General features: G+C 72.5%; 58 protein-coding genes and 1 tRNA gene (1 of these 59 cut by a window edge). 41 read left to right on the forward strand and 18 right to left on the reverse strand.

Annotated elements, in window-relative coordinates:
- Positions 1-51: 51 nt before the first annotated feature.
- Both ABT118_RS21395 and ABT118_RS21400 read right to left on the reverse strand, forming a co-directional pair.
- Positions 52-684: a YdcF family protein gene (locus tag ABT118_RS21395; protein WP_502884634.1), complete on the reverse strand. Its 633-nt coding sequence runs from the start codon at positions 682-684 to the stop codon at positions 52-54.
- A 17-nt stretch (positions 685-701) separates the two neighbouring features.
- Positions 702-1496 (reverse strand): GntR family transcriptional regulator, encoded by a 795-nt coding sequence (locus ABT118_RS21400; RefSeq protein ID WP_350671204.1) that lies wholly within the window; start codon positions 1494-1496, stop codon positions 702-704.
- Between the two features lie 714 nt (positions 1497-2210).
- On the opposite strand from ABT118_RS21400, the gene ABT118_RS21405 reads away from it, so the two are divergent.
- The 14 genes from ABT118_RS21405 to ABT118_RS21470 all read left to right on the forward strand — a co-directional run bounded on the left by ABT118_RS21405 (position 2211) and on the right by ABT118_RS21470 (position 13586).
- A complete protein-coding gene (locus tag ABT118_RS21405; protein ID WP_350671206.1) occupies positions 2211-2492 on the forward strand; it encodes a hypothetical protein in 282 nt (93 codons plus the stop codon).
- Complete coding sequence (locus ABT118_RS21410) at positions 2492-2689, forward strand: hypothetical protein (RefSeq protein ID WP_350671208.1); 198 nt, start codon at positions 2492-2494, stop codon at positions 2687-2689. Before ABT118_RS21405 ends, ABT118_RS21410 begins: the two co-directional genes overlap by 1 nt.
- A gap of 8 nt (positions 2690-2697) precedes the next feature.
- Positions 2698-3624 carry a DUF2637 domain-containing protein gene (locus ABT118_RS21415; RefSeq protein ID WP_350671209.1) on the forward strand — a complete coding sequence of 309 codons (927 nt, stop codon included), beginning with the start codon at positions 2698-2700 and terminating at the stop codon, positions 3622-3624.
- On the forward strand, positions 3621-3998 hold the full coding sequence (locus ABT118_RS21420; protein ID WP_350671211.1) for an RRQRL motif-containing zinc-binding protein: 378 nt from the start codon (positions 3621-3623) through the stop codon (positions 3996-3998). The genes ABT118_RS21415 and ABT118_RS21420 overlap by 4 nt, the downstream gene beginning before the upstream one ends.
- A 21-nt stretch (positions 3999-4019) precedes the next feature.
- Entirely contained in the window at positions 4020-4457 is a 438-nt protein-coding gene (locus ABT118_RS21425) for an NUDIX domain-containing protein (protein ID WP_350671212.1), read from the forward strand.
- An 84-nt stretch (positions 4458-4541) separates the two neighbouring features.
- A complete protein-coding gene (locus ABT118_RS21430; RefSeq protein ID WP_350671214.1) occupies positions 4542-6116 on the forward strand; it encodes a hypothetical protein in 1575 nt (524 codons plus the stop codon).
- 89 nt (positions 6117-6205) lie between these two features.
- Complete coding sequence (locus tag ABT118_RS21435; protein ID WP_350671216.1) at positions 6206-8356, forward strand: hypothetical protein; 2151 nt, start codon at positions 6206-6208, stop codon at positions 8354-8356.
- 231 nt (positions 8357-8587) lie between these two features.
- Positions 8588-8776, forward strand: a complete 189-nt coding sequence (locus ABT118_RS21440; RefSeq protein ID WP_350671218.1) for a hypothetical protein — start codon at positions 8588-8590, stop codon at positions 8774-8776.
- Positions 8777-8798: 22 nt separating this feature from the next.
- Positions 8799-9236, forward strand: a complete 438-nt coding sequence (locus ABT118_RS21445; RefSeq protein ID WP_350671219.1) for a hypothetical protein — start codon at positions 8799-8801, stop codon at positions 9234-9236.
- A gap of 172 nt (positions 9237-9408) precedes the next feature.
- Positions 9409-9681, forward strand: coding sequence for a hypothetical protein (locus ABT118_RS21450; protein WP_350671220.1), 273 nt, complete (start codon positions 9409-9411; stop codon positions 9679-9681).
- Positions 9682-9692: 11 nt separating this feature from the next.
- Complete coding sequence (locus ABT118_RS21455; protein ID WP_350671222.1) at positions 9693-10550, forward strand: bifunctional DNA primase/polymerase; 858 nt, start codon at positions 9693-9695, stop codon at positions 10548-10550.
- Positions 10551-10626: 76 nt separating this feature from the next.
- Positions 10627-11883, forward strand: a complete 1257-nt coding sequence (locus ABT118_RS21460) for a DUF3631 domain-containing protein (protein WP_350671225.1) — start codon at positions 10627-10629, stop codon at positions 11881-11883.
- A 171-nt stretch (positions 11884-12054) separates the two neighbouring features.
- Positions 12055-12348 (forward strand): helix-turn-helix transcriptional regulator, encoded by a 294-nt coding sequence (locus tag ABT118_RS21465; protein ID WP_350671227.1) that lies wholly within the window; start codon positions 12055-12057, stop codon positions 12346-12348.
- Complete coding sequence (locus ABT118_RS21470; protein ID WP_350671230.1) at positions 12348-13586, forward strand: site-specific integrase; 1239 nt, start codon at positions 12348-12350, stop codon at positions 13584-13586. Before ABT118_RS21465 ends, ABT118_RS21470 begins: the two co-directional genes overlap by 1 nt.
- Before the next feature lie 72 nt (positions 13587-13658).
- On the opposite strand, the gene ABT118_RS21475 is transcribed toward ABT118_RS21470, so the two are convergent.
- The 4 genes from ABT118_RS21475 to ABT118_RS21490 form a co-directional block, all read right to left on the reverse strand.
- Positions 13659-13732 (reverse strand) — tRNA-Pro (locus ABT118_RS21475).
- 137 nt (positions 13733-13869) lie between these two features.
- A complete protein-coding gene (locus ABT118_RS21480) occupies positions 13870-15231 on the reverse strand; it encodes an MFS transporter (protein WP_502884626.1) in 1362 nt (453 codons plus the stop codon).
- Between the two features lie 53 nt (positions 15232-15284).
- Entirely contained in the window at positions 15285-16070 is a 786-nt protein-coding gene (locus ABT118_RS21485; RefSeq protein ID WP_350671233.1) for a DUF1684 domain-containing protein, read from the reverse strand.
- A gap of 67 nt (positions 16071-16137) precedes the next feature.
- Complete coding sequence (locus tag ABT118_RS21490) at positions 16138-17007, reverse strand: acyl-CoA thioesterase (protein ID WP_350671235.1); 870 nt, start codon at positions 17005-17007, stop codon at positions 16138-16140.
- A gap of 227 nt (positions 17008-17234) precedes the next feature.
- Between ABT118_RS21490 and ABT118_RS21495 the strand changes: the two genes are divergently transcribed.
- Genes ABT118_RS21495 through ABT118_RS21505 form a run of 3 tightly spaced genes read left to right on the forward strand, consistent with a single transcriptional unit; the run spans position 17235 to position 20005 of the window.
- Positions 17235-17681 (forward strand): hypothetical protein, encoded by a 447-nt coding sequence (locus ABT118_RS21495; RefSeq protein WP_350671238.1) that lies wholly within the window; start codon positions 17235-17237, stop codon positions 17679-17681.
- Positions 17682-17741: 60 nt separating this feature from the next.
- Entirely contained in the window at positions 17742-19565 is a 1824-nt protein-coding gene (locus tag ABT118_RS21500) for a TerD family protein (protein WP_350671242.1), read from the forward strand.
- A 32-nt stretch (positions 19566-19597) separates the two neighbouring features.
- Positions 19598-20005: an ArsR/SmtB family transcription factor gene (locus ABT118_RS21505; RefSeq protein ID WP_350671245.1), complete on the forward strand. Its 408-nt coding sequence runs from the start codon at positions 19598-19600 to the stop codon at positions 20003-20005.
- 17 nt (positions 20006-20022) lie between these two features.
- On the opposite strand, the gene ABT118_RS21510 is transcribed toward ABT118_RS21505, so the two are convergent.
- The 3 genes from ABT118_RS21510 to ABT118_RS21520 form a co-directional block, all read right to left on the reverse strand.
- On the reverse strand, positions 20023-21432 hold the full coding sequence (locus ABT118_RS21510) for an ABC transporter ATP-binding protein (protein ID WP_350671247.1): 1410 nt from the start codon (positions 21430-21432) through the stop codon (positions 20023-20025).
- 19 nt (positions 21433-21451) lie between these two features.
- Positions 21452-23197: an ABC transporter permease gene (locus tag ABT118_RS21515; RefSeq protein ID WP_350671250.1), complete on the reverse strand. Its 1746-nt coding sequence runs from the start codon at positions 23195-23197 to the stop codon at positions 21452-21454.
- Positions 23198-23514: 317 nt separating this feature from the next.
- On the reverse strand, positions 23515-24297 hold the full coding sequence (locus ABT118_RS21520; protein ID WP_350671253.1) for an IclR family transcriptional regulator: 783 nt from the start codon (positions 24295-24297) through the stop codon (positions 23515-23517).
- Between the two features lie 178 nt (positions 24298-24475).
- Here ABT118_RS21520 and ABT118_RS21525 point away from each other — a divergent pair, with 178 nt between their 5' ends.
- The 3 genes from ABT118_RS21525 to ABT118_RS21535 are packed head-to-tail and all read left to right on the forward strand — an operon-like array spanning position 24476 to position 27523.
- Positions 24476-25792: an extracellular solute-binding protein gene (locus ABT118_RS21525; RefSeq protein ID WP_350671255.1), complete on the forward strand. Its 1317-nt coding sequence runs from the start codon at positions 24476-24478 to the stop codon at positions 25790-25792.
- A gap of 1 nt (position 25793) precedes the next feature.
- Positions 25794-26693 carry a carbohydrate ABC transporter permease gene (locus ABT118_RS21530; RefSeq protein WP_350671257.1) on the forward strand — a complete coding sequence of 300 codons (900 nt, stop codon included), beginning with the start codon at positions 25794-25796 and terminating at the stop codon, positions 26691-26693.
- Complete coding sequence (locus ABT118_RS21535) at positions 26690-27523, forward strand: carbohydrate ABC transporter permease (RefSeq protein WP_350671260.1); 834 nt, start codon at positions 26690-26692, stop codon at positions 27521-27523. Before ABT118_RS21530 ends, ABT118_RS21535 begins: the two co-directional genes overlap by 4 nt.
- Before the next feature lie 7 nt (positions 27524-27530).
- Here the strand turns inward: ABT118_RS21535 and ABT118_RS21540 are convergent, their stop codons facing one another.
- Together ABT118_RS21540 and ABT118_RS21545 are read right to left on the reverse strand one after the other, a co-directional pair.
- Positions 27531-28151 (reverse strand): alpha-ketoglutarate-dependent dioxygenase AlkB, encoded by a 621-nt coding sequence (locus tag ABT118_RS21540; RefSeq protein ID WP_350671261.1) that lies wholly within the window; start codon positions 28149-28151, stop codon positions 27531-27533.
- A gap of 196 nt (positions 28152-28347) precedes the next feature.
- Positions 28348-28746 (reverse strand): RCC1 domain-containing protein, encoded by a 399-nt coding sequence (locus ABT118_RS21545; protein ID WP_350671264.1) that lies wholly within the window; start codon positions 28744-28746, stop codon positions 28348-28350.
- A gap of 428 nt (positions 28747-29174) precedes the next feature.
- Here ABT118_RS21545 and ABT118_RS21550 point away from each other — a divergent pair, with 428 nt between their 5' ends.
- The 4 genes from ABT118_RS21550 to ABT118_RS21565 all read left to right on the forward strand — a co-directional run bounded on the left by ABT118_RS21550 (position 29175) and on the right by ABT118_RS21565 (position 31302).
- Positions 29175-29828 carry a histone-like protein gene (locus ABT118_RS21550; protein ID WP_350671266.1) on the forward strand — a complete coding sequence of 218 codons (654 nt, stop codon included), beginning with the start codon at positions 29175-29177 and terminating at the stop codon, positions 29826-29828.
- A gap of 126 nt (positions 29829-29954) precedes the next feature.
- Positions 29955-30347: a lipocalin/fatty-acid binding family protein gene (locus ABT118_RS21555; protein ID WP_350671269.1), complete on the forward strand. Its 393-nt coding sequence runs from the start codon at positions 29955-29957 to the stop codon at positions 30345-30347.
- A 116-nt stretch (positions 30348-30463) separates the two neighbouring features.
- Positions 30464-30619, forward strand: coding sequence for a hypothetical protein (locus ABT118_RS21560; RefSeq protein ID WP_350671271.1), 156 nt, complete (start codon positions 30464-30466; stop codon positions 30617-30619).
- Positions 30620-31080: 461 nt separating this feature from the next.
- Positions 31081-31302, forward strand: a complete 222-nt coding sequence (locus tag ABT118_RS21565) for a hypothetical protein (RefSeq protein ID WP_350671273.1) — start codon at positions 31081-31083, stop codon at positions 31300-31302.
- An 84-nt stretch (positions 31303-31386) separates the two neighbouring features.
- Here the strand turns inward: ABT118_RS21565 and ABT118_RS21570 are convergent, their stop codons facing one another.
- Entirely contained in the window at positions 31387-31713 is a 327-nt protein-coding gene (locus ABT118_RS21570) for a hypothetical protein (RefSeq protein WP_350671275.1), read from the reverse strand.
- 347 nt (positions 31714-32060) lie between these two features.
- Between ABT118_RS21570 and ABT118_RS21575 the strand changes: the two genes are divergently transcribed.
- The 4 genes from ABT118_RS21575 (at position 32061) to ABT118_RS21590 (ending at position 34968) form a co-directional block, all read left to right on the forward strand.
- Positions 32061-32297 carry an EF-hand domain-containing protein gene (locus ABT118_RS21575; RefSeq protein ID WP_350671278.1) on the forward strand — a complete coding sequence of 79 codons (237 nt, stop codon included), beginning with the start codon at positions 32061-32063 and terminating at the stop codon, positions 32295-32297.
- A 214-nt stretch (positions 32298-32511) separates the two neighbouring features.
- Positions 32512-33327 (forward strand): sulfite exporter TauE/SafE family protein, encoded by an 816-nt coding sequence (locus ABT118_RS21580; protein WP_350671282.1) that lies wholly within the window; start codon positions 32512-32514, stop codon positions 33325-33327.
- A 138-nt stretch (positions 33328-33465) separates the two neighbouring features.
- Positions 33466-34071 carry a mycothiol transferase gene (locus ABT118_RS21585; protein WP_350671285.1) on the forward strand — a complete coding sequence of 202 codons (606 nt, stop codon included), beginning with the start codon at positions 33466-33468 and terminating at the stop codon, positions 34069-34071.
- Positions 34072-34125: 54 nt separating this feature from the next.
- On the forward strand, positions 34126-34968 hold the full coding sequence (locus ABT118_RS21590; protein ID WP_350671288.1) for a hypothetical protein: 843 nt from the start codon (positions 34126-34128) through the stop codon (positions 34966-34968).
- 21 nt (positions 34969-34989) lie between these two features.
- On the opposite strand, the gene ABT118_RS21595 is transcribed toward ABT118_RS21590, so the two are convergent.
- Positions 34990-36501, reverse strand: a complete 1512-nt coding sequence (locus ABT118_RS21595; RefSeq protein WP_350671290.1) for a hypothetical protein — start codon at positions 36499-36501, stop codon at positions 34990-34992.
- 80 nt (positions 36502-36581) lie between these two features.
- On the opposite strand from ABT118_RS21595, the gene ABT118_RS21600 reads away from it, so the two are divergent.
- Both ABT118_RS21600 and ABT118_RS21605 read left to right on the forward strand, forming a co-directional pair.
- Complete coding sequence (locus ABT118_RS21600) at positions 36582-37145, forward strand: YbaK/EbsC family protein (protein ID WP_350671293.1); 564 nt, start codon at positions 36582-36584, stop codon at positions 37143-37145.
- Between the two features lie 17 nt (positions 37146-37162).
- Entirely contained in the window at positions 37163-37687 is a 525-nt protein-coding gene (locus ABT118_RS21605) for a GNAT family N-acetyltransferase (protein WP_350671297.1), read from the forward strand.
- A 32-nt stretch (positions 37688-37719) separates the two neighbouring features.
- Here the strand turns inward: ABT118_RS21605 and ABT118_RS21610 are convergent, their stop codons facing one another.
- The 3 genes from ABT118_RS21610 to ABT118_RS21620 form a co-directional block, all read right to left on the reverse strand.
- Complete coding sequence (locus tag ABT118_RS21610) at positions 37720-38082, reverse strand: MerR family transcriptional regulator (RefSeq protein WP_350671299.1); 363 nt, start codon at positions 38080-38082, stop codon at positions 37720-37722.
- A 28-nt stretch (positions 38083-38110) separates the two neighbouring features.
- Entirely contained in the window at positions 38111-39127 is a 1017-nt protein-coding gene (locus ABT118_RS21615) for a zinc-binding dehydrogenase (protein ID WP_350671301.1), read from the reverse strand.
- Between the two features lie 80 nt (positions 39128-39207).
- Positions 39208-39822, reverse strand: a complete 615-nt coding sequence (locus ABT118_RS21620) for a GNAT family N-acetyltransferase (protein ID WP_350671303.1) — start codon at positions 39820-39822, stop codon at positions 39208-39210.
- 157 nt (positions 39823-39979) lie between these two features.
- On the opposite strand from ABT118_RS21620, the gene ABT118_RS21625 reads away from it, so the two are divergent.
- Genes ABT118_RS21625 through ABT118_RS21670 form a run of 10 tightly spaced genes read left to right on the forward strand, consistent with a single transcriptional unit; the run spans position 39980 to position 50872 of the window.
- Positions 39980-41248, forward strand: coding sequence for an ATP-grasp domain-containing protein (locus ABT118_RS21625; RefSeq protein WP_350671304.1), 1269 nt, complete (start codon positions 39980-39982; stop codon positions 41246-41248).
- On the forward strand, positions 41245-42045 hold the full coding sequence (locus tag ABT118_RS21630) for a hypothetical protein (protein ID WP_350671306.1): 801 nt from the start codon (positions 41245-41247) through the stop codon (positions 42043-42045). The genes ABT118_RS21625 and ABT118_RS21630 overlap by 4 nt, the downstream gene beginning before the upstream one ends.
- The gene (locus ABT118_RS21635) at positions 42042-43151 is read left to right on the forward strand and encodes a pyridoxal-phosphate dependent enzyme (RefSeq protein ID WP_350671308.1); all 1110 of its coding nucleotides are present in this window, start codon (positions 42042-42044) and stop codon (positions 43149-43151) included. The genes ABT118_RS21630 and ABT118_RS21635 overlap by 4 nt, the downstream gene beginning before the upstream one ends.
- Positions 43148-44188 carry a dipeptide epimerase gene (locus ABT118_RS21640; RefSeq protein ID WP_350671310.1) on the forward strand — a complete coding sequence of 347 codons (1041 nt, stop codon included), beginning with the start codon at positions 43148-43150 and terminating at the stop codon, positions 44186-44188. The genes ABT118_RS21635 and ABT118_RS21640 overlap by 4 nt, the downstream gene beginning before the upstream one ends.
- Positions 44185-45402 (forward strand): MFS transporter, encoded by a 1218-nt coding sequence (locus ABT118_RS21645; protein WP_350671313.1) that lies wholly within the window; start codon positions 44185-44187, stop codon positions 45400-45402. Before ABT118_RS21640 ends, ABT118_RS21645 begins: the two co-directional genes overlap by 4 nt.
- Complete coding sequence (locus ABT118_RS21650) at positions 45399-46247, forward strand: class I SAM-dependent methyltransferase (protein WP_350671315.1); 849 nt, start codon at positions 45399-45401, stop codon at positions 46245-46247. The genes ABT118_RS21645 and ABT118_RS21650 overlap by 4 nt, the downstream gene beginning before the upstream one ends.
- On the forward strand, positions 46244-47782 hold the full coding sequence (locus ABT118_RS21655; protein ID WP_502884628.1) for an ABC transporter substrate-binding protein: 1539 nt from the start codon (positions 46244-46246) through the stop codon (positions 47780-47782). Before ABT118_RS21650 ends, ABT118_RS21655 begins: the two co-directional genes overlap by 4 nt.
- Positions 47779-48717: an ABC transporter permease gene (locus ABT118_RS21660; protein WP_350671318.1), complete on the forward strand. Its 939-nt coding sequence runs from the start codon at positions 47779-47781 to the stop codon at positions 48715-48717. Before ABT118_RS21655 ends, ABT118_RS21660 begins: the two co-directional genes overlap by 4 nt.
- Positions 48714-49517: an ABC transporter permease subunit gene (locus tag ABT118_RS21665; RefSeq protein ID WP_350671320.1), complete on the forward strand. Its 804-nt coding sequence runs from the start codon at positions 48714-48716 to the stop codon at positions 49515-49517. The genes ABT118_RS21660 and ABT118_RS21665 overlap by 4 nt, the downstream gene beginning before the upstream one ends.
- Complete coding sequence (locus tag ABT118_RS21670) at positions 49514-50872, forward strand: ABC transporter ATP-binding protein (RefSeq protein WP_350671324.1); 1359 nt, start codon at positions 49514-49516, stop codon at positions 50870-50872. Before ABT118_RS21665 ends, ABT118_RS21670 begins: the two co-directional genes overlap by 4 nt.
- Here ABT118_RS21670 and ABT118_RS21675 read toward each other — a convergent pair.
- Complete coding sequence (locus ABT118_RS21675; RefSeq protein ID WP_350671327.1) at positions 50824-51492, reverse strand: leucyl/phenylalanyl-tRNA--protein transferase; 669 nt, start codon at positions 51490-51492, stop codon at positions 50824-50826. The genes ABT118_RS21670 and ABT118_RS21675 overlap by 49 nt on opposite strands.
- A gap of 22 nt (positions 51493-51514) precedes the next feature.
- Positions 51515-54694 (reverse strand): amino acid adenylation domain-containing protein, encoded by a 3180-nt coding sequence (locus ABT118_RS21680; RefSeq protein ID WP_350671329.1) that lies wholly within the window; start codon positions 54692-54694, stop codon positions 51515-51517.
- A gap of 108 nt (positions 54695-54802) precedes the next feature.
- On the opposite strand from ABT118_RS21680, the gene ABT118_RS21685 reads away from it, so the two are divergent.
- Positions 54803-55279, forward strand: the beginning of a protein-coding gene (locus ABT118_RS21685; RefSeq protein ID WP_350671331.1) for a putative bifunctional diguanylate cyclase/phosphodiesterase. It continues 2655 nt past the right edge of the window; 477 of the gene's 3132 nt are visible here — the first part of the coding sequence; the start codon lies at positions 54803-54805; its stop codon lies beyond the right edge, outside the window.

Below are 55279 nucleotides of genomic sequence, written 5' to 3' on the forward strand. Positions count from 1 at the left end.
GGCCTGATCGGCACGCCGATCAGGCCCACTCCCATTGAAGCTGCAGGGTCGTTAAGCGCTCGGGATGAGCCTGCTCGTGTACCCCTGGGCCACCAGCCGCTCGTACGCGCTGAGCACGTCGGCGGGGGGCGGCTGGCTGATCGTAAAGCCCTGCTGGGGGTAGATGAGAAGGCGTTGGAGGGCACCTACCAGCATGTCGATGACCTTCTGGTTGTCTCCGATTGAGGCCAGGTACTCCTCGAAGGTCTGCGAGGTGGAGGTACCGACGATCTCCACCTCGGGCCAGAGCTTCCGGGCAGTCGCGAAGGCTCGCCGCTCCTCGTAGGGCTTGCTGACAAGCAGCACAGAGGAGACCTTCACGCCAGCTTCTTCAAGCAGGTTCCGCGAGAACTGGATGTTCTCCCCGGTGTTGCGGGCCTGCGGCTCGATCAGGACGGCGGAGCTGGGCACGCCCAGTTCGAGGGCCCGTTCCTGGTAGTGCACTGCTTCGCCGCGCGGCATGATCGCCTGGGTGGTGGGGCTCGTCGCCCCGGTGAAGACGATGAGCGGCACGAGGCCCCGGTGGTAGAGGTCGACAGTGGTGTCCGCGACGCCCAGGTCGTGGCTGCCGAGGCCCACGGCGACGGAGCACGGGTGCAGGTCGTGGCGCATCTGGTGGTAGTCCCAGATGGTCTGAGCGTCCATGAGGTCCTGCTGCGCAGTCACTGGCTCACCTTCTCCGCCTGGCTGGAGTCGGGCACTTCGAAGTCGTACCGCCACGCGAACCGCGATGCGGCGTGGACACCGATTGCGAACTCGACCACTGTGCCGTCAACGGTGTAGGTCGTCCGGTGCAGCTCCACAACCGGTTCGCCCGACGGCAGTTGAAGGAGCTTTGCCTCCTCGGGCGTCGCCGCCCGGGCAAACAGCTCCTCCCGCATGTGATCGATCTCGAAGCCGGCGTCGTAGAGCACCCGGAAGCCGCCGCCACGGCCGGCCGGTCCGGGAGTTGGGTCCACCAAGATTGTCCCCTCAACATGCTCGGGCCTGTAGTAGCTGGTCAGGGTGTGGGTCGGTTGCTCGCCTTCCTTGACGAGCCGCGCCCGCGCGTACACCGGGGCACCGGTTGGCAGGCCGTGGGCTGTGGCGACGAGGGCCGGTGCGGCCATGCGTTCCACGGTCTGAGTCTGCTCGTTCCGCTGGTAAGCGCGCCCTGATGCCACCCGGTCGGCGATGAAGGCGACCTGCTCGCCGTGGAGCCACTTGGCCTTGTCGTACCGCTCAATGCCGATCCTCTTGAGCGGGGCCTGAGGTCGAACAATGGTTCCATGCCCTCGGATCGAGGTGACAAGACCCTCGGCCCCCAATGCCTTGTATGCCTGGCTGATCGTTGCTTTCGAGCCCTTGCCCGCGGCGACCTGGTCTCGAATCTCCGGCAACTTCTGTCCGGGCTTGTAGTCACCGTTCCGGATCTGCTCGGCGAGCTCGTCTGCCAGCTCTCTCCACTTGGCCGCCATGTGGGCTCCTTTCCGTAGGACAAGTGAAGCACAGTCCTAGGACTGTTGACAGTTCTGGTCGCGGTAGTGCATCGTCTTCCTCGGCGGCAGGCAGTCCTAGGACTGCGAGTCCGAAAGGCCCTTATTTGGGCTGCCCTGATCTGCGCAAATGCGCCTGGAGGTCGGCTTCACGGCTGGCTGAAGGCAGCGCTTGTTGCTTGAGAACTGAAGAGTGATCGTGCGAGACCGACGCGGGGGTTGCGGTCGCGGTAGGCGCCTAGGCAGAGATGCTGGGGGTGAACCGTCGTGATGAACGTGGCCCTCCCCCTACGCAAATGGCGTGCCGCTCCTTCGGGAGTGTGGGGAAGGACAGCGTGGTCGGATGCACGTGGCGGGATGAGACAGACCGCCCCCGAGCGACCGGGTGATGTCGCAGCGGCTGCGAGCCACGCAGCATGCCCCAGGAGTGGGCGTGTGCCGCCTGTTGGCGCCAGAGCAGTGACGATGGCGCACCGATCGGGGACTCGGGCCCGGCCAGCGTGGCAACGCGGCCGGCGAAGTCCCCCGCTTCGAGCACTTTTGATCCCCGATCCGCCCCGCTCGCCGGGCCGGGTCGGGGCCCATGACTGCTCGTGACGAGTGGTCGGGCCCAGACATGACGAGACCGCCGCGCCTTCCTTGGCCGGAGCGCGGCGGTCTCTCGGGCCTACACCCCATCTAGGAAGAGGTAGACCCATGAGGTCGATTGTTGCAGGCCAGATGGCCTTCGGTGTCGAGGAGTTCGCGGAGCTGGCGCTCGGTGTGGACGCCGAGCTGTTCACCGGTGAGCCGGGTGAGTCGGCGGAGGAGCGTGCGGTTCGGCTGGACGTGGCGTTCGCGGTGCTGGAGGACTTGCGCCGGGAGGATTACGAGCTGGCCGCCTACGCGGAGCGGCTGCTGAAGTCGTCCCCGGGGATGCTGGTGCGGCTGACTGTCCGTCGCCACCCGCCGGCCGCCGCGTTCGGCAAGGCGGCGTGATGACCACCGGTACGGACGTGGAGGAGTCGTTGCGCCGGGTGCGTCTGGTGGCCGATCTGAACGCGGCCGCGACCCGTCGGCGGCAGGAGAAGCTGGCCGTTCTGCGGGAGCGGGACCGTGCGGTGCTCACCGCGCTCACGGCCGCTCACCCCGCGCTCGCCATTCACCCGCCGGCACTCGCGGGGTGGTCGGAGTGAGGCTTCCGGTGGCCGCCGATCAGATCCGCTCAGCGGAGCGGGCCCTGACCGCCGGAACGTGGACGATCACGTTCGGCGCGGTCCTCTACAGCGTGCTCACGGTGACCCCGTTGATGCGCGCACACTCCCCTGCCGGGTGGGAGTGGACGGCACCGATCCTGCCGCTGGTGGTGGACGCGGCGGTGGTGATCGTGGTCCGGATGGACGCGATCCTCGCCCGCCTCGGCGGGCACGGCGGCCGGTGGCCGGTGGTGCTGCGCTGGCTCACCGGAGCGATGACGCTGCTGCTCAACGTGGGTCTCTCCGCGCTGGACCGTGATCCGGTCGGGGTGGTGGTGCACGCGGTGGCGCCGCTGCTGCTGATCGTCACCGCCGAAGCGGGCCTGTCCTACCGCCGGGCGATCGGTGCTGCTCTGGCCGACCGTGAGGCAGGTGAGCGCGCTGAGCGGGCCGAGCGCGAACGGGTCGCGGAGGAGAAGCGGCTCCGGGAACGGGCGGAGCGGCTGGCGGAGTTCGAGGCGGTCGAGCGGCGGGAGCGTGAGCGCCGTGAGCACGAAGCCGCTCTGCTGCGCGAGCAGCGTGAGCACGAGCAGCAGTTGGTCCTCGCCGAGCAGGCTGAGCGGGAGCGGGTGGAGGCGGCCGAGCGGGCCGAGAGCGAGCGGCGTGAGCGTGAGGTGAGCGAGCGTGAGCAGTATGAGCGCGAGCACCTGGCCCGGATGCGGCACGAGCTGCTGAACGCCGAACCCGCCGCTGAGCGGCTGTCGGAGCTTGAGGCCCGGATGATCGTCCGGGTGGCGATCGCCACCGAGGTCCCGCAGCGGCGGGTGGTGGAGGTGACCGGTTGGTCTGCCGGCTGGGTCGCGGCCCGCTTCCAGGAACTGCGCAACGGCGAGTGCACCCCTGTGGCGCTGGCTGTCGGAATGGCACTGCGGTGAGCCGCCTCCTCACCCCGGCCCCGGACACCCCGTCCGTGCCCGAGGTCCTGCCGACCTACCGCTGGCGCCAGGCACCCGACGGGTTCCTGACGCGCCGCCAGCTCCGAAAGCGGGGCCTGCGGCCGAACGGGCAGGACGTCGCCGCGCAGGTCCAGTGGAACTCCCGCTTCGGCGGCACCGCCCTGGCCTGCCTCTACCGCACCGAACTGGCCGCGCCGGTCCGGGAGATGACTCCCGGGCGCCGGTCCTCACTGGCCGCCGCGAACCGGGCCCGCCGTATGTGCCCCGGCTGCGGCCGGGACGCGGGTTACGTCCTGCCCCGGCACTTGGGCACCTGTGTGCCCTGTGCCGATGGTCGTTCGATCGCTGTCTGACTGCCCTGATTGGGAGCTGAAATGGCCGAGACCTTCGAGAACATCCGCTACACCGCTGACGTGGTGGTCATGACGCCGGATGGCCACGTTCTGCTGATCGAGCGGGGCGGGCCCCCGCATGAGGGTGCCTGGGCGCTGCCGGGTGGCCATGTGGACCCCGGTGAGACGAGTCGGGCGGCGGGGGCCCGGGAGCTGGCGGAAGAGACGGGCGTTCAGGTGGATGCCGGTGACCTGCGTCAGATCGGCGTCTTTGACCAGCCCGGCCGGGACCCGCGCGGCAGGTACGTGACTGTCGCCTACCTCGCTGTCGTCCCCGCCTTCACCCCGGTTTCTGCCGGGGATGACGCTCGCGCCGCTCGTTGGTGGCCGGCCGCTGACCTGCCGCCGCTGGCGTTCGACCACGCGGACATCTTCAACGCGGCCGCTCAGCGGGTTTCGCCCGGTACCAGCCAGCTCTGACCTAGCCCGGGACAGTCGTACCACTGCCAGGCGGGCGGCTGTCCCGGGTCTCCGAATCCTCCTGAGAGAACCGGAGTTGTCATCATGACCGACACACCCACGGTGGTCGAGGTCACCACCTCCGCACCACCCCCTTCACCCCAGTCCGCCCCCGCCGGCGCCCCCGGGAGGGAGTTGGGGTCTTCGATGCCGGGGATGCCGCTGGCGGTCGCCGCTGCGAATGCCGCCGCCGCGATCGCGTCGGGTGCCGTCATCGCAGGTCCCCTAGCTCTGGCAGCGGCGGGAGTTGCCGCCGGTGCTGCCGCCGGCGCGGCAGCTCTGCGCCGCCGCACCGGCCGGGCCCGCACCCATCAGGGGGGCCGTGCCGCGAACGCGAGCCGCCTGGCCCGCTCGGCCGCCCGGCACGCGATGCCCGGCTCCGCCTACAGCCCGGCCGCTGCCGGCCGCCGTTCCGGTGCACCGCACGTCCCCGGCCAGCAGACCCGCACCGGCCGCAGCGGCACCGCCGCCGGTGTTCCGGCCCGGAGCACGACCGCGTTCGGCCAGACCTTCACCATCCCGCCCCGGCCGAGCCACCGCCCGACCGTCCACAGCCCCAACCAGGCACCGGCCCATGGTGGTTCGGGTTATCGGGGTCACCAGCGCAAGGCCGGGAGCGTCGCGTCGGGCCGGTCCGGGTGGGTGGGCCGCTCCCTCGATGGGGCCCGGCCGTCCGGCAGCGGCCGGCCGTGGTCGGGCGGGTCGGCGAAGGTGCAGGCCAGGCAGGAGCGGCGGGCCACGCGCACCGATGGCCGTCTGGCCAAGGGATTGGCGCGCGCCCAGCGTCGTGCCGGGATCACTCCCGCCACCAGCGCGAAGAACGCCGCGACCGAGACCGCGCCCCGGACACCGGACGGCTTGAGCGCCGAGCAGCGCAAGCGGTTGAAGCGTTCGACGGGCCGGTTCCGGGCCCGGATGGTCGCCGCTGGTCTCGCGACGGGGCTGGTCGGTGCCGTGTCGGTGGCGGCGGGCAACTGGCGCCACAAGGGCAAGGTGTCCTCCCACGTGCGCCGGACCTGGGCCCGCCTCTCCTCCCGGGCGAGGACGGTCCGGGACGCCCGCAACGCGAAGATCCTCGCCACCGCCACGGACCAGAACAGCACGCCCGGGGCTGTGCCGGTGCCGGGCGAGAGCGTCAACGTCCCCGGCCGCACCGCCACTTCGGCCCCCGCGCGGGAGCCGGTGGGCACCGCGGCTTCCCGTGTGCTGGCCCGGATCACCCTCGGCAAGCCCACCACCATCAAGGAGACCGCCATGTCCGACTCCGAGTCCACCGTCCCCGCGTTCTCCCTCTCCTCCGCCGCCGACGTGATGCTCCAGGCGGCGTCCACCTTCGACCCCGAGCACATGACGGAGTTCTCGGCGCTGGCCGATGACCTGCCCGTGGCGTTCGCCACGCTGCAGGAAGTCCTGCGGGTGCTGACCGAGAAGGGCGCCGAGCAGCTCCCGCTGCACTTCCTGGTCGCCGAGCAGATCGGCAAGGGCTACCAGGCCATGGGCAACGTGGTCGAGGAACTGGAGCACGTCGCGTCCGTGTTCCGCATCGCCCACGCCGATGACCTGGAACGCAACGAGAACCCCCGCAACGGCCTCGACGCCGAGCGGAAGTGGAACGTCTGACCACCCAAGACACCAACCCCGCACCGTCGTTGACCGGGCCGCCCACACCCTGTGGGCGGCCCGCTCCCTTCGCCCCAGGAGGGCACCCCATGAGCACGTCCACGAAGAACACCCGCAAGAGTCCGGGCCTGATGGACCGCCTCGACTGGAGTGCCGGCCACACCCCGCTGACCGGTGCTCTCAACTCCATCTCCGGCTCACTCGCCGCTGCCTCCCTCGGCCATGCCACCGCGATGCCCGCCGGATGGGCGCTTGCGGCCGGTGCCGCCGGGGCGTTGGCCACCGTCTACGCGTCGGCCCGGCGCCGCCTGACCACCGCCACCCTCACCTTCCGCAGCGCGTGCTGGCTGACGGCCGGGGGCTGGACGTCCTGGGCGATCGCCAGCGGCGGGCCGTGGCACTGGCCGCAGCTCGGCACCCTCGCGGTCGCGGGGGTGGTGGGCGGGTGCCTTGCGCCGGTGCTGGCCGGCCACGAGGAGATCGAGCAGGAAGCCCGGCGGCACCTGCTGCTGATCGGTGCCCGCCGCCAGCTCGGCGCCGAGTGGACCGACCGGATCCGCCGCGTCTGCAACGTGGACGTGGTGGTGCTGGGCATCGAGCACTGGCCGAGCGGCGCCGGATACACGGTGGAGATCGAGCTGCCCGAAGGCGGCACCACCCGCAGGTCCATCACCGACCGCGCCGAAGGGCTCGGCTCCGACCTCGACCTGCCGCACGGCTGCGGGCTGCAGGTGATGGCCGGCATCTCCCGCCGCCGGGTCCTCATCATGGTCACCACCCGCGCCCTCGGGGGCACGGAGATCGCGTTCCCGCTGGACGCGCTCGCCGAGACCACCACCGTCAACAACCCCATCCCCGTCGGGCTGATGTCGGACGGGACGCGGGCGGAGCTGGACCTGCGGCAGGCATCGACCGTCGTCACCGGTCCGACCGGCTCGGGGAAGACGAACTGGCTGCACACCCTGATCGCGCTGCTGTGCCAGACCAACGACACGCTGGTGTGGGTGATCGACCTGAACGCCGGATCGATCGGCCTGCCCTGGCTCAACGCGTGGCGGGACGCGCAGATCCACCGCCCCGGATCCCGGTGGGCCAACGCCGACATCCCCGTCCCCGGCGTGGACTGGGTCGCCTCGACCCCCGGTGAGGCGAAGCGGATGCTGGAGGCGGCGGTGCGGATCGCCAAGCGCCGCAAGACCGCCTACCAGGACGCCATGCGGGACGCCAACGACGACAAGCTGCCCGTCGGCCCGGACGTGCCGGAGATCGTCATCATCATGGACGAGGGCGCCGAAGTCGCCGCCACCCGCGAAGCCCGCGCCGTGCTGGCCGGCGTCTCCGAGGTCATCCGGATCGCCCGCGCCATGGCGATCCGGGCCGTCGTCTCCGTCCTGCGGGTCACCGCCGACGTGATGCCCGACCCGATGGTCCGCAAGATGGCCTCCAACCGGGTCGCCACCGGCGCTTACGAGGACACCGAGCTCGGTCACCTCTTCGGCTGGCGGGCACTGCGCGCGGAGGACTCGTTCTCAGGGCCGGGGTCGATGCTGGTCGGGACCGAGGGAAAGCAGCCCGCCAAGGCCCAGCAGTGGCGCATCCGCCCCGAGACGATCGAGGACGTCAGCGCCCTCACCGCCCACCGGCGCCCGGCCCTCGACGCTCCCTCGCTCGACGCGGCCGGCAGCGACTACACCAACCGCTGGCTGATCGAGCGCTGCGGCCACCTCTGGGAAGGCGAAGCCGTCCCCGCCGGCACCCACCCCGCTTCCGCCGCTGCTGCCGGGGCGGGGCCGGAGCGGGGGCTGAACACCGGCCCGCTGCCGGGTGGTTGGAAGGTCACCGCGAACTGGGACCGGCCCGCCGACGGTTCGGCCGATGCGCTGGAGCGGCTGTGGGCGATGCCCGCCGCCGACCGCGACAGCGTCTACGAGAGCCCCGCCACCTCCGGCGTGGACTGGTCCGACCCCAGCACCTGGACCACCGGCCGCCCCAGCACCACCCCCGAGCAGCCGGGGGCCCGGGAGGCCGCGCTCATGCTGCTGGTGACGGCAGGGCCCGACGGGACCGGGGCGTCCGCGATGGAGAAGGTCCTCAAGCCCGACTTCGGCACCACCCGCCAGACCATCAACGGCTGGCTCAAGGCATGGGTCGAAGCAGGCGAAGCGGTACGCGTCGGCGAGGGCACCAAAGCCCGCTACGTCCACCGCCAGTACCTCCCCGAGCCCGGCGCCGAGAGCTGACCCAAGCGCGGCTTGTCAGCTGTCGCCACCCACCAGGACAGGGGGGACCACCGGCCCGCCAGGGCTTGGAATCCCCCCTGTGACCTGCAAGGCGACAAGCGACAAGCAAGCACGCGACAAGTGCCAAGCGACAAGCCGCACGACAAGCCAGGCGACAAGCCGACCACCCGGCCTGCCACTGGTGCCACGTGATGGCCCACAAGCCCGCCCCCGACACCGGAAGGCACCACCGTGATCGTTTCCGCCTCCCTGACCGCCGTCCTCACCGGCATCGGCGTCCTGCTGATCCGGGGCCGCCGGGTCTCCCTCCCCACCGCCCTCGTGCTCTGGCTCTCCGGCTTCACCCTCGCCCAGACCGGCATCCAGGGCCCCGTGAACTCCGCGATATCGGCCGTCGTCGGCCTCCTGCCCCTCAACTGACACCAGCCCCGAGGAGAGCACCGTGGACCCCAACCAGCCCTACCCCCTCTACGTCGCCGCCCCGGTGCCCACCCCCGCCGGCGGCCACCTGTACTACGGCGCGCCCGCCGCCCCGGCGCCGCTGATCACCTACCAGGGCGCCCCGGTCCCGCACCTGACGGCCCAGCAGTACCCGCCGCAGGTACTCCGCCCGACCGCCGTCCACCAACCGATCCCGTACGGCCCCGAGGCCAGGCGGGACCTGTGGCCGGCCCGACTGCTCTGCGGCGGCATCGGCATCGGCGCCGCCGGTACCGGCCTGGCGTTCCTGCTGCAGGCGATCGCCGCCGCCACCACCGGCCTCGGACTCATCACCGCAGCACTCGCCCTCGGCTGGCTCCTCAAGAACCAGAGCAGCACCAGCAGTTCGGGCCGGGGTGCGGTGAACGTCCACGTGAACGTCACCAGTCGCAACCGCTGAGCGGCTATGGGCCGGTTGCTGGACTGGCGCGACCCGTCCCACTTCGACCACACCCGCGACCTGCCCTGCCGCTGGTGCGGGCGGACAACCCCGCTCCGCGATGACACCGGCCGGGCCTCGCACAAGGTCTGCGCCGAGACCAACACCCCGACCCCGGAAGGAAGAAGCAGCAATGCTCAGCATGCGCGCGCGGCTCCACTCCCTGCTGCGAAGCCTGAACCTGCAACTGCGACTCGACCCCTCCCACCGCCACCTCGGGCTCTACCAGCTGCCCAAGTCGAGCTGCTGGAACTGCGGTGGTGACGGCGGCTGGTACGACGGCAGCAACGAGACCGAAGACGGGTGGTGGGAGATCTGCCCCTGCGCCTCCGCCGAGCCCGTGCTCAGCCTCCCCACTCGCAGCCGTACAACGAACGCCGCGTACAGCCAGGAGCCGCCGTTCTGAACGGCGGCGCGATGCCGCTGGTCGCGCTGGCCCTCGGCCTCGCCCGATCCGGGCTGCCGGTGATGCCGGTACGGGAGGGCAAGGGCCCGGTCGGCAACTGCCGCAACTGCCACGGCAACGCGTGCGGTGGCCGGCCGAACATGCTGGTCCCCGGGCCCTGCCGCTGCCCGCGCCCCTGCCACGCTTGGGCCGCCGCAACGACCGACCCGAAAGTCATCACCAGTCCGGGGTGGGCGCGGGCGTGGCGGGACGCGGTGGCGGTGGCCTACCACCCGGGCGGCGCCGGGGTGACCGTCCTCGACCTCGACACAGCCGAAGCCGTCGCCTGGGCCCGCGCCACCCTGCCGGCCACGGTCACGGTTGCCAGCACGCGGGGTGAGCACTGGATCTACCGGGGCACGATGCGCTCCTCCAACGGCGTCCGGGACGGCGTCGACATCAAGTCCCTGATGCAGTACGCCCGCTGGCTCGGCAACGGCACCGGAACCCTTACCGACCTGCCCGAAGCCGTCCGCGCACTGGCGGAACGGGAAGACACCAACCCCGGCCCGTCGCGGGGGACGTTGGTGTCTTCCACCCCCGACGGCGGGTGGTCCCGCGCAGCGACGCCCGGGTGCCGCCATACCGAGCGCTTCCTGCGCACCGGTCTGGAAACGGGCCTGGCCCGGATCCGCTCCCACCGCGAGCACGGTGCTGGCACCGCCGCCTACAGCGCCGCCCGATTCCTCGCAGCCCAGCACCGCACCTGCCCCGGCCCCTGCCACCTGGACGCCGCAGCCGCCGAACTGGTCGCCGCCGCCGAGTCCGTGGGCGTTCCGCACGCCTACGCGCTCCGCTCGGTCACCCGGGGCCTCGAACTCACCAGCTGAATGCCCAAGGGGGCGGCCGTCTCTCGCCAAAGACACCGGCCGCCCCCTGGGCTCCGCCCTAGAACGGAGAACCAGCATGACCGATCCCATCCCGCCCGCACAGGAGAACGGCGCCGACCTCCTCGACGCCGTCGAGGCACACCACCGCCGCTTCAACGCCTTCCCCTCCGAGCACGCCTACGTCGCCGTCGTCCTCTGGGACGCCCACACCCACCTGGTCGATTGCTTCGGGACCACCCCGCGCCTGGCCTTCCTCTCCCCGGAACCGCAGAGCGGCAAGACCCGGTCGCTGGAGATCATCCAGACCCTGGTGCCCCGGTCACTGGTCACCACCGACATCAGCCCCAGCGCGCTGTTCCGCTCCATCTCCAGCGACGCCGCCGGCCGCCCCACGATCCTGTGGGACGAAGTCGACGCGATCTTCGGCCCCAAGGCAGCCGGGAACGAGGAACTCCGGGGTCTGATCAACTCCGGCTACCGCCGCACCGGAGGAGTCATCCGCTCCGTCCGCGAGGGCGACAACCACAAGACCGTGAAGTTCCCCGTCTACGCAGCCCTCGCCCTCGCCGGCCTCGGCGGCCTCCCCGACACGATCATGGGCCGTTCCATCGTCATCCGGATGCGCCGCCGCGCACCCAACGAGAAGGTCGAGTCGTTCCGCGAACGCATCCACATTCCCGAGGGCCACGTGCTGCGCGACCGCCTCGCCGACTGGGCCGACTCGGTACGCGAACAGGTCGACGGAGCGTGGCCCGAGATGCCCGACGGAATCAGCGACCGCCCCGCCGACGTGTGGGAGCCCCTGCTCGCCGTCGCCGACGCCGCTGGCGGAACCTGGCCCGCCCGCGCCCGCGCCGCCTGCGTCCACCTGGTTAAAGCCGCCCAGGGCGACGACAGCAGCTCCATCGGCATCCGCCTGCTCACCGACCTGCGGACCATCTTCGGCACCGCCGAGCGACTCCTCAGCACCGCACTGGTCGAGCAGCTCAACGACATGGATGACGCCCCGTGGGCTGACCTCGACGGCCAGCGGCTCACCACCCGGACCCTGGCCAAGATGCTCGGCGAGTACGTCACCCCGGCGGGCAAGCCCATCAAGACCCGCAACATCAGGACCGGCCCCAAGGCCGTGCTCAAGGGCTACTTCGCCGAAGACCTTGTGGATGCCTGGCTGCGGTACTGCCCGCCCGTCCCCGAGGAATCCGCTACATCCGCTACATCCGCTACATCGCAGGTCAGGGCCCTGTTTTCTGTAGCGGCAGAGGAAGCCGTAGCGGCTACATCCCCGATCCCCACCGCCGACGCCCCGACGGAGTTCACCACCGTCGGCTGACCGCCGTAGCCGCTACAGCTACACCATCCGCTACAACCGCACCCCATCTGACCTGGGATGTAGCGGAGTAGCGGCTGTAGCGGCACTGGAAGGTACAAGGGCGGCGAAGTGATCCAGCCCAGTCATTCGACGTTTCACCAGAGCTACTCGCTCACGGAAGGGACTTTCCCCTTGTCCAACCCCACCTTGACGATGGACCAGGTAGCCCAACTGATCGACATGATGACCCGCAGCAGGCCAAACACCACGCCGCCCGGCGGGCTGCTCAACGGTGGCTGGTACTCCACCGAGGACGTGGCGGCACTGATCGACGTCGACCCGTCCACCCTCCGCCGTTGGCGCACCTCAACTCCGCTCCAGGGACCTCCCTTTGTGCGCCTCAGCGCCCGGGTGACGGTCTACAGCATCCCGGACGTCCAGGCTTGGCTGGAGTCGCGGCGTGTAGTTCCCGGAGAGGCGGCCTGATGTCGCAGCAGAACCCGCCGATCGGGGTCAAGCTTTCGACTGACATCGAGTTCCGGCCCCAGTACACGAACCCGTACCGCGCACGGGTCCGCTGGACCGACCCGGCCACCGGTAGGCGGCCGGGCCGGTCCGAGATGCACCCGACGAGCGAGGCAGCCGAGCAGTGGATCACCGACATGCAACGGCTCGCTGTCCGAGGCGTCACCCCGGATACGGCGACGATGACACTCGCCGAGTACGGCGAGTCGGTGATGGAACTGGCCCTGCGCGGGACGGAGTTGAAGACCCGTGACCCGTACCTCGCGGGCTGGCGACTCCGGATCGTCCCGACGATTGGTCACCTCCTGACGACCGCCGTCACGAACGGCGTGGTCGACCGGGCCGTCTACGGCTGGATCGCCGACGAGGCCGGCCGCTCGACGGTGAAGAACACCCTCGCCATGCTCGTTCGCGTCATGGAGCAGGCCGTCCGGGACGGCCTCATCGAGATCAACCCGGCAAGAGTCAGAGGGTGGCAGCGCGAATACCAGCTCGCCGAGGATGAGCTGGACGACCCCCGGGCACTGGCGCTGCGGGACTGGGACGCGCTTGACACGCTGGCGAACGCCCTGGTCCTGCGCTCGCACGGCGAGTTCGGTGGCTGGGGCAGCGTGGTGCGGTTCTCCGCCTGCACGGCGGCCCGCATCGGCGAGGTCTCGGGTGTCCGCCGCAAGGACATCGACCCCCACCGCTGGACCTGGGACCTGTGCCGCCAGACCACCACCGCCCCCGGCGGACTGGTGGACAAGGGCACCAAGGGCAAGCGCCGTCGAACCGTGCCGCTGATCCCGGAGATCCGGGAGCTGGTGGCCAGCCGCCTCGCGGTGATCAGCAACGACCCGATGGCCAGGCTGTTCACCGGGCCCCGGGGCGGCCGGATCACCACGGCCGTCCTGCGGGACGCCACCCACTGGGACGAGGTGGTCGTCAAGCTCGGCTACGAACACCTGCGCCGTCACGACCTGCGGCACACCGGCCTGACGTGGATGGCTGACGCCGGCGTACCGGTGCACGTCCTGCGGAAGATCGCCGGACACGGATCGCTGACGACGACTCAGCGATACCTCCACCCGGACCAGCAGTCGATCGATCGGGCGGGGGAGGCCCTGAGCGCCCACCTGAGCGGCCCGCGAGAGGCGGCTGGTCCCGCGCTGGTCCCGCAGGCACCCGAGGGGCGGCACCTGCGACTGGTGCGTTGACACTGCAACAGGAACGGAAAAAGCCCCGCTGGCCTGGACTTTCGTCCAGTCAGCGGGGCTCCGACATCACTGTCGGGACGACAGGATTTGAACCTGCGACCCCTTGACCCCCAGTCAAGTGCGCTACCAAGCTGCGCCACGTCCCGTGGTCCGACTGCTGTTGCCTCGCGGCTTCGGCTTTCCGACCTTGTCCCCGATCTCTCGGCGACGTGGAAAACAATACAGCACAGGGAGGGGTGCTCGTTGCCAGTTTCCGGGGCGGGGGCGGGCGCGCCGGTGCAGGTCAGGGGGCGGGGTGGCGGGAGTCGTAGCGGAGGAAGGCGGGGCGGCGGGCGGCGAGGAGCAGGATGGCGGCGACGCAGGCCAGGCCGCCGCAGAGGAGGGCGGTGGTGGAGGAGGTGAAGTGGGCGACGGTGCCGGCGAAGAAGTCGCCGAGGCGGGGGCCGCCGGCCACGACGACGATGAAGATGCCCTGGAGGCGGCCGCGCATCTCGTCGGGGGCGCCGACCTGGAGCATGGTGTTGCGGAAGATCATGCTGATGCTGTCGGCGCAGCCGGCGGCGGCGAGCATCAGCAGGCCCAGCCAGAGCGAGTGGGAGAGGCCGAAGGCGGCGATGGCCAGGCCCCAGGCGGCGACGCCGGCGACTATGGCGGCGCCGTGGCGGCGGACTCCGGAGATCCAGCCGGAGAAGAGGGCCCCGGCGAGCGAGCCGACCGCGGGGGCGGCGACCAGCAGGCCGACCGTGCCGGGGCCGCCGTCGTAGACGGTGAGGGCGATGGCGGGGAAGAGGGCGCGCGGGGAGGCGAAGATCATCGCGATCAGGTCGGCGACGAAGCTGGTGCGCAGGTTGGGGCGGGTGCGGAGGAAGCGGAGGCCGTCCAGGACGGAGGCGCGCTTGCCGGTGGGGGTGCCGCCGTCGCCGGGCCGCATCGCGGGCAGGCGCCACATCGCGTAGAGGGTGCCGCTGAAGGCGACGGTGTCGAGCAGGTACGCGGACTGAACCCCGAAGGCGCCGATCAGCAGGCCGCCGATCATCGGGCCGACGGTGGTGCCCAGGCTCATGCTCATGCTGCCGAGCGCGTTGGCGGCCGGGAGCTGACGGGCCGGTACCAGACGGGGGATCATCGCCGAGCGGGCCGGGGAGCTGAGCGCGAAGAAGCCGGACTGCAGGGCGACCGCCGCGTACAGCAGCCCGACCGAGCCGAGGCCGAGCAGGGCCTGGACGGCCAGTACGGCGGAGGTCAGGGCGAGGCCGGAGGAGCCGACCAGGCCGAGCAGGCGGCGGTCCACGGTGTCGGCGATCGCGCCGCCGTACAGGCCGAGGACGACCAGCGGGACGAAGGAGAAGATGCCCACCAGGCCGGTGGCGAAGCTGGAGCCGGTGAGGGCGTACACCTGGACCGCGACCGCCACCGCCGTCATCTGCTGGCCGACGGCGGAGATCACCTGCCCGGTCCAGAGCCGCCGGTAGTCGGGGTGTTCGCGCAGCGGGCTGAGGTCGGCGAGGGCGCCCCGGCCCAGCCGGCGCCACCGTCCGCCCCCTTCGGCCGGGGGAGCGGCCGGGAGAACACCCGGGGGAGCGGACGGTTCGTCGGTGGGCGGAGCAGCGGGCTCGGCAGGGGGAGTGGTCGACACGGAACTCATCCTCACCCACGGGCCCGCTGCGGCCGAACGGGTTTCGGCCGGACCCCGCCCCGCTAGCGGGTGAGGACCTGCTTCTCGCCCGCCTCGACCGCCACCGACAGCCGGTTCCCCGGCGGCGGGAACGGGCAGACGAAGTGGTCCGCGAAGGCGCACGGCGGCAGGTAGGCCCGGTTCAGGTCGAGCACCGTCCGGCCCTCGGCGTCCGGTGCGGGCAGCGTGATGAAGCGGAACCGGTACGTCTCCCGCCCGCTGCTGCCGTCCGCTATCACGCCGCTCAGCTGGTGGCCCGCGCGGCTGACGGTCAGGGTGTGGGGCTCACCGAGCAGGTTGAAGGCGATCTGTCCGGTGACGGCGAGCGGCCGCTCCCGGCCGTCGGCGTTCGGCACCACCACGTCGTGGTCGCTCTCGAACGGGGTGAAGACGGCGGGCACCGCCCACTCCGGCGCGTACGGGTACGCGGCGATGCCGGCGAAGCCGGTCCGGGCGGCGGACTCGGGGTCGAAGACCCGCAGCGCGAGTTCGCCCTCGCGCTCGATCGGGACCAGCAGGATGTTACCGAGCGTCAGTAGGTCGCCGTCCGGATCGGTGTCGGGGCGCAGCTCGACCGTGCCGTCCACCGCGCTGTCCGTGCCCTTGACCCGCAGTCCGTCGACGGCGTCGGCCTGCACCAGGACGGCTCCGTCGGCGGCCCACCAGCGGCCGGGCAGGCCGGGGATCCCGGCCGGTTCCGGCTCCAGCCAGTGCGTGCCGGTCAGAGCCAGTGCGCCGTGCGGTGCGCTGACGGAGGCGGTGCGGCGCTCCGTCCAGTGCGTCCACTCCTCGGCGGCGGTGTCGGTCATGCGGTGTCCTCCCTGGAATCGCTTCTTCGACGGCCCGGTCGTCAGGTCCGTCGGCCATGCCTGCCGGTCACGGGCGCCGGTCGCCCAGCGGCCGGAACAGCCCCTCCTGCATCACCGAGACGACCAGCCGGCCGTTCCGGTCGTAGATCTGACCCCGCGCCAGTCCGCGTGCGCCGTGCGCGATCGGCGACTCCTGCTGGTACAGCAGCCACTCGTCGGCCCGGAACGGGCGGTGGAACCACATCGCGTGGTCGAGCGAGGCCATGTCGAAGTTCCGGGTCCCCCAGAGCGGCTCGACCGGGGCCCGGACGGAGTCGAGCAGCGTCATGTCGCTGGCGTACGTGAGCGCGCAGACGTGGATCAGCGGGTTGTCGGGGAGGGCACCGTTGGTCTTCAGCCAGACACCGCTGCGGGGCTCGACCCCGACCAGCTCCTCCTGGGTCCACTTCAGGCGCTCCACGTACCGGATGTCGAAGGGCTGCCGGCGGCTGATGAACGGCGGCAGCTCGCCGAGCCGGGCACCCACCTCGTCCAGCGCGCTCGGCAGGTCCTCGGGGGCGGGCACGTCCGGCATCGCCTCCTGGTGCTCGATGCCGCCCGCCTCGGGCACGTGGAAGTCGGCGGTCAGCGCGAAGATGCTCCGCCCCTGCTGGATGCCGAGCACCCGGCGGGTGGTGAACGAGCGCCCGTCCCTGATCCGGTCCACCTGGTACACGATCGGCACCCCGGGGACCCCGGGCCGCAGGAAGTACGCGTGCAGCGAGTGCACCGGCCGGTCGTCCTCCACCGTCCGCCCCGCCGCCACCAGCGCCTGCCCGGCCACCTGGCCGCCGAAGGTCCGCTGGAGCGCTTCCTCGGGGCTGCGCCCCCGGAAGATGTTGAGCTCGATCTGCTCCAGGTCGAGCAGGTCCACCAGCTGGTCGACGGGGGTGCCCATAGTCGTGTCGTCCTCTCTCGGCCGGACCGTGTGCCGGGCCCGACGCTGCGTTCGTCTACCCAGAAGTCTGCACACCCGGCCCGCATTCCCGCCCAGCAGCTGTCACCTCTGCCGCTGCCGGCGGAGGGAAGCGGGTTCGGCGGTCAGTCGGCCCAACGAGGCGTGCGCACGGCCATCGCAGCACCGAGAGTGGGCAGAGCCGTCATTCACCGGACAAGGACCGTGCCGTGACCACACCATCCTGGAACGCGCCCACCCCACCCGAGCCCGGCTGGGCTGCTCCGCTGCCGGTACCGCTGCACCTGCCGCCCGGCACCATGGTCACCATCGGGGACGTGATCTGCACCCAGACCGAGGTGATCACTCCGAGCGGTACCTGTCCGATCGGGCAGGTGAGCTGGTCCTTCACCGACATGTCCCGCACCACCCGGTCCATTCCGGCCTGGGCGATCGTCTGTGCCGTCCTCTTCTTCGTGTTCTGCTTCCTCGGCCTGCTGTTCCTGCTGGCGAAGGAGGACCGCACCGAGGGGTCGGTCCAAGTGGTGGTGCAAGGACCCAGGCTGCTGCACCAGGTCCAGCTTCCGGTGGCCTCGGTGGCACAGGTGCAGGACTACAGCGCGCGGGTCGGGTACGCCCGCTCGCTCACGGCCGCGGCGTCGCAGATGGGGATCTGACGGAATTTCACGGGCGGGACGGGTTGAGCAGCAGTCGGGGAATCGAGCATTCTTCTGTGCATGACCGTGATCACCGCACCCGAAACCACCGACCGGACGCCGGAGTGGGCTCTGGTGGATGTCGAAACCTCCGGCCTGCGGGCGGCCGAGCACCGGGTGCTGTCGCTCGCGGTCATCACGGTCGATGAGGCGGGTCGGCAGACCGGCGAGTTCTCGACGCTGCTCGATCCGGGATGTGATCCGGGGCCGGTGGAGGTCCACGGCCTGACCCGCGAGCGGTTGCGAGGTGCGCCCCGGTTCGAGCACGTCGCCGGCCGGGTGGCGGAGTTGCTGCAGGGACGGGTCATGGTGGCCCACAACGCCCAGTTCGACTACGACTTCCTGGCCCGTGAGTTCGGAGCCGCCGGTTCGGCGCTTCCGGTGAGTCGGCGGCTGTGCACCGTGGCGCTGAACCGGCGGCTCGGTACACCCACGGACAACCTCCGGCTGGGCACGCTGGCTGCGTTCTACGGAGTCCGGCAACTGCAGGCGCACGACGCGCTGGACGACACCAGGGTGCTGGCCGGCGTCCTGCGCGGGTCGCTTGCGGAAGCGGTCCGGCTCGGGGTGTCGCTGCCGCTGGTCGACTGCCCGCCGCGGCGGGCGTCCCAGTACCGGCCGAGCATCCCGAAGACCCCGTGTGCCTTCCGCAACCCCGGGCGCTGGCAGCCTGGTGGTGCGCTGGTCCAGGGAATGAAGGTGGCGGTCACCGGGGAGACCGGGTTGTCGCGCGAGGAACTGGTGGCCGAGGCGGTGACGGCCGGTCTGAACGTCATGACGGCTGTCAGCAAGCACACCAGCGTGCTGGTGGCCAACGACCTGAGCTCGGGATCGGCGAAGGTCCGTCGTGCCGTCTCCGAAGGGGTGCCGGTCCTGGACGAGGCCGGGTTCCGGGCCCTGCTCCCGACGGTACGGGCCGGGGCCGCCCAGGACGGTGCCTCGACCGCTCCGGCCCGGTCTGCTCCCACTCCCGTTCCCGAGGCGACCGGTACGCCGGCGGCAGCGGCAGCGCCGGTTGCAGCCGCACCGCCGCCGCGCCCGGCCGCGCCGGTGCGCCCGCTGACGGGCCGTCGGGTGCTGGTGCTCGGCGGGACGCACCCCGTTGCGGCGTCCGTGCGGACCCGGGTGGTCGAGCTCGGCGGGAGCGCCGCCGTCAACCTGTCGGCCAACGTCAGCGACGTCGTACTGCTGCCGGGGGGTGAGGCGGACCGACGGCTGACCAGGATCGGCACGCTCGGGTTGATCGTGCACGAGCTGGCCTGGCTGGACGCTCCGCAGTGGACCACGGTGGAGGCCTCGGGCCCGCAGGCCCCCGTGCTGCCGCGTGGAGGGGTGATCGACCTGCCGGCGCCGACCGGGGGGACCGGTTCGCGCTGGCAGGTCGACGTCTCCTGGGCGCAGCAGACCCGCTGCGAGGTGGACGTGGTCGCCTTCGCGGTCGACGAGGACGAACAGGTCTCGTGCGACGAGGACTTCGTCTTCTACGGAGCCCCGGAGAATCCGGGCGGATCCGTCCTGCTCGCCATGGACGGCCCGACCGAGCAGTCCGTCACGGTCGACCTGGCGGCCCTGCCGTTCACCACCCGGAAGGTGGTGGTGGCGGCTGCCGTCGACGGCACCGTGGACTTCGGCGAGGTGGGCGCCATCGAGCTCACCGTGGGCAGGGGCGACGACGGTGGGCCGCTGGCGCAGGCCACCTTGGATGCGGCGACCACCGAACGCACCATGCTGCTGGCCGAGCTCTACCGCCGAGGGCCGTCGTGGCGGCTGCGCGCCGTGGGGCAGGGCTTCGACCACGGGCTGGACGCCCTGGCCCGGTTCTACGGGGTCGACATCGAGGGCTGAACCCGGTGCCCGGGGCGCCGTAGGATATTTGCATGGGAGCGCAAGTAGGTCCGTGGGACGCCGCCGGGGCCGGGCGGGCGGTGGCCGTGCTGAAGGCGGTGGCGGATCCGGTGCGGTACCGGTTGCTGTGGGCGCTGAGTGGGGCGGAGCTGCCGGTGAGTGCGTTGGCGGAGCTGCTGGGGGCGCATGTGGCGGCGACCTCGCAGCACCTGGCGAAGCTGCGGGCGGCCGGGCTGGTCGACTCCCGGCGGGAGGGGACCCGGATCTTCTACCGGGCCGCCGAGGGGGCCGATGTCCGGGGGTTGCTGGAGACGGCGCTGGCGGTGGGCCTGGCCACGGCGCGGGACGACACCGCCACGGGGGCTGCCCCGGAGGGGGAGCCGGTGGCGGCGAAGGCCCGCGCCGGGCGGGCGCTCGGCGCGCGGCGGGTACCCGCGTAGCGCCGGGCCGGGCCGGGTCACCCCTGCTGGGGCTCGTCGTCCTGGCGGCCGAGCAGGCCGTTCTCGTCAAGGCGGTACTCCTGCGGCTCGGCGTCGTAGGAGTACAGCTCCGCGTAGCGGCCCCAGTCGGTGGCGGTCTCCAGCTGCCGTTCCACCTGGACGCTGGTGAAGTGGTGGGCCAGGACGTCCCGGAAGAAGCCGGCCCGCAGGGTGCCGGTCGGGTTCTGCCGGAGGCTGCTGGTGATCAGCTGGACCAGGGGGACGCCGATCGCGGCCATCGCGAAGATGGTCTTCGAGGTCTGTACGTCGGCGCGGGCGAAGGCGGTGCCGCGCTCGGTCAGGACCAGGTCGTTGCCGCCGACGGCGGCCAGGCCGAGCAGGTCGAGGGCGTCCACCAGGGGCAGGACGTCGTCGACCTCCAGGCCGAGGTCGTCGGCCAGGTCGGCGAGGTCGCAGCGGCCGCCGGCGTGGGCGACCAGTTCGGCCAGGCCGGAGAGGCCGTCCACGCTGGCGGTGGGGAGCGGGGTGTTGGCGGGGGTGGGGCGGTCGACCGCGGTGGAACGGCCGGGAGTCCGGGTCTCCTTGGGGCGGCCGGTCATGGTCCGGTAGACCTGGTCGATCAGCTCCTCGAAGGCGGGGGCGGTACGGTCGCGCGGGCGGTCCTGGTCGACCTCGAAGACGGCCTGGACGGTGCCGTACGGGCGGGAGCCGAGCACCACGATCCGGTCCGCCAGCAGGACGGCCTCCTCGATGTTGTGGGTGACCAGCACGATGGCCCGGGTGGGGAACTGTCCGGACTCCCAGAGCTCCATCAGTTCGCCGCGCAGGTTCTCCGCGGTCAGGACGTCGAGGGCGGAGAACGGCTCGTCCATCATCAGGACGTCCGGCTCGACCACCAACGCCCTTGCGAAGCCCACCCGTTGGCGCATGCCGCCGGAGAGCTCCTTGGGGTAGGCGGACTCGAAGCCGTCCAGGCCGATCAGGTCGATCGCCTGCCGGGCGGCCTCGGCCCGGTCGGGGGCGTTCCAGCCCTGGGCCTCCAGGCCGAGCTCGACGTTCTGCTGGACCGTCAGCCAGGGCAGCAGGGCGAAGTTCTGGAACACCATCGCGGTACCGGGGTTGGCGCCGTTGAGGGCCCGGCCCCGGTACGAGACGGTGCCGGAGCTGGCCGGTACCAGGCCGGCCAGGCAGCGCAGCAGGGTGGACTTGCCGGAGCCGGACTTGCCGAGCAGGGCGACCACTTCACCGGCCCGGACGGTCAGGTCGATCCCGCCGAGCACGGGCAGCTCGCCGTCGGCGCCGGCGTACGACTTGGTCAACCCGACGGTCTCCAGCAGGACTTGGCCGTCCACGGCGCGGTCGGGCCGGACGTGCCCGGAGGTCCGGAGGGCAGGGGTACGGAACTTGCGCAGGGTGTTCAGGTTCATGGTGGAACTCCAGGGGGTCTCAGAGCGAGTAGCGGGTCTCGGCGAGCCGGTACAGCCGGCGCCAGACCAGGCGGTTGAGCGTGACCACGTAGAGGCTCATCACGGCCACCCCGGCCAGCAGCCGCGGGAAGTCGCCGTCCGAGGTGGCCTGCGCGATGTACGCGCCGAGGCCGGTGGCGGTCAGGGTGGTGGCGCCGAAGGTGACCACCTCGGAGACGATCGAGGCGTTCCAGGCGCCGCCGGAGGCGGTGATCCCGCCGGTGACGTAGGAGGGGAAGATGCCGGGGATGATCAGCCGCTTCCAGCGCTGCCAACCCCGGACGCCGAGGTCGTCCATCGCCTCGCGCAGGTCGGTCGGGATCGACATGGCGCCCGCGATGGTGTTGAAGAGGATGTACCACTGGGCGCCGAGCGCCATCAGCAGGATGCCGCCGACGTCGATCGAGAGCCCGGTCCTGAGGAAGAACCAGACCGCCAGCGGGAAGAGGAAGTTGGCCGGAAAACTGGCCAGCACCTGCACCACCGGCTGGGCGATCCGGGTCAGTTTCGGCGAGAAGCCGATCAGCACCCCGACCGGCACCCAGACCAGGGTGGCCAGCACGGTCAGCACCAGTACCCGGGCCAGGGTGGCGAGTCCGAGCAGCAGCGGCTCGCCGAAGACGCCGAGCCCGGTACGGGAGTCGAGGTAGCGGCCCAGGTCGACCAGGCCCCAGAGGATCAGGCCGCCGGCCAGCACCGCGAAGACCACGTCGCCGGTCCGGCGCCGGGCGCGGTCGACCACCAGCGGGCGGTCGTCCACTCCGAACACCCGCCCGGCCCGGGAGCAGGCCAGGCCGACCGGACGGAGCCAACGGCCGAGCACCCGGGGCCAGTTGGAGCGCCGCAGGAAGTCCAGTACCAGCGAGCGCTGGACCTCGCCGCGCTCCGACTGCTCGTTCTTGAACCGCTCGGCCCAGGCGGTCAGCGGCCGCCAGAACAGGAAGTTCACACCGATCACCATGACCGCCATGGTGAGGATGGCCCAGCCGACCTTGCCCAGGTCGCCGTCGGCGATCGCCGCCCCGGCGTAGGAGCCGACGCCCGGCAGGGCGTACTCCTGGTTGCCGACGCTGATCATCTCGGAGGCGACCAGGAAGAACCAGCCGCCGCCGAAGCTCATCATCCCGTTCCAGACCAGCCCGATCGCCCCGGCGGGCAGCTCGACCTTCCAGAACCGCATCCACCGGGTGAAGCGGAACGACCTTGACAGCTCGTCGAGTTCGCCCGGCAGTGAGACCAGCGAGTGGTAGAACCCGAAGGTCATGTTCCAGGCCTGCGAGGTGAAGATGGCGAAGACCGCCGCGCACTCCAGGCCGAACAGCGAGCCCGGGAAGAGCGCGATGAAGCCGGTCACCGCGATGGTCAGGAAGCCGAGCACCGGCACCGACTGGAGGATGTCCAGGGCCGGGATCAGTACCCGTTCGAGCCGGCGGCTGCGGGCGGCGGCGTAGGCGTAGAGGAAGGTGAAGACCACCGAGGCGGCCAGTGCCACGAACATCCGCAGCAGGCTGCGGGCCGCGTCGTACGGCAGTTGCGAGGGGTCGGTGCTGATCGACAGGGTCTCGTCGGGGGTGAAGGAGACCGTGGTCCCCCGGCCGACCCGAAGGGCGGTGTAGAGCAGGACCAGGACGGCCGCGGCCACCACCAGGTCCACCCAGGAGAACCTGCCCGGGCCGCGGACGGGGCGGCCGGCGCGGGCAGGGGTGTGCTGTGTCCGGAACGACATCACGAGAAAAAGACCTCCGGCCGCACGGGTGCGCACGCCGGGGCACCCGGTCGGCGCCGGGCGTGCCGACGGCGGGGGAGGCCCGGCGTGGGCCGGTGCGGAGAGTTACGGAAAAGGAGAGCTCAGTGGCCGACCGCAGCAACCGGGGGAACCGGGCAGGCGGTCAGCGGCCACCGGCGGGGCGGAGGCAGTGCAGGCGACTGGGGGGTTCCGCGTTCATGGCTGCCTCCTCTCCGGTACGGCACAGCGAACTGGCCGGATGTTCTTCCGTCCCCCCGAGTCTGCACCTTTATTGCGTCACGACGCAAATAAGGTGATCAGCGACTCGCTCCCAGGGCCCGCGACACCCGCAGCGCGCTGGCGGCCACCGCCGGGCCGAGCACCCGGACCCGGGCGGCGGTGATCCGCGAGGTCAGCCCGGAGACCGAGAGCGCCCCGGTCACGGTGTCGGTGTGGTCGAAGACCGGCGCGGCCACGCAGCGCACCTCGGGCTCGTTCTCCCGGTCGTCGACCGCGTAGCCCCTGGTCCTGATCCGGGCCAACTCGGCTCGCAGCGAGGCCGGTTCGGTGAGCGTGCGGGTGGTGCTGGGCGGCAGGCCGGCCGCCACCACCGCGGTGAACGCGTCCTCCGGCAGCCAGGCCAGCATCGCCTTGCCCACCGCGGTGCGGTACATCGGCGCCCGGCTGCCGATCCGGGAGGCCATCCGGACGGCGGTCTCGTTCTCGACCTTGTCGATGTAGACCACGTGCGGCGGGTCCGGCACGCACAGGTGCACGGTGCCGCCGACCTCGTGCATCAGCCGGTGCGACTCCTCGGCCGCCACCGTCCTCAGGTCCAGCCCGACCAGGTACGCCTGGCCCAGCATCAGCGACCCAGGGCCGAGCCGGAAGTGGCCCGACTCCCGGTCCCGGCTGAGGAGTTGGGCCTCCACCAGCGGCTCGGCCAGTCGCAGCACGGTGCTCTTCGCCAGTCCGAGCGACTCCGCCACCGAGGTCAGCGACAGCCCGGCGGCCACCCCGGAGTGGTCCCGGACGTGTTCCAGCACTGCCAGCGCACGGCGCAGCGAGGCGGACTGGTTCCGCGGCGGCACCTCGGGCACGCCTGACCCCATTCGTCGGTGAACAGATGATCGGACGTTACGACTCCTGCGCCGCCCGGGGCCAGTTCCGCAGCACACAGTTTTGCACTGCACAACATTCGCCGAACCGTCTTGCCGCCGCCCCGGACGGCTTCCTACCGTCACCGCTCACTTGCCCTTCGTTTCGAGGAGGTACCCCGTGAAGCTCTCCCGCTCCGTCTCCCGGCCGCTCCGCCGGGCCGCCCTGGTGGCCCTGTCCGGCATCGTCCTGGCCGCCTGCGCCCCGGGCACCGCCTCCACCACCGGCACCGCGGACAAGGGCAGCGGCACGCTCAAGGTCTGGCTCTACGACGAGGCCAACCGGGCGCCGAAGGAGAAGGTGGTGGCCGCCGCCGTGGCCGACTTCAAGGCCGCCCACCCCGGCTCCGACGTGCAGGTCGGCTACATCCCGACCGATGCCGGGCCGCGCGCCGAGAAGATGAAGGGCGCCTTCAACGACCCGGCCAGCGCACCGGACGTGGTGGAGTTCGGCAACACCGACCTGTTCGGCTACGTCGCGGCCGGCGGCCTGGCCGACCTGACCGCCGACCTGTCCGGCTGGGCCGAGGGCAAGGACCTCCCGCAGGACCTGCGCGACACCGCCACCGTGGACGGCAAGGCGTACGGCCTGCCGTGGTGGATCGCCGTCCGCTCGCTGTACTACCGCACCGACGTCTTCACCGAGTTGGGCCTCACCCCGCCCACCAGCTACGACGGGCTGCTGGACGCGGCGAAGAAGGTCCGGGCCGGCAAGCCCGACCTGCTGGGGATCGCGGTCGGCGGCAAGTACACCTTCGGCGCGCTGCCCTTCGTCTGGGCCAACGGCGGCGACCTGGCCGCCCAGCAGAACGGCGTCTACGCGGCCACCGTGAACGCGGCGGGTGCGCAGGCCGGGGTGAAGGCGTACACCGACCTGTTCGCCGACGGGATCTGTCCGGCCCAGCGCTGTGCGGACCTGACCGGCGGCAAGACGGTCGAGGCGTTCGCCTCCGGCACGGCGGGGATGGCGATCCTGCCCAACTCCTCGCGCAGTGCGGTCGACGCGGGTGCGGTCAAGGGCAAGTACGCGGTGGTCCCGCTGCCGGGTGTGGCGGCCGGCTCGATCGCCCCGGCGTTCTCCGGCGGCAACGACCTCGGGATCATGAAGTCCTCCCAACACCGTTCGCTGGCCGTCGACTTCCTCACCACGCTGGGTGGGAAGAAGCACCAGTTGGCCCTGTTCGACGCGATGGGCACGCTGCCCACGCTGGCCTCCGCCCGGGCCGAGGTGAGCGCCCGGGACCCGTGGCTGAAGCCGTTCACCGACACCATCGCGGCCGGTACCAAGTTCGTTCCCAAGCACCCGGGTTGGGCGAAGATCGACGCGCAGGCCGTGGTGCCGACGATGCTGCAGAAGGTGATCACCGGCAAGGCCGACGTGGGTGCCGCCACCGCCGAGGCGGCCACCGCGATGAACGCCGCCCTCGGGGCCAAGTAAGGTGCCGGGCCCGATCGTCCTGCTGCGCAGGCGAGTTCCGGCACCCGTCTGGCTGCTGCTGCCCGCCGCGCTGGTCCTGGTGCCGCTGTTCGGGTACCCGATGTACCAGCTCGGCCTGCTCTCGGTGCTGGACTTCGGCCAGCCGCAGGCCTCCGGCGGCGTACCCGCGACCCTCGCCGGCCTGGCCAACTACACCCAGCTGCTGGGGGACCGCCAGTTCTGGGACGTGCTGCTGCAGACCCTGGTCTTCGCGGGCGGCTGCGTGCTGGCCACCCTCGCGGTGGGCGGCGCGCTCGCCGTCCTGCTGACCCGGGCCGGCCGCCGCTCACGGCTGTTCCTGATGTTCGCCGCCCTCGGCGCCTGGGCCGCACCGGCGATGACCGGCTCCACCGTCTGGATGTTCCTGCTCGACACCAACTCCGGTCTGGTGAACGAGATCCTGGGCACCACCGGCCACAACTGGATGTACGACAAGTGGCCCGCGTTCGTGATCGTCGGCGCGGTGGTGGTCTGGCACTCCTTCCCGTTCGTGATGATCACCCTGTACGCGGGCATCCAGGCGATCCCGGTCTCGGTACTGGAGGCGGCGAAGCTGGACGGCGCCTCCGCCTTCGCCACCGCGCGGCTGGTGCTGCTGCCGATGCTCCGGCCGCTGCTGGTGATCGTGGTGATCCAGTCGGTGATCTGGGACTTCAAGGTGTTCACCCAGATCTACGTGATGACCACCGGTGGCGGCATCGCCGGACAGAACCTGGTCCTCAACGTGTACGCCTACCAGCAGGCCTTCGCCTCCTCCGACTACAGCCTCGGCGCGGCGATCGGCGTCCTGATGACGCTGATCCTGCTCGCCGTCACCGCCCTCTACATCCGCGCCCTGCGTCGCTCCGGGGAGGAGCTGTGAAACCGAACCGTCTGGCCAACTCCCTTGTCGTGGCAGCCGGGTTGGTCACCGTCTTCCCGCTCTACTGGATGGTGCTGTCCGCCCTCAAGCCGGACGGCGAGCTGACCTCGGCCGACCCGAGGCCGTGGACCTGGGCGCCCACCCTGGACAACTTCCGGGACGCGCTCGGGGTGAGCGGCTTCGGCCGGTACTTCCTGAACAGCCTGCTGGTCGCGGTCGTGGTGGTGCTGCTCTCGGCCGGGGTCGCCTTCCTCGCGGCCGTCGCGCTGACCAGGTTCAGGTTCCGGTTCCGCACCACCGTGCTGGTGATGTTCCTGGTCGCCCAGATGGTGCCGATCGAGGCGCTGACCATCCCGCTGTTCTTCCTGGTCCGCGATCTCGGCACGGTGGCACCGGGGTTGGGCCTCAGCTCGCTCGGCTCGCTGATGCTGGTGAACCTGGCCTTCTCACTGCCGTTCGCGATCTGGATGCTGCGCGGCTTCGTCGCCGCGGTGCCCGAATCCCTGGAGGAGGCGGCCCGGTTGGACGGTGCGAGCCGGTTCACCGTGCTGTGGCGGATCGTCTTCCCGCTGGTGGCGCCCGGCCTGGCCGCCACCTCGGTGTTCTCGTTCATCACGTCCTGGAACGACTTCGTCTTCGCCAAGACGCTGATCCTGGACACCGACCACCAGACGCTGCCGGCCGCCCTGCTGGTCTTCTTCAAGCCGGACGAGAACGACTGGGGCGGCATCATGGCCGCCTCCACCCTGATGACGCTGCCGGTGCTGCTCTTCTTCGTGCTGGTCCAGCGCCACCTGGTCTCGGGGCTGGGAGGTGCGGTCAAGGACTGAGCCGGGCTCAGTTCACCCCGCGCGGGCGGAACTGGATGCTGATCCGGGGTCCGACCGCGCGGGCGGTCTTCGGGACGGCGTGCTCCCAGGTGCGCTGGCAGGAGCCGCCCATCACCAGCAGGTCCCCGTGCCCGAGCGCGTACCGGACCGTCTCCCCGCCCCCGCCGGCGGGCCGCAGCGCCAGCGCGCGCGGCTCGCCGACCGAGACGATCGCCACCATGGTGTCCTCCGACCGCCCGCGCCCGATCCGGTCGCCGTGCCAGGGCACGCTGTCGTTCCCGTCCCGGTAGAGGCAGAGCCCGGCGGTCACGAACGGCTCGCCCAGCTCGCGCGCGTAGTACCCGCCGAGCGCCGCCCGCATCTGCTCCAGCACCGGATCGGGCAGCGCCTCGCCCACCCCGAAGTACGCCAGCAGCCGGGGCACCGCCACCACCCGCTCGTACATCTCCCGCTGCTCGGCCCGCCACTCCACCCCGTCGGCCAGCCGCTCGAACAGCACGTCCGCCCCGCGCACCCACCCCGGCAGCACGTCCACCCAGGCCCCGCGCCCGAGCGCCGTCCGGCGCACCCCGGTGAGGGGCCCGAGCTCGGGGCGGTCGGTGCTCAGCAGTGATCCCTGGAAGTGCATGGCACCAGCGTACGCCCTGAATCGAAAAGATGTTCTAATCCATATCCGCAGGGCCTGCCCCTGGCGGAGCAAGGGGATGTGATCGGTCGCGATGGTTGTCACCTGGTCGTGGTGACTGACACCGATGCTGCGGAGACGTCTGAGCGCAGAGGAGCCCCGATCCTCACGGACCGGGGCTCCTCGCCGATCGGACCGGTCAGTCCCGGTCGCCAACGGCGATGTCAGTTATGGCGGCGACGTTGGCTGGCACGTACCCTCCAGCATCCCCGTTTCCCCATGCCACGACGGTTCCGTTGCTGCGCAAGGCGGCGAAGGCAGAGTCGCTGCCCACCACCTCAACGACGTCGTCCAGGCCCGCGACGGCCTCGGGAAGACTGCCGCCGGCGCCCGGGTTTCCCCATACCGCGACCATGCCATTGGCGCGCCGGGCGGCGAACGCAGACTTGGTGCTGGAGACCTGGACGACATCCTTGAGTCCGCTGATTTCCTCCGGAAGCCTCCCGCCGTCATTCTGGTTACCCCATGCCACGACACTTCCGTCAGCACGCACTGCGGCGAAGGCGGTTGAAGTGCTGGCGATGCTTCTGGTTGCCATGAACTCTCCCTGATCCGGCGAACAGTTGACTGCTGGTCAGTTCATCATGATCGACAGCGACGGCTCATGTGAGCCTTGAGACAGTTCGGTGTCGGTGACAGGTAGGCCGCCCAACGTGAGGAGGTGCCAACGGCGATGACCAGATGGTGCCGACTGCCGCGACCAGGGCGAGGCATCGTGCCTGCTCAACATCCGCCGGTGGTGTCACCTGTCGCGAGCGGTCGCACGGTTCGCGGAGCGAATCCGCCGTCTGCCGTGAACGGGTCCCACTCGCTCGGGAGGCCTTTACACGGTCGTCGGCCGGTCGGTGTCGATCTTCGGGATTCTGATGTCGATCTTCTGATGGCCGGTCAGACTGACTCGGCCGAGCGGCTCTTCGAATCCTGGCGGGAGTCCGGTCAGACGTCAGAGAGAAGGAGCTTTCCGCCATGCCCACCTCCGCCCCCACCGCGCCGGTCGCCGGCCAGGCGGCCGCCCCGCTGCGGCTCTCCCTGGTCCAGCAGGCCGTCAAGAAGAAGACCAGGCTCAGCGCCGACAAGGGCGCCACCGTGGCCGTGGCCACGGCCACGGTGTACCTGCTGGGGAAGGTCGTCGACGGTGCGCAGTCCGCGGCCCTGGCCGACGGCAAGCAGAAGATCCTCCCTCGGTACATCAGCCGGGCGATCACCGGCGACACCGACCTGCGCGCCGTCGGTGCGAACTGGCTCGTACAGGTGGTGCCCCCGCCCCGGCTCCCCTCGGCGGGTACGAAGACCGGGTCCGCCGGCAAGAAGGTCAAGAACGGCGGGGACAGCGCGGCCGACTCCGCCCACGAGTACGGCAGCGCGGTCCGCCAGGTCGTGAAGGCGCGCAAGCTGCAGATCTCCAGCAACGCCGCGGACGCGCTCAGCGGCATCGCCAGCGCGTACGTGGACGAGCTCGCCGGCCTGGCAGGCGAGTTGGCCCAGCAGGCCGACCGCAAGACGGTCACCGGAGAGGACGTCCTGGGGGCGACCGGGATTCTCCTGCGCGGCGGCCTCAAGACGGAGACCGACACCCGGATCAAGGACGCCCTGCGGCAGCAGGTGCCCGCCAAGGCGTAGTAGGACTTCCCGTCCGCCGGGCTTGGACCGGGCTCGGCTGCGGACCATCGCTATTGAACAGCGCACGGGCAGCGGCCCGCACGAGCGGCCCGGCCACCGACCCGCATCACTTGGCAAAGGGGATCAATGAGCTTCGCCGGCAAGTACGAGATGACCAGCAGCGACAACTTCGAGGAGTACCTGAAGGCGGTGGGAGTCGGATTCGCCACCCGGAAACTGGCGGCTTCCTCGAAGCCGACAGTGGAGCTGACCGAGGACGGCGACGCCTTCACCCTGAAGACCACCACCACCTTCAAGACCATCACCCTCGCCTTCACCCTCGGCCAGGAGTTCGCCGAGGAGACCGACGACGGCCGGAAGGTCCCGACCACGATCGTCCGCGACGGCAACAAGCTGGTCCAGCAGCAGCACCTGGACGGCCTGATCGCCACTATCACCCGAACCTTCACCGCCGACGGACTCGAAGCCACCTTCGAAGCCGACGGCGTCGTCTCCAAGCGCAGCTACAAGCGGGTCTGACCCAGCACCACCCCGCTGAGGTCCGGCCGGGGTCGGAGGTCGCGACCTCCATGCTTCGGTGCGGGCCTGGCTGACACACTGTTGCTCCGTGTTGCCGTCCATGATCGGAGAGTTCCGTGCCCGAAACGCCTTCCACTGACGACCAGAACCCCAAGCTCAACGTGATCGCGCTGACCCTCTCGGGCTCCGCCGAGGTCGAGCGGGCGGCGATCGACGGTGACGTCGAGGCGGACGCCATCATCAACCTGCCCATCACCGGCGAGCCCCGCTAGAAGGACCGGCGTTGCGGCACGTCCGCCAGGTGAGTGGACCTGCCGCAACACCACCTCCCCGCTGTCACCAGGATCGCCATCGGGCGCCGCGGCTCGATCTTGCCGCCACCTCGTCTGCCGACGTCTCCACCCCACTGCCTGCCGGTCGGCCCGGGGTCCAGCGAGGGCGGGCGAACACCTGGTCCGTCCCACCGAGAGTCGATGTCTGACAGGGCATCATCGCCCCACCTGCGGTGACGGGCTACGCCGATCGGGACCCCACCGTGCCCAGCCGGGCAGCCCCGGCCGCAGGGTGCGAAAGCAGGGACGCTCCCGTCCAGTTGCGTCTGCTGTGGGTCAGATCGCGAGGGGCCGATGGCATGGGGTGTCGCCGCCCTCGGCGTCCTCGCGCTCCTGGTCGCTGTCCCCAGCTCGGCCGACGCCGCCGACGCACCGGCGAATTCCACTGCAGGTACGGCCTGTTGGGCAGCCGGAGCAACGTCCTGGCCGACCCCGACAACCGCGTGTGCATCAACGTGGACGGGGCCACCCCGCTGGAGCCGGCCATGGCCCCGCAGAACTTCACCGACTCCACCGCCACGGACTTCGCGGAGTTCGACTGCGAAGGTGACATCTGCACCGTGGCCAACCCGGGCAAGAAGCTCAGCATCCTCACCAGGTTCCGCTCGGTCATCCTCTCGTAGCCTGTCGCACGCCGACGGAGGCCACCGGGCCGAGGCCCTGGTTGGGGAACGCCACCGTGGCGCTCCCCAACCAGGGACCGGTCGTCAGGAGAAGATGACGGAGCGCAGCTTGAGCTTCGTGCCGAGCCTCTTGCCGGGCTTCATGACGTAGTAGGTGTCGCCGTTGCATTCGGACTCGAGGAAGACGGTGGCGGTGGAGTCCGTGAAGTTCTCCGGGGAGTGGGCGGGGGAGTCCTCGGTGGCGCCTTCGAGGTCGATGCAGACGCCGCTCTTCGGGTCGGCGATCCCGGACTTGGCACCGGCGCCAGTCCTGTACAGGAAGTCGCCGGCGGCGGCGTTCGCGGGCAAGGGGGTTGAGAGCAGCAGAGCGAAGACGCCGACGGTGGTGACGGCGGCCTGACGAAGACGCATAGGACTGGCCCTTTGGGGACGGGTACCTGCCGGTACCGGACGATCAGTGCGAAATAACCTTAGAAGGCCAGAAACCGGATAAACGTTCCTTCTCGACACGCCCGTTGTGTCGCGCGACAGGACGGCCCACCCGCCGGACAACACCGGGCACAACCCCTGCGGCTGACGGTGGCGGGCACCTCGGACCCGTACACCGACGGTTCGCCCGCCTGGAGCCTCGCCGTGGTTGCGGTGGGCGTATCCGCCGAGTGGCCCGGCGGCTCCAGCAGAAGCCCTGCCGAAACGATCATTGATGTGGTTGGCTCGCCCCGGCACAGCTCAAACGGACGTACGAAATGGGGCGGGACATGGCAGACCTGGAGCAGGAGTTCAAGGAGTCCGTCGCGCAGCACCTGGCGGACCAGATCACCGGCCCGATGACCGTGCAGGAGGCCGAGGACATGATGCAGGCGATCTCCGCTCAGCTGGGCTCCTACGGACAGCTGGCGAAGGAGACCTTCAAGGGCATAGGGGCGCGGGCCGACAAGGATGGGGACGGCACGGTCACCGCCGAGGAGCTCAGGCAGGCCCTCCTCGCGCTCTGATCCACGCCGGTCGGATCCGGGCGGACGAGTCCGGCACGGTGAGGGGCGGTCGGGACATCGTGTCCCGACCGCCCCTCACCCGCTTGCGCGTCGGCCCTCGTGCGAGCCACGCCGGGAGCCGCCTCGCCAGGCCGTCGCCAAGCTCCAACCGCTGGTGCCGTTCTGTGGGATCTGACGTAGCGCGCGGGGGCCGAGTCCCGCGAGGATGCCCGCCATGGCCATGGACACCGACCTCGTTCCCGTCCGCTCCACTCACCCGGTGCCCGTGGTGTTCGCCGCCGGGGCGGCGATCGGGGTGCTCGGCGGGATGATCGGGCTCGGCGGGGCGGAGTTCCGACTCCCGCTGCTGATCGGCCTGTTCGGGTTCGCCGCCCTGTCGGCGGTCATCCTGAACAAGGCGATGAGCCTGGTGGTGGTGCTGACCGCGTTGCCCGCCCGGCTCGCGGCGGTGCCCGCCTCGCAGGTCGCCGCACACTGGCCCGCCGCGGTCAACCTGCTGGCGGGGAGCCTGCTCGGGGCCTGGGCCGGGGCGTCCTGGGCGGTGCGGATGCGCTCGGCCACCCTCTACAAGGTGCTCGCCGCCCTGATGGTGCTGATGGCCGCCGCCCTGGTGCTCACCCACACCGCCGACCTCGACGGCCTCTCCCTGCCTCCGTGGGCGCGGATCCCGAGCGGGGTGGTGGCCGGGTTCGGCATCGGCGTGGTCGCGGCGATCATGGGCGTGGCAGGGGGCGAGCTGCTGATCCCCACGATCGTGCTGCTCTTCGCCGTCGACATCAAGACCGCCGGCAGCCTCTCCCTGCTCGTCTCGCTGCCCACCATGCTGGTCGCCTTCGCCCGCTACAGCCGCGACGGCAGCTTCGCCGTCCTGCGCGCCAACGTCCGCTTCACCGCCGTGATGGCCGCCGGCTCGATCGCCGGGGCCGTCCTGGGCGGGCTGCTGCTCGGGGTGTTCCCGGACGTGGTCCTCATCCCGGCGCTCGCCGTGATCCTGCTCGTCTCCGCGGTCAAGCTCGCCCGGCACGATTGAGCCCGGACCTCGCCTTCTCCGATGGGACCGCACGGAGGAGCGGGCTCGGATTCGCCTACCGCCGTGAACAGGTCCCGCCAACTAGGCGAACAGTCAAAGGGGATGACCGGGTGGCCGGGGCGTCGGCAGACTGCCCGTATGACCGGAACCGATGCCAAGGCAGACCTGCGGAGCTACCTGCAGGACGCCCGCGACGTACTGCTGTTCAAGCTGGACGGACTGTCGGAGTACGACCTGCGCCGTCCGATGACGCCGACCGGCACCAACCTGGTCGGGCTGGTCAAGCACCTGGCCGGCGCCGAGTCGGCGTACTTCGGCGAGACCTTCGGGCGGCCGTTCGACGGGCCGGGGCTGTGGATCGCGGGCGAGGCCGAGCCGAACGCGGACTTCTGGGCCGGGCCCGACGAGACCAGCGCGCAGATCGTCGACCTGTACCGCCGTGCCTGTGCCCACTCGGACCGAACGATCGAGGCGCTCGACCTCGACGCGGTCGGCCGGGTGCCCTGGGGGCGGCGCAGCGAACTGACGCTGCGCCGGGTCCTCGTCCACATGATCGCCGAGACCCACCGGCACGCCGGGCACGCCGACGTGGTCCGCGAACTCATCGACGGCGCCGTGGGCCAGCGCAGCGCGGACGACAACCTGCCGCCCGCCGACCCGGCCTGGTGGGCGGAGTACCGCGACCGGCTGGAGCAGGTGGCGAAGGAGGCGCAGGTGGCGCAGGAGGCCGGACGGGGGGACTGACCGGCGGGCGTACTGTTCGGGGGAAGTGTCCGCCCGTCAGACCTGGAGCCCGTCGTGACCTCTGCCGCCTCGACCGTCCGGACCGGTGAGCTGCCCGGGAGTGCCCGGCGGCCGACCGAGGACGTCGTGCTGACGCTGCCCGATGCGGTGGTGGTGCTGGACGGGGTCTCGACGGTCACCGGGGAGACCCCGTACGGCGGTTGGTACGCCCGGGAGCTGGGCGGGCGGATCGCGGGGCTGCTGACCGAGGGGCCGGCCGTCCCGCTGCGGGACGTGATCACGGCGGCGATCGCCGGCCTGGTCCGGGAGCACGACATCGCCGAGGGCAGTGCGGCGGCGACCGTCGCGGTGGCCCGGCTGGACCGGTCCGCCGGGCTGGTGGAGGCGGCGGTGCTCGGGGACAGCCCCGTGGTCGCCCTGCTGCGGGACGGCGGGGTGCGGGAGCTGCGCGACGACCGCCTGGCCGAGCTGATCGACGCCCGGCCGCAGGCCGCGGAGTACCGGGCCCGGCTCCGGGCGGGCCACGGCTTCGACGACCGGCACGGGGAGATCCTGCGCGAACTCCGGGAGTACCAGCACACGGTGGTCAACCGGCCGGGCGGCTACTGGATCGCCGCCACCGACCCGACGGCCGGGCAGCACGCGGTCACCGCCGGCTGGCCGGCCGAGGAGATCGGCGAACTCCTGCTCGCCACCGACGGAGTGAGCAGCGCCGTCGACGACTACGGCCTGCTCACCTGGCCCCGGATCGCCGCGACCTGCCGGTCCGGCCACCCGCAGCAGGTGCTGGAGGCGATCGAGGCTTTCGAGCAGCAGGACCCGGACGCCCGGCACGCCCCGAGGGGCAAGCTCTCGGACGACAAGGCCCTCGCGTACTGGCCGATGAACGCGGTCTGAGGCGGAGGGTGACGACAGGCGTCAGGGGACCAGGCCGGCCATCGCCGCGACCGGCAGCGCCGGGTTGGCGGCGGCGGCCTCCGCCAACTCCTCGTCATCGCCGGTGAGCAGCGCGGTGAGGACACCCGGTGGCAGCGCCGGGTGGCGGGCGGCCGGGAGTCGGGCCCGCCGGTCGGTGAGGCAGACCAGCAGTGCCGGGCCGGTCGCGCGGGGGTGCTCGGCGATGGCCCGGAGCGCCTTCCGGGCCGGCGGGTCGCGCCGGGCCAGCCGGGTCAGGAGGTCGGGCGGGGCCTCGGGGTTGGCCGCCGCCGCAGCGGCCACCCGGTCCCCGTGCCGGTCGACCATGGCGTGCAGCCGGGTCCCGGACAGGCCGGGGTGCGCCGCGATCGAGCCGACCACCTTGACGTCGGGGTCGTCGGCCAGCGCGTCCCGGATCGGGTCCGGCAGGTCACGTCGCTGGGCCACCAGCATCCGGAGGTTCGGACTCCCGCTGCTGGCCAGCTGGTTGACCTCGTCCGCGGTGGCATCGGCGATCCGGGGCAGCAGCACCGGGCCGATCCTGACGGCGTCGGCCAGCCGGGCGAGCAGGTCGAGCGGGAGCCGGGGATGGTGGGCGAGCCGGCGGCGTACGTCGTGGCCGTCGTCCTCGGCCAGGCGACGGATCAGCGCCTCGTCGATCGCGGGGTTCGCGGCCAGTGCGCCGCGCACCCAGGGGATGGCGTCGTCGGCGAGCTGACGGTACGTCTCCGCCAACAGGTCCACCCGGCCCGCGAGTTCGTGGCGCAGCAGCGCCGACGGGTGGGTGGCGAACCGGCCCATGGCCGCAGGCGGCGTGGCCGGGTTGCCCACGGCGGCGAGCTGGATCGCGTGCACGGTGGACCGGTGGTCGCCGTCGCAGGCGTCGCCGGGGAGCAGCTCGCAGGCGGCCCGTGGGCAGTGCGGGTCGTGCTCGAACGGGACCGGCTCCTGGGCACAGACCCGGCACCACCGCGCGGGTGGCAGGCCGTCGCCGCTGAGCAGCGCCGCCAGCACGGCCGAGGGCGTCGCCTGGTTGCCGGCCACCGCGCGGCGCACCTCGGCGTGCGGGTGCCGGGCCAGCCGGGCGGCGGCCTCGGCGGTGGTCCGGAGAGCGAGCTCGGTGACCACCCGGACCTCGGGATCGACGGCGAGCCGTGCCACCACGTCGGCCGGCAGGCCGGGGCAGGCGGCCAGCCGCTCCCGGTGTTCGACGTCCGGCTCCACTGCCAACCGGCTTGCCCAGGAGGGGAGTCCGGTACCGGAGTCGAGCAGGGCGAGCGCGGTCGAGGGCTGTGTGGCTGGGTCGACCCCGTCGGGGGCGAGCAGCCCGGCGTACGCGAGCCGGAGTGCCGCGCCCTGGTCGCGGGCGGCCAGTGCGGACGCCTGGGCCGGGCTCAGGTCCGGACGGTCGGCGAGCGCGGCCAGGACCTCGGGCCCGGCGCCGGCGATCAGCCGGTCGAGCAGGTGGGGCGGCAGGTTCGGGTTGGCGGCGAGTCCGTACAGCAGGCGATCCACGGCAGAATCCTGCCTGAAGGGTGTTCCAGCGGCCCGTGGATTTCCCATCGGCCCGCCCGACCTCGAAAGGCTCCACCGCCATGACCGACCGCCTGCCCGCCCCGTTCGGGAACTTCGAGACCGCCTTCGCCGCCCACGCCCTGGACGACGTCCTGGTCGGGCCGGTGGCGGACGCGCTGAAGAACTGGGACGTGCCCGGGGCCGCCGAGTCGGTGCTGTACGTCGACACCGATCCGGAGCGGGCCGACACGGCGGTGTTCTGCGAGGCGTACGACGTCGCGCCCGAGGTGTCCGCGAACTGCGTGGTGATCGCGGCCAAGCGCGGCGGCGAGACCACCCTGGCCGCCTGCCTTGCGCTGGCCGGGACCCGGGTGGACGTCAACACCGCCGTCCGCAAGCACCTGGGGGCGCGGAAGGCGTCCTTCGCGCCGATGGAGACCGCCGTCGCGGAGACCGGAATGGAGTACGGCGGCATCACCCCGGTCGGGCTGCCGGCCGCCTGGCCGCTGCTGATCGACGCGGCCGTGGTGGCGGCGCCGTTCGTGCTGGTGGGCAGTGGGCGTCGGCGGGGCAAGCTGATCCTGCCGGGCCGGCTGCTGGCGCAACTGCCGGGGGCCCAGGTGCTGGAGGGGCTGGCGGGGTAGCGGTCTAGGGTGGCGGCATGAGCGAAGAGACCGTCACGCTGCGGCCCGTGCGGGAGGACGACCTCCCACTGCTGGACCCGTTCCTCACCGATCCCGAAGCCGCCGGGACGTTCCAGTGGCAGGGCTGGTCGGACCCGACCCGCTGGCGGCGCCAGTGGCACGAGAACGGGATGCTGACCGAGGACGGCGGCACGCTGATGGTGCTGGCCGCCGGGGAGCCGGCCGGGTTCGTGTCCTGGCGGAAGGTGATGTGCTGGCGCGGCTCGTTCTGCTGGAACACCGGGATCTCGTTGCTGCCCTCGGTGCGGGGGCGCGGCCTCGGCGCGAGCGCGATGCGCGAGCTGGTCCGCTACCTGTTCGCGCACACGCAGCTGGTCCGGGTCGAGGCGGCCACCGAGGTGGAGAACATCGCGGCCCAACGGGTGCTGGAGCGGGCCGGGTTCAGCCGCGAGGGCGTGCTGCGCAGCATCGCGTACCGGGACGGCGGGTGGCACGACGGCGTGGGCTACAGCGTGCTGCGCTCGGACTCCACCTGGCAGTAGCGGCGGAGGTTCAGAAAAGATCCGCCGGACCGTCAGGACCCGGTCCGCTGCGCCAGGGTGTCCCGCAGCCGGGTGAGGCGGGCGATCTCGGCGTCCAGGACGGCGAGCCGCCGGTCCACCACCCGGGCGGCGGGGGAGGGCGGGCCTGCCGACGGGCAGACCGGGGGCGGGTCGCCGACCAGCAGGTGGAGCTTGTCGGCGCAGCCGCGGACGTCCTCGACGGTGAGGCCGAGCGCGAGCAGGCTGCGGATCGCCCGGATCCGGTCCAACTCGACCGGCCCGTACTCGCGTTGACCGGAGGCGGAGCGGGCCGGGGCGAGCAGCCCGCGCTGCTCGTAGAAGCGCAGTGCCCTCGGCGTGGTGCCCGCTGCCGCTGCCGCGTCCCCGATCCGCATCCCCGTTGCTCCCCCTGCCTTCGACGGGCTACAACCCGACGAGCACGGCGCCGACATGGCGTCCGTCGATCAGTTCCCGCAACGCGCCCGGTGCCCGCTCGATTCCCGGCAGCACGGTGTGCGGGAAGGTGATCTCGCCGGAGCGCAGCCAGCCGCCGAACCGGGCTGTCCACTCCGCCGCCACCCCGGGGTGTTCACTGCCCCGGTAGCCGCGCAGCGAGATCCCGTTGACCACGATCCGGAAGGTGTCCAGGACGGCCGGGGCGCTACCGCCCGCCCGGTCCGGTGCGAACTGGCCGGAGACCGCGCCGACCAGGGCGAACCTGGCCCCGGCCCGGCCGGCCAGGACGGCCGCCGCGAGCTGCTCGCCGCCGACGCTGTCCACCAGCACGTCGATCCCGTCCGGCGCCGCCTCGGCCAGCTGGACCCCGAACGGCGTGCCGGAGTCCCGCAACAGGGCGGCGTCGTAGCCGAGTTCGCCGGTCAGCCGGTCGCCCTTCGCGGCTGAGGAGGTGCTGCCGATCACCCGTCCGGCCCCGAGCAGCCGGGCGATCCGGCCCGCCAGCGAACCCACTCCGCCGGCCGCGCCGGTCACCAGCACCGTGTCGCCGGGCCGGACTTCGGCCAGCCGGGTGAGGGCGCCGTACGCGGCCTCGCCCATCGAGAGCTGGGCGGCCGGATCGGGCAGTGCCGGATCGAGCAGGGCGAAGGAACCGGCGGGCAGGACCGCGTGCTCGCGCCACCCCGCGTAGTGCGAGACCAGGGTGCCCGGGGGCAGCGCGCCGTCGAGCACCTCGCCGACGGCGGGTCCGAAGAGCGTGTCACCGGGCCGCAGCGGCGGCAGCGGGACGCCGTCGACCTCGCCGCCGATCAGCGTCCGCAGGCCGGGAAAGACCGAGAAGTACCGGTTCCGGACCAGCACTTCACCTTCGCCGGGGGCGGGCAGCGGTGTCTGCACCAGTTCGAAGTGGTGTGCCTCGGGCAGCCCCTCGGGGACGGCGGACAGGCGGACTGCACGGGTGCGCTGGGGAAGGTTCGGACTCATCGCGCGACGGCTCCTGTTCGGTACGGGAGCCGTGAAGCTAACCCCTGACGCGCGGGTCAGGGTCAAGCGGGGCGGCGCGGCTACACCTGCAGGCCCGCCAGTTCTCCGGCCGGTCGGAAGGATGCCCCGGACGTCCCGGGTGCCCCGGGTGGCCCGAGCGGGATCTCGAAGTGCACGGTGGCCACACCGGGCCCGTGCTCGCCGGTGCTGCGGGCGTCGCAGACCTCGGTGGCCAGGCTGCGCCAGAAGGGTTCGGCGCCGGGGATGTCCACGTTGGTGTGCAGGTAGAGGTGCTGGTACCCGCCGTCCCGGGCGGCGAACTCCGTCGCCAGCGCGACCATCCGCCGGGCCAGTCCGTGCCGGCGGTGTCCGTCGCGGACGTACACCCGGACGAGTTGCGCGGTCAGCCCGGACGGGTAGCGCTCGGCCAGCCAGCGCGGGTGCGGCGGATGTGCGGGGCCGCGCGAGTGCAGGGCGGTGGTGCCGACCACCTCGCCGTCCGGTCCGGTGGCCACGATCAGGGCGTGCCGGGGGTGGTCGAGGTAGGTCGCCCCGAGGTCGACCACGTCCTGGTGCCAGGCGGGGACGTAGCCGTAGCCGAACTCCCGGTAGAACGTGTCGAGCATCAGGGTGCGGGCGCCGGGCAGGTCGGCGGGCCGGGCCGGGCGTACCTGGTAGGGCTGGTGACTGGTCATCAGATCATCCCGGGTGACGTGGGAAGGTGTGCGGAGTCACACCCTACATGGAAACGGTTTCCAACTAGACGTATTGAAAATGAAAACGCGTGTCGGCTAGGTTCTGCTTCTACAACCCGTGCACCCCGTCCTGCCGGGTGGAGCGAGAGGGAGATCCGTGGCGCATCTGTTGGTGATCGAGAGCTGGGTCGGGTCCATGAGCAGACTGCTGCCCAGGGCCATCGGCGAGGGCGGGCACCGGTTCACCTTCCTCACCCGGGACCTGCACCACTACCTCAGGGCGGCGCCGTCCGACACCGCGCACCCGCTGCTCGCGGCCGCCAACGTGCTGACCGCCGAGACCAACGACCCCGGGCTGCTGCTGCCGTACGTCGAGCAGTTGCACGGGGTGCTGGGCTTCGACGGGGTGGTCTCCTCCTGCGACTACTACCTGCCGACCGTCGCGCTGGTGGCCGAGCGGCTCGGGCTGCCCGGACCCTCGGCGGAGTCGGTGACGGCGGCCTGCCGGAAGGACCTGACCCGGCGGCGGCTGGCCGGGCAGGGGGTGCCGGGGCCGTGGTTCGCGCTCTGCCGGGACCGGGCCGAGGCGGTCGCCGCAGCGGCCGGGGCCGGGTACCCGCTGGTGGTCAAGCCGGTCGACCTGTGCGCCGGGATGCTGGTCCGAGAGGTCGCCGACGAGCCGGAACTGCTGGCCGCGTACCGCGAGTTGGACGAGTTCCCGGTCAATGCGCGGGGTCAGCGGCGGGAGCCCGCGGTGCTGCTGGAGGAGCTGCTCACCGGCCCCGAGGTGAGCGTCGAGACGGTCTCGTACGAGGGCCGGACCGAGGTGGTCGGAGTCACCAGCAAGAACGTCGGCGGAGCGCCCGCGTTCATCGAGGCCGGGCACATGTTCCCGGCCGCGCTCGACCCGGCGGACGCGGCGGCCGCCGCCGACACCGCCGTCCGGGCGCTGGCCGCACTGGGGCTCGACCAGGTGGTTGCGCACACCGAGATCAAGCTGACCCCGGACGGCCCCCGGGTGGTCGAGGTCAACCCCCGCCCGGCCGGGAACCGGATCACCGAGCTGGTCCGCCGGGTCTCCGGCATCGACCTGGCGGCGGCGGCCGTCGACGTGGCGCTCGGCCGCCGGCCCGACCTGACGGTCCGTCCGACCGGCGTGGCCAGTGCGGCGATCGCCTTCCTGCTGCCGGAGCGGGACGGGCTGCTGGCCGGGATCGACGGTGCGGAGCAGTTCGCGGCGGACCCGGTGGTGGTCGAGCTCACCCTCGCCGAGCCGGGCCGCCAGGTCCGCCGGGCGGTCAGCAACAACGAGTACCTCGGGCATCTGATGGCCACCGACACCGAGGGCCTCGGCGCGCTCGACACCGCCGAGCGGCTGCTCGCCCGGCTGACGCCCTGTTACGCGGAGGAGGCGGTGCAGGTATGACCGCCGTCGATCTCCCCGGGCTGGTCGAGCGGGTCAACTCCGGTGCGTACGGCCTCGATCCGGCGGACCAGCGGATCGCGCTCGCCTTCACCACCAGCCAGGCCGTCCGCCACCCGGGTCGGCGCAGCGGCTACCGCAACGAGGTGCTGAGCCTGCGGCTCGGGCCCGCCGTCGGCTCCTGCGCGGTCGAGCCGGGCGCGCTCCCGGCCGCCGCGCTGGACGACTGCGTCGGCGCGAGCGTGGCCGAGCTGCTGGCCCACCCGCTGGCACCGGTGCGGATCGCCGCACTGGACGCCTTCCTCCAACTGGCCCGCCCGCACACGCCCGAGCACGGCGCCCGTCCGGTGCCGCTGCCCGGCGGCAGCTCGCTGGAGCGCTCCCGGGCCCGGGCCCGGGCGGTGGTCGGGCTGATCCCGGCCCAGGCCCGCCGGGTGCTGGTGGTCGGCGTGGTCAACTCGCTGCTGGAGCAGCTCCGCGAGCGTGGCACCGGGTACGTCCCGTGCGACCTCAAGGGCGGCCGGACCGAGTGGGACGAGCCGATCCTGGAACAGGCCGAACCCGCCGACTGCGACGCCCTGCTGGTGTCCGGGATGACGCTCGGCAACGGCAGCTTCCAGGCCTTCGCCGACCATGCCCGGCAGACCGGCAAGCCGCTGGTGATGTTCGCCCAGACCGGCAGCGCGGTGCTGCCGCAGCTGCTGGGTGCGGGCGTCACGGCGGTGAGCGCCGAGCCGTACCCGTTCTTCTGGCTGGACGGCAACCCCGGCACCATCCACCTCTACGGGAGCCCGCGATGACCACCGCCCTGCTGCCGCCCGTCACCGCCAACCCCGAGCTGCTCGCCCTGCTCGGCCACACCCCGCTGGCCCGGATCTCGGCGCCGCTGCCGCAGGCGCACCCCGGCTTCTGGGCCAAGCTGGAGTATCTCGGCGCGGGCGGGATGAAGGCCCGCTCGGCCGTCGCGATGCTGCGCGGTGCCCATGCGCGCGGCGAACTCCGCAGCGGCGCACCGGTGGTGGAGTCCACCTCGGGCACCCTGGGCATCGGCCTGGCCTTCGCCGGCCAGGCCCTCGGCCATCCGGTGCTGCTGGTCGGCGACACCGAACTGGAGCCGTCGATGCGGCAGTTGCTCCGCTCGTACGGTGCCGGACTGGAGCTGGTCGACCGCCCGGCCGAGCGCGGCGGCTGGCAGGCCGCCCGGCTGGCCCGGCTGCACGAGTTGCTTGACCGGCTGCCCGGCGCCTACTGGCCGGACCAGTACAACAACCCTGACAACGCGGCCGGTTACCTCTCGATGGCCCGTGAGCTGACCGACCGGCTGGACCACCTGGACGTGCTGGTGTGCAGCGTCGGCACCGGCGGCCACAGCGCCGGGCTGGTCGAACCGCTGCGCCGGCGCTGGCCCCGGCTCCAGGTGATCGGGGTCGACTCGGTCGGCTCGGCGATCTTCGGGCAGCCCGCCCGCGCCCGGCTGATGCGCGGCCTCGGCAGCAGCATCCACCCGCGCAACGTGGCCTACCGCCACTTCGACGAGGTGCACTGGGTCGGCCCGGCCGAGGCGGTGGACGCCTGCCGACGGCTGGCCAGGGGCAGCTTCGTGAGCGGCGGTTGGAGCACCGGGGCGGTCGCCCTGGTCGCGGCCTGGGCCGCCAGGGTGCAGCCCGGCGCGGTGGTCGCCACGGTCTTCCCGGACGGTCCGCACCGCTACCTCGGCACCGTGTACGACGACGACTGGTGCGGCGCCCACCGGCTGCCCGAGCCGGTCCGCCGGCCGGTGGAGATCCCGCACCCGGGCGCCGTCGAGGTGGCCGGCTGGGCCCGCTGCCGGACCGTCCTCGACCCGCTGGCGACCACGCCGGCGACCGTCCCGACGAGTCCGCCGAAGACGGCGGCCCGACCGTGAGACTCGACCTGCGCGTGGTGGAACTCCACCTGACCGAACCGCTGCGGATCTCCCGCTCCGTGATGGCCTCCCGCGACTCGGTCGAACTCGCGGTCCGCCACGACGGGTTGAGCGGCTACGGCGAGGTGGTGGCCAGCTCCTACCTGGCCCTGCCGACCGAGGAGATCCTCCGCCACAGCCGGGGCCTGGAGCTGGCCCGCTACCCCGACCCGGAGACCGCGCTGGTCGAACTCCAGCGCCCGGCAGCCCCGTTCAAGGAGCTGCCGCCCGGCGTCCTGGCGGGCGTCGAGGCGGCTCTGCTCGACCTGGTCGGCAAGCGGGCCGGCGCGCCCGTGCACCGCCTGCTCGGCCTGCCGGGCACCTCGGCCGCCACTGCCCGGACCATCGCCATCGTCGACCCGGTCCGGGCCGCGGCCCAGGCCGCCCGGCTGGCGGCCGACGGTTTCCGGGTGCTCAAGGTCAAGGCGGGCTCACCCGACCCGGCGGACGACCTGGCCCGGGTCCGCGCCGTACGGACCGGCGCACCCCGGGCCGAGCTGCTGCTCGACCCGAACGGCGCCTGGACGGTGGCCCAGTCGCTGTCCCTGCTGCCCAAGTTCGCCGAACTCGGGGTCACGGCGGTGGAACAGCCCACCACTCCGGGGCACCCGGAGTGGCTGGCCGACGTCGCCGCCAGGTCCGAACTTCCGGTGATCGCCGACGAGGACGCCGTCTCGCTGGCGGACGCCACCCGGCTGGCCGGCCGGGTGCAGGGCGTCAACATCAAGCTGGCCAAGTGCGGCGGCGTCTCGGCCGCGCTGCGGATCTGCGCCGCCCTGCACGGCAGCGGCACCGAGGTCATGCTCGGCTGCCTGACCGCCAGTTCGCTCGGCATCGCCCCCGCCGTGCACCTGGTGGACCGGGCCCGCTGGGTGGACCTGGACGGCCACCTGCTGCTCCGGTACGACCCCTGGCGCGGCATCGGCGGCGCCGACGGCGTGGTCCGGGCCGCCGACCGGGCCGGGCTCGGGGTCCGCCCCGCCGGGGCGCAGCAGTGAGGACGCTGCGCGCGGTACGGAGCTTCCCGCTGCCCGTACGGCTGCTGCTGGTCAACCAACTGGGCGTCAACACCGGCTTCTACCTGCTGATCCCGTACCTGGCCACCCATCTCGGGCGGGACCTCGGCCTGTCGGCGGTGGCCGTCGGCCTGGTGCTCGGGGTGCGCAACCTCAGCCAGCAGGGCCTGTTCATCCTGGGCGGCTCGGCGGCGGACCGGCTCGGCGCCCGGGGGGTGATCATCGCGGGCTGCGCGCTGCGCACCGTCGGGTTCGGGCTCTTCGCGCTCGGCGACGGACTGGCCGTCCTGCTGGCCGCCTCCGCGCTGAGCGGGCTGGCCGGAGCGCTGTTCAATCCGGCCGTCCGCACCTACCTGGCCCACGAGTCGGGCGGGCGGAAGGCCGAGGCCTTCGCCCTGTTCGGCGTCTTCGCCACCACGGGCGCCCTGCTCGGCCCGCTGCTCGGCACCGCCCTGCTGCTGGTCGACTTCCGGGCCGCCGCGCTCGGCGCCGCCGGGATCTTCGCCCTGCTGACGGTGGCCCAGGCGTGCGCCCTGCCGGCCCGCCCGGTGCCGCCGCCGACCACCCGCGTGCTCGGCGACTGGGGCGAAGTCCTGGGCGATCGCCGGTTCCTGGCCTTCGCCCTCGCGCTGGTCGGCCTCTACGTGCTGGAGAGCCAGCTCTACCTGCTGCTGGCCGACCGGGCCAGGGCGGCCACCGGCTGGGACGGCGCGGTCGGACTGCTCTTCCTGACCAGCACGGTCGCCAACCTCACCCTGCAGCTCCGAATAACCCGCTCGCTCCAGCAGCGCGGCAGCCGGGGCCGGTGGATCGCCTGCGGTCTGCTGCTGGCCGGGCTCGCCTTCCTCCCGCCGCTGCTCGCAGGCGGGTTGGCGCCGCTGCTGCTCACCGCGCTGCTGCTGCACACGGGCGTGATGATCGCCCAGCCCTTTGTCCAGGAGCTGATCCCCGCCTTCGGCCGGGACGGTCTCACCGGCACCTACTACGGCGTCTTCTACCTGGTCTCCGGCCTGGCCGCCGCGCTCGGCAACGCGAGCGTCGGCTGGGCGATGGACACCGCCGCCGCGGCGCCCTGGCTGCTCTGCTGCGCGCTCGGCTCGACCTGTGCCGCCGCCGTGGCCCGCCAACGGACCCGCCTGCCCGACCCGACCGTCCGACCACCCGTGCCCCGACAGCCGACCGGAGAGCCGACATGACCAGCGGAAACCTGCTGACCGACACCCCGGAGCTGTACGAGCTCCGCTTCCCCGACCCCGACCACCTGGCCGCCCGCTGGGCCGACGCCACCCTGCGCCGGTACGGCGCCGGGCCGCGCGTGCTCGACCTCGGCTGCGGCACCGGCCGGGACGCCGCCTGGCTCCAGCGGCACGGCGGGCGGTACGTCCTCGGCCTGGACAGCTCCCCGGCCATGGTCGAGCACGCCCGGACCCACCACCCGGGCCCGGAGTACCGCTGCGGCGACATGCGCGAACTCGACCTGGGGGAGCGCAGGTTCGACGCGGTGCTCTGCCTGGACAGCGCCCTGCTGTACTGCCACACCAATGAGGACCTGGACCGGCTGCTCCGCCGCTGCCGCCGACACCTGGCCCCGGGCGGCCTGTTGGTGGCGGAGATGCGCAACGGCGCCTACTTCCTCGGCCGGACCGACCTGCTGGACACCGTCCGCACCGACACGGTCGAGCACGAGGGCGTCCGGCACACCTCCCGGACCAGGCTCTGGATCGACCGCACCGCCCAACTGCTTCGCCGCTCCCGGGAGTGGAGCAGCGACGACGGCGGCTCGCCGGTGGAGCAGCGCTCGGCCTGGCGGCTGCTGTTCCCGCAGGAGCTACGCCACCTGCTGGCCGTCCACGGCTTCGAGGTGCTCACCCTGCACGACCGCCCGGGCCCGCGGACCGAACCGGCCTGGACCGAGGACGCCGAACCCGCCGACACCGCCGACTCCGACCGGCTGCACCTGGTCGCCCGCCTCACCCGTACCGCCCACCCCGCCGATGACCGTCCTGCCGATGACCGCCGCACCGAAACGAGCCGACCGTGAACCACCCCCTCGCCCGCCGTACCGTCCTGATAGCCGCGGCCCTGGGCGCGGCGGCCGGCTGCGCCACCACCGCCGAGGCCCCGACATCCGACCGTGCCCGGCCCAGGAGCGGCGGCCGCCTGCGCGCGGTCTTCGCGGGCGGTGGCACCAACGAGACCCTCGACCCGCACCTGAGCAACCTGTTCGTGGACGCGGCCCGGGCCAAGGCGCTCTACGACAAGCTCGCCGACTCCGGCTCGGACCTGGCCGCCGTGCCCCGGCTGGCCGCGGGCTGGGAGCCGAACGCCGGGCTGGACGGGTGGACCGTCCGGCTGCGCCCGGCGACCTTCCACGACGGCCGCCCGGTGACGGCGGAGGACGTGCTGTACAGCTACCGGCGGATCACCGATCCGAACCGGGCGTTCCGGGCGAAGGCCTCGCTGGAGCCGATCGACCTGGCCGCGAGCCGGGCCGTCGACCAGGGCACGGTGGAGTTCCGGCTGAAGCGCCCGTACGCCGAATTCCCCAATGCGCTGGCCGCGTTCGGGGCGTACATCGTGCCGGCGGGGACCGAGGACTTCAGCAGCCCGGTCGGGTCCGGACCGTTCCGCTTCGTCTCGTTCAAGCCCGGCAGCTCGCTGCTGGCCCGGCGCAACCCCGACTACTGGGACGGCGCCCCGCACCTGGACGAGCTGGAGATCCTGGTCGCCAACGAGGAGTCCGCCCGCGCCGGCGCGCTGCTCGGCGGCCAGGCCGACTACGCCCACGAGTTGAACCCGGCCACCGCCCGGGCCCACCAGGGCAGGGGCAGGGTCGAGGTGATCCGGCTGCGGAACAGCGCCATGCAGGGCTTCGTGATGAAGACCGACCGGGCACCGTTCGACGACCCGAGGGTCCGGCAGGCGTTCTTCCTGATCGCCGACCGCCAGGAGCTGGTCGACGGCGCGCTGTCGGGGGCGGGGGAGACCGGCAACGACCTGTTCGGCAAGGGGGCGCAGTACTACCCGAGCGAACTCCCGCAGCGCACCCAGGACCTGGCGCAGGCCAGGGCACTGCTGAAGCAGGCCGGCCGGGAGGGCCTGACGGTCACCCTGGACACCTCCCCGGTGGCGGCCGGCTTCGTGGAGGCGGCGGGCATCTTCAAGGAACAGGCGGCCAGGGCGGGGGTGACCGTCGAGATCGCGGTCGGCAACAAGGACACCTACTGGAAGGACATCCTGGACGGTGGCGTGTTCGCCTCCTACCGCTCCGGCGCGCTGCCGCTCGAATCCCACTTCTCCCAGCGGCTGTTGAGCAGATCCACCACCAACGCCACGCACTGGCGCCGACCCGACTTCGACGAGCTCTACCTCCAGGCCCAGTCCACCCGGGACCAGGCCGCCCGCTCGGCGCTCTACCAGCGGATGCAGCGCCGGCTCCACGACGAGGGCGGGTTCCTGATCTGGGGCTTCGCGGACTGGATCGTGGCCACCGCGCCCAAGGTGCGCGGCGTCGCGACGGACGCCCCGGCGAACACGCTGGACTGGGCCAGGTTCGACCGGATCTGGCTGGCATGACCCGGGCCTGGGTGGCCCGCCGGCTGCTGCTCGGAGCAGCCCAGTCGGCGGCCGTGCTGGTGCTGGTGTTCGTGCTCACCGAGGCGCTGCCCGGCGACGCGGCCGTCGCCCTGGCGGGGGACAGCCCCGACCCCGGGCGGATCGCGCTGATCCGGGCGGCGATGGACCTCGACCGCCCGCCCGTCGAGCGCTTCCTCGACCGCCTGGACGCCCTGCTGCACGGCGACCTCGGCCGCTCGCTGGTGACCGGACGGCCCGTCAGCGGCTACCTGGCCGACGGCTTCGGCGTCACCCTGCTGCTCGCCGTGCTCACCCTCGCGCTGCTGGTGCCGCTCTCGCTCTGGCTCGGCCTGACCGCCGCCCGCCGGGAGGGCTCCGGCCTCGACCGCGTGATCAGCTCGGCCACCCTCGCGGTGTACGCCGCACCGGAGTTCGCCCTCGGCGTGCTGCTCAGCACGGTGCTGGCGCTGCGGCTGGGCTGGCTGCCGCCGACCGCCGTCGGCGGGGTCGCCGCCGACCCGACCGTGCTGGTGCTCCCGGTGCTGGTCCTGCTGGCCCGGCCGGTCTGCTCGATCAGCCGGCTGGTCCGGGCCGGGATGATCGAGGCCCTGGCCCGGCCGTACGTGGCCCAGGCCCGGCGCTACGGCGTGCCGGAGTGGCGGGTGGTCTGGCTGCACGCGCTGCCCAACGCGCTGGCCCCGGCCGCCCAGCAGCTGGCCCGGACCTGCGACTGGCTCCTCAGCGGCGTGGTCGTGGTGGAGGCGCTGTTCGTCCTGCCGGGCCTGGGCAGCGTGCTGCTGGACGCGGTGGCGGCCCGGGACGTGCCGGTGGTGCAGGGGCTGGCGCTGGTCTTCGCCCTGCTCACCGTGGTGCTCAACCTGGGCGCCGACCTGGTGGCCCGGCGGTTCGCCCCCCGGACGGAGCTGGCCCGGTGACCGGCCGGGGACGGTACGCCCTCGGGGCGGCGCTGGTGGCGGTACCGCTGCTCCTCGCGCTGTTCGGGCCGCTGTTCGCAGGCGGGGCCGGACCTCGGGCGGTGTCGTTCAGCGGGGGCGCCGGGCACTGGCTGGGCACCGACTTCACCGGACGGGACGTGTGGCGCCAAGTCCTGCTGGGCGGACGGTCGGTGGTACTGGTGGCGGTCGCCGCCACCGCACTCGCGTACACCGCCGCGCTGCCGCTCGGGCTGGCCGCGGCACTCACCCGGCACGGCTGGCTGGAGGAGCTGCTGATGCGGCCGCTGGACGTGCTGCTCGCCGTGCCCTCGCTGATCCTGGTGCTGCTGGTGGCGGCCGCACTGGAGCCGGGACCGGTCGGGGTGACCGTCCTGGTGGCGCTGGTCGCCGTTCCGGACGCCGCCCGGGTGGTGCACGCCGCCGCGGTCGAGATCGCCGCCCGACCGGCGGTCGAGGCGCTGCGGATGCACCGGGAGTCCTGGGCCCGGATCGCCTTCGGCTACACCGCCCGCGAGCTGCGCCGCACGCTGGCTGCCGACGCGGGCACCCGGCTCGTCGGCGCGCTCTACCTGGTCAGCACCGCCGCCTTCCTCGGCGTCGGGGTGGCCCCGGACGCAGCCGACTGGGCGGTGATGGTCGACCGCAACCGCCCCGGCCTCGACCTCCGGCCCTGGGCGGTGGTGGTCCCCGCCGCGCTGATCGCCGGGCTCGCGATCGGCGCCAATCTGCTGTTCGACGCGGCCCTGCAAGGCAGGCGCGGCAAGGGGGTTGAACGATGAAGCCAGCGCTGGTGGAGGTCACCGGACTGACGGTGGAGGTCGGCGGCAGGCTGCTGCTGGACGGGGTGGACCTGCGCGCCGGGCCGGGCCGGGTGACCGCACTGCTCGGCCCCTCCGGCAGCGGCAAGACCACCACCGGGCTGGCCCTGCTCGGCGAGTACCCCGCCGGCGCCCGGGTCTCCGGCACCGTCCGGGCCCCGAGGGGTGCGGTCGGGTACGTGCCGCAGCATCCGGCCTCGGTGCTCAATCCGGCCCGCCGGATCGGCGCGCTGCTCGGCGAGTTGGGGCCCCGGGCGGCCGTCGAGGACGCGCTCCGCCGGGCCCGGCTGGACGACCCGGCCGCCGTGCTGCGACGGTTCCCGCACCAGCTCTCCGGCGGGCAGCAGCAGCGGGTGGTGATCGCCCAGGCGCTGCTGTTCGGCGCCCGGGTCCTGGTCGCCGACGAGCCGACCACCGGCCAGGACCCGGAGACCAAGCGGCACCTGGTGGCCGAACTGGCCGGCCTGGTCCGGGACGGTCTTGCCCTGGTGCTGCTCAGTCACGACCTGGACGTGGTACGGGAGTTGGCGGACGAGGTGGTGCTGCTGCGGGACGGCAGGGTGGTCGACGCGAGCGGCTGGGACGCGCCCCGACCCACCCCGGCCGGCCGGCGGGCCGCCCCCGCCGACCCGGTGCTGACCGTGCACGCCCTGACCGCCCGCCACCCCGGCGGCGCAGTGGCACCGGCCGGGATCTCACTCACCCTCGGCCGGGGCGAGTGCCTCGCCCTGACCGGCCGCTCGGGCAGCGGCAAGACCACCCTGGGCCGCTGCCTGGCCGGTCTGCACAGTTCCTACCGGGGCACCGTCCAGCTGGACGGCCGCCCGCTGCCGCGCAGCCTGCGCTCCCGCAGCCGGGCCGAACTGGCCGCGGTCCAGTACGTCTTCCAGGACGCCTGGGCAGCCTTCGACCAGGGCCGGCCGGTGGCCGACCAGGTGGCCAGGGCGGCCGTCCGGCTCGGCGGCCTGACTCCGGCCGGGGCCCGGCGCGAGGCCGGGCGGCTGCTGGCGGCGCTGGGTGTCCCGGTCCTCGGCCGGCCCGCCGAGCTCTCCGGCGGCGAGCTGCAACGGGCGGCGCTGGCGCGGGCGTTGGTGGTCGGGCCCCGGGTGCTGGTCTGCGACGAGATCACCTCGGGGCTGGACGGTGCGAGCCGTCGCCTGGTGCTGGCCCGGCTGGCGGAGCTGCGCGACCGGACCGGGCTGGCCGTGCTGCTGATCACCCACGACCGGGCGGCGGTCGAGCTGCTGGCCGACCGCACCCTGCACCTTCAGGACGGGAGCGGCGGAGTGTCGGGCTCCCGCAGCACGGCTAGGTAGCGCTCCCGGGGCAGCAGCTCCGCGCCGAGCGAGCGGAGGTGCGGGCTGTCCCACTGCGCGTCCAGCAGCCGGCCGCCGACCGCGCCGAACCGGGCGGCCAGGTCGCCGAGCGCCGCCGTGCCCGCCCCCGGGCGGTGGTGGAACATCGAGTCCAGGCTGAGCACGGGGCCGGCCCGGACCCCGAACACCCCGCCGACCAGCTCATCGCCGTCCCAGACCTCGCCGCTCACCGCCCAGCCGTCCCGGTGCAGCTCCCGCAGCACGGTGGCCAACTCATCGGTCAGCCACCGGGGTTCGCGCCCCTTCCGGCACTCCTCCAGCACCTGGTCGAAGGCCCGCCCGGTGCTGTACCGCCACCCGGGCCGCACCTTGGCCCGCAGGCCGTCCACCGCCAGCACCGGCCGGGGGTCGGGCGACCACCAGGCCACCGCGTACGGGTCGTCGCCGCCGGCCAGCACGGCGCGGCTGCCCTCCCAGCGCACCTCGTTGAAGGCGGCGAGCACCGGGTCGGCGGCCGGGAACGGGAACAGCCCGGCCCGGTACGCCCCCAGCAGGGTCGGGGCGTCCAGCGAGCCCCCGAACGCCACCGGGCCGTCCGCCGGTGCGCCGCTGAGGTCCAACTCCTGCCACCACAAATCCCGTTCACCCGCTCAGGGTCGGCAGGGCGAGATAGCCGGAGCCGATCAGGTGCCGCAGGTAGCGGTCCAGCAGCGCTCCGTCCACGGGCGGGAAGTCGATACCGCTGCCGGCCAGCGCGGTGGTCACCCCAGACCGGTCGAAGCGCGGGAAGTTGTGCCGGAAGTACATCTCGCTGACCGTGAGTTCGGGTCGGCCCGAGCAGCGGTCCACGAACAGCGGCAGGAACGGGGTGGCCGGGTGCCGGGGGTGCTCGGCGGCGAACTCGGCGAACCGGCTCACCCACGCCTGGTACGGCAGCTCCTCCACCGGATAGCCGAACGCCCGGATCCGGGCGGCCAGTTCACCGATCAGCGGGTGCCGCGGGTTGGTCAGGTGGTACGCCTGCCCGGTGGCCTCGACGTGGGTGGCCAGGTAGGTCAGGGCGCGGGCGAACGTGTCGGCGGGCAGGAAGTCGAGCGGCAGGTCGACGTCCGGCGCGGATCCGGCGTCGGCGATCAGCCGGATCAGCGCGCACATCTCGGTGCTGCTGTTCATCGCGCCGGTGGCCGCGTCCCCGGTGACGTCGTTCAACCGGTGCACGGTCACCGGGAGACCGGCCTCGGAGGCCTGCCGGAGCAGTTCCTCGGCGACCCACTTGGTCTCCGCGTACCCGACCGAGAGGTGCTGCGGATACCCGAGCGGTGTCCGCTCGGTGACCTGCCGGATCCCGGCCGCGCCGTACCCGGCCAGGACCGCCATGCTGGACAGCTGGTGCACCGGGACGGCCCGGGCGTGCCCGGCCAGCCGGACCACCTCCCTGGTGCCGCCGACGTTGACGGCGCTCAACTCCCGGTACGGATAGATGAAGTTGACCCGGGCCCCGCAGTGCAGGATCAGGTCGAGCAGCGATGCCAGTTCGGTGAACCGGTGCTCCGTCAGCCCGAGCAGCGGCGCCCCGAGGTCACCGGGCTCGGCCACCACCCGGTCGGCCGCTACCCCCGCCAGCGGGTCGCGCAGCAGGTGCTTGAGACCGGCCTCGCGGATCCGTTCCAGCCCCCGCGCCGGGTCGGTGGCGCGGACCAGGCAGTGGATCCGGGCGCCGGTCTCCCGCAGCAGGGCGTCCAGCAGGTGGCTGCCGCAGTAGCCGGTGGCGCCGGTCAGCAGGACGGCGGCCGGGGTGCGCCAGTTGGGCGGCGGACCGTCGTCGTGCCGGATCGGCACCCCGAGCTCGGCCTCGGCGGCGAAGTCGGGCGGCGGATCGCCCGGGGTCAGGGTCCCGGCCCGGGCGGCCTGGGTGTTGCGGGCGAACGCGGCCAGGGTCGGCTCCTCCAGCAGTGCCCGGGTGAGCGCCCGGAGCTGGCCGATGCCGATGCCGAACATGATCCGGGCCCGGGCCAGCATCTCGGTGGCCAGCAGCGAGTTCCCGCCGATCCGGAAGAAGTCGTCGCCCGGGCCGACCCGCTCCAGGTGCAGCAGGTTGGCCCAGAGCTCGCCCACCCCGGCGGAGAGCGGTGTGGCGGGCCCGGCCTCGGCGACCGCGGGCGGCGGGGGAGCGGCCGACAGCAGCCCCTTGCGGTCCACCTTGCCGTTGTGGTCCAGCGGCAGGTCGGCCAGCTCGGTGAGCCGGGCCGGGAGCATCCAGCGGGCCAGCCGCTCGGTCAGGAACCTGGTCACCTCGGACTCCGGCACCGGCCCGGTGGTGGTGTAGAACGCGGACAGCGCGCCGTCCTCGGCGACCACGGCGGCCTGGTCCACCGCCGGGTGGTCGGTCAGCACCGACTCCACCTCGGCCGGGTCGACCCGGTAGCCGCGGATCTTCACCTGCCGGTCGAGCCGGCCCAGGCACTCCAGCTCCCCGTCGGCCCGCCACCGGCCCAGGTCCCCGGTCCGGTACATCCGGGTGCCGGGGTCGGCCGCGAACGGGTCCGGCAGGAACAGTTCGGCGGTCCGCCCCGGCTGCCGCCACAGGCCGAGCGCCACCCCGGGGCCGCCGACGAAGATCTCGCCGGGCCGGCCCGCCGGGACGGGCCGCAGCTGCGCGTCCAGCAGGTGCACGGTGGCCCCGGCCACCGGCCGCCCGATCGGCGCGGTGGCCCCGCTCGAACCGTTCAGCAGCTCGGGCCGCAACTCGCACAGGGTGGAGGTGATGGTGGTCTCGGTCAGGCCGTACGCGTTCACCAGCCGCACCCCCGGCCACTGCCGGAGCCAGCGGCGGCAGTCCGCGGGCGGGACGCCGTCCCCGCCGACGATCACCAGCCGCAGCTCGCCCGGCTGCACCGGATCGGGGCCGGTGGCGTTCAGGAACTGGTGCCAGTACGCCGGGGTCAGGTCGGCCACGGTGATCCGGTGCGCGGCCAGCCGCCCGGCCAGCTCGGTCGGCGCGCAGCCGCGCCGGTCGGCCAGCACCAGGGTGGCACCGCCGATCAGCGGCGCGAAGATCTGCTCCAGCGAGGTGTCGAAGCCGAGCGCCGCGAGCTGGAACACCCGGTCCTCTGGGCGCAGCCCGTACGCCTCGACCAGCCCGCCCAGCACGGTGGCGAACGAGCGGTGACCGACCATCACACCCTTGGGTTCGCCGGTCGAGCCCGAGGTGTAGATCAGGTACGCCGGGTCCTCCGGGCCCGGCACCGGCAGCGGGCCGCCGGGGTCGGGGCCGTCCGTGTCGGCCACCATGCTGCGGTCGGCCAGCCAGGTGTGGTCCCGGTCGGTGAGCACCAGCGCGGAGTCGGAGTCGGCGACCAGCCGGTCCAGCCGGCGCCGGGGCAGCCCGGGATCCAGTGGCAGGAAGGCGGCGCCCGACTTCAGCACCGCCAGCAGTGCGACCACCATCGCGGGGCTGCGGTCATGACAGACCGTCACCGTGCTCCGCACGCCGACCCCGCGCTCGCGCAGCCGACGGGCCAACAGGTCCGATCGCCGGTCCAACTCCGCGTAATCGAGCGAACCGTGTTCCGAAATCACCGCCGGATGCCCGGGAATCAATCGCGCCCGGGCCCGGACCAACTCCGGCACGGTCGGTACCGGGGAATCGGTGGAATGCGGCCCGACATCCGTCCACAGAGCGTCGATGGCCGCTGTACAGTCGGCCAACGCCGCTGGTCGGCCCACCTTTTCCCAGCCGGGCGGAGTATCCCGCCGACTCGGCCAGACCGAGTACTGGCCGCGCGAGTTGAGTACCGTCACATGCAATTCACGGTCCGCCACCTTGGTCCTCCCGGTGTGCTCAGGACCCCCGGTGAACTGTTCTTCGAATATACGCCGTCAGGTATTCTGGTCAGGATTCCATTTCGGTTCCCCGCCCCAGAGGCTGCGATGACCAGATGGCGCTGGCCCTACCCGGCCTATGTGTTTCTCGGCTGGATGGTCCTGCTCGTTTCGATGTACTACGCCCACCCCGACCAGCGGATCATCTGGTGGACCGGGATCGGGCTGAGCGGCGTCGCCGCGATCGTGTACGGCACCTTCCGCAACCGGCCGACCCATGCGCTGCCGTGGTTCCTGCTGGCAGCGGCGAACCTCAGCTTCACCGCCGGCGAGGTCGCCGAGGTGGTGCAGACCGAGATCCTCGGCCTGGTCAACCCGTTCCCGTCCATCGCGGACGGCTTCTACCTGTTGACCTACCCGCTCTACGCCGCCGGACTCCTGCTCTTCGTCCGCCGCCGCAGCGCGGGCCGGGACCGGGGCAGCCTGCTGGACGCGCTGACCTTCACCGCCGGGCTGGCGCTGCTGGTGTGGATCTACATCGTGCTGCCGTCGGCGCAGAACTCCGCGCTGACGTGGGTTCAGAAG

It is taken from the genome of Kitasatospora sp. NPDC002040, from assembly GCF_040296785.1.
Taxonomy (GTDB): Bacteria; Actinomycetota; Actinomycetes; order Streptomycetales; family Streptomycetaceae; genus Kitasatospora.

What these genes read in the sequence shown, in the direction of transcription:
- ABT118_RS21395 (WP_502884634.1), bottom strand. Translation starts at nt 684, where the DNA reads ATGGACGCTCAGACCATCTGGGACTACCACCAGATGCGCCACGACCTG.
- ABT118_RS21400 (WP_350671204.1), bottom strand. Translation starts at nt 1,496, where the DNA reads ATGGCGGCCAAGTGGAGAGAGCTGGCAGACGAGCTCGCCGAGCAGATC.
- ABT118_RS21405 (WP_350671206.1), top strand. Translation starts at nt 2,211, where the DNA reads ATGAGGTCGATTGTTGCAGGCCAGATGGCCTTCGGTGTCGAGGAGTTC.
- ABT118_RS21410 (WP_350671208.1), top strand. Translation starts at nt 2,492, where the DNA reads ATGACCACCGGTACGGACGTGGAGGAGTCGTTGCGCCGGGTGCGTCTG.
- ABT118_RS21425 (WP_350671212.1), top strand. Translation starts at nt 4,020, where the DNA reads ATGGCCGAGACCTTCGAGAACATCCGCTACACCGCTGACGTGGTGGTC.
- ABT118_RS21430 (WP_350671214.1), top strand. Translation starts at nt 4,542, where the DNA reads ATGACCGACACACCCACGGTGGTCGAGGTCACCACCTCCGCACCACCC.
- ABT118_RS21435 (WP_350671216.1), top strand. Translation starts at nt 6,206, where the DNA reads ATGAGCACGTCCACGAAGAACACCCGCAAGAGTCCGGGCCTGATGGAC.
- ABT118_RS21450 (WP_350671220.1), top strand. Translation starts at nt 9,409, where the DNA reads ATGCTCAGCATGCGCGCGCGGCTCCACTCCCTGCTGCGAAGCCTGAAC.
- ABT118_RS21455 (WP_350671222.1), top strand. Translation starts at nt 9,693, where the DNA reads ATGCCGCTGGTCGCGCTGGCCCTCGGCCTCGCCCGATCCGGGCTGCCG.
- ABT118_RS21460 (WP_350671225.1), top strand. Translation starts at nt 10,627, where the DNA reads ATGACCGATCCCATCCCGCCCGCACAGGAGAACGGCGCCGACCTCCTC.
- ABT118_RS21470 (WP_350671230.1), top strand. Translation starts at nt 12,348, where the DNA reads ATGTCGCAGCAGAACCCGCCGATCGGGGTCAAGCTTTCGACTGACATC.
- ABT118_RS21480 (WP_502884626.1), bottom strand. Translation starts at nt 15,231, where the DNA reads ATGAGTTCCGTGTCGACCACTCCCCCTGCCGAGCCCGCTGCTCCGCCC.
- ABT118_RS21485 (WP_350671233.1), bottom strand. Translation starts at nt 16,070, where the DNA reads ATGACCGACACCGCCGCCGAGGAGTGGACGCACTGGACGGAGCGCCGC.
- ABT118_RS21490 (WP_350671235.1), bottom strand. Translation starts at nt 17,007, where the DNA reads ATGGGCACCCCCGTCGACCAGCTGGTGGACCTGCTCGACCTGGAGCAG.
- ABT118_RS21500 (WP_350671242.1), top strand. Translation starts at nt 17,742, where the DNA reads ATGACCGTGATCACCGCACCCGAAACCACCGACCGGACGCCGGAGTGG.
- ABT118_RS21505 (WP_350671245.1), top strand. Translation starts at nt 19,598, where the DNA reads ATGGGAGCGCAAGTAGGTCCGTGGGACGCCGCCGGGGCCGGGCGGGCG.
- ABT118_RS21510 (WP_350671247.1), bottom strand. Translation starts at nt 21,432, where the DNA reads ATGAACCTGAACACCCTGCGCAAGTTCCGTACCCCTGCCCTCCGGACC.
- ABT118_RS21515 (WP_350671250.1), bottom strand. Translation starts at nt 23,197, where the DNA reads ATGTCGTTCCGGACACAGCACACCCCTGCCCGCGCCGGCCGCCCCGTC.
- ABT118_RS21540 (WP_350671261.1), bottom strand. Translation starts at nt 28,151, where the DNA reads ATGCACTTCCAGGGATCACTGCTGAGCACCGACCGCCCCGAGCTCGGG.
- ABT118_RS21545 (WP_350671264.1), bottom strand. Translation starts at nt 28,746, where the DNA reads ATGGCAACCAGAAGCATCGCCAGCACTTCAACCGCCTTCGCCGCAGTG.
- ABT118_RS21550 (WP_350671266.1), top strand. Translation starts at nt 29,175, where the DNA reads ATGCCCACCTCCGCCCCCACCGCGCCGGTCGCCGGCCAGGCGGCCGCC.
- ABT118_RS21555 (WP_350671269.1), top strand. Translation starts at nt 29,955, where the DNA reads ATGAGCTTCGCCGGCAAGTACGAGATGACCAGCAGCGACAACTTCGAG.
- ABT118_RS21570 (WP_350671275.1), bottom strand. Translation starts at nt 31,713, where the DNA reads ATGCGTCTTCGTCAGGCCGCCGTCACCACCGTCGGCGTCTTCGCTCTG.
- ABT118_RS21575 (WP_350671278.1), top strand. Translation starts at nt 32,061, where the DNA reads ATGGCAGACCTGGAGCAGGAGTTCAAGGAGTCCGTCGCGCAGCACCTG.
- ABT118_RS21580 (WP_350671282.1), top strand. Translation starts at nt 32,512, where the DNA reads ATGGCCATGGACACCGACCTCGTTCCCGTCCGCTCCACTCACCCGGTG.
- ABT118_RS21585 (WP_350671285.1), top strand. Translation starts at nt 33,466, where the DNA reads ATGACCGGAACCGATGCCAAGGCAGACCTGCGGAGCTACCTGCAGGAC.
- ABT118_RS21600 (WP_350671293.1), top strand. Translation starts at nt 36,582, where the DNA reads ATGACCGACCGCCTGCCCGCCCCGTTCGGGAACTTCGAGACCGCCTTC.
- ABT118_RS21605 (WP_350671297.1), top strand. Translation starts at nt 37,163, where the DNA reads ATGAGCGAAGAGACCGTCACGCTGCGGCCCGTGCGGGAGGACGACCTC.
- ABT118_RS21610 (WP_350671299.1), bottom strand. Translation starts at nt 38,082, where the DNA reads ATGCGGATCGGGGACGCGGCAGCGGCAGCGGGCACCACGCCGAGGGCA.
- ABT118_RS21615 (WP_350671301.1), bottom strand. Translation starts at nt 39,127, where the DNA reads ATGAGTCCGAACCTTCCCCAGCGCACCCGTGCAGTCCGCCTGTCCGCC.
- ABT118_RS21620 (WP_350671303.1), bottom strand. Translation starts at nt 39,822, where the DNA reads ATGACCAGTCACCAGCCCTACCAGGTACGCCCGGCCCGGCCCGCCGAC.
- ABT118_RS21630 (WP_350671306.1), top strand. Translation starts at nt 41,245, where the DNA reads ATGACCGCCGTCGATCTCCCCGGGCTGGTCGAGCGGGTCAACTCCGGT.
- ABT118_RS21635 (WP_350671308.1), top strand. Translation starts at nt 42,042, where the DNA reads ATGACCACCGCCCTGCTGCCGCCCGTCACCGCCAACCCCGAGCTGCTC.
- ABT118_RS21650 (WP_350671315.1), top strand. Translation starts at nt 45,399, where the DNA reads ATGACCAGCGGAAACCTGCTGACCGACACCCCGGAGCTGTACGAGCTC.
- ABT118_RS21660 (WP_350671318.1), top strand. Translation starts at nt 47,779, where the DNA reads ATGACCCGGGCCTGGGTGGCCCGCCGGCTGCTGCTCGGAGCAGCCCAG.
- ABT118_RS21670 (WP_350671324.1), top strand. Translation starts at nt 49,514, where the DNA reads ATGAAGCCAGCGCTGGTGGAGGTCACCGGACTGACGGTGGAGGTCGGC.